This window comes from Candidatus Poriferisocius sp. (assembly GCF_965219775.1).
GTDB lineage: Bacteria > Actinomycetota > Acidimicrobiia > Acidimicrobiales > Bin134 > Poriferisocius.
This window is the reverse complement of sequence record NZ_OZ244793.1, coordinates 2120238-2177335: the sequence shown is the minus strand read 5'-3', so window position 1 is coordinate 2177335 and position 57098 is coordinate 2120238. Positions and strand designations below refer to the sequence as shown.

The window sequence follows — 57098 nt, the reverse complement described above, 5'->3', positions numbered from 1 at the left end:
GCACACCCGACACCGTCGCCAACCATCACCACCCCAGGCTACAGCGACCTCACAGACGTGCCACGGCGGACGCAGATACCTCCAGGCAGCAACTCGCCTACTGCTCGGAGATCTGGATCAGCATTATTCGTCAACGCAACATGGTCTCGCAATAGTTCCACCCTACCCAACACCTTCACGTCAAGCACCCACCAATAGCCATCGGGTCCTTTCAGCCACAGCGTAAGAATTCTCCTGGCCAGGTTCCAGAGTTGATCCATAAGGTGTCACAGTATTTGCCACCAGGCATTAGCGTTCCTCCTGAGACTCTTGCATCATCCTTTACATGCGAGTCTCCATACACCCTTGAACCTCCCCATACTCTTGCACTGTCATAGACTCTTGCATTACCATAGACTCTTGTATCCTTCAATTCACTACTCTCTTCTGGGCAGGCATTGATATCAATTGTCCATGCTGCCTCTCCAACAGATTGGTTGCCTTCCAAATTGTTGTCCACCGATAACACCCTACTAATGGTCTCCGGGGGAGCCAGCCACTTGTTTTCGAAGCAGGGAGAGTTGGTCCAAAGTATCCTGGCAGGATCCTCAAGGCTAAAGACTGGCATACGTATTTCATCTCCCTTATCCCCAAGCGGCACAACATGTCGATCTCCAGACAACTGGAATAGTCTCGCGCTACCGTACAGTTGAGCTTGATCATACATTTTGCTCTTGCCGAACATCTGGGCGTGCTCGTAGACCCTGGCTTGGTCTCTGATCTCTGCTTCGCCGTACACCTTGGCCCGCTCGAACACCCAGGCTTGGTCGGAGACGGCTGCGTCGTCGAAAACGTGCGCTCCGGTGCCGCTCAGCCCTGCTCGTTGCCGGACCGGCTGCGTCCCCAACTCGCTCCACCCCTGGACCCAGGCGACCATCCGTGCCGCCCTCGCACCCTTCCCGGCACCCGCCCAGGCGGACAGCGAGAACACCCTGGGCACGCTGCCGCACACCACTGCTTCACCCTCGACCACCGCCTGCCCATACACCCATGCCTCGGAGCACACCACAGCCGCGTCGAGGGTCCGGGCACCGTCTGATACCTGGGCCCCGCCGAAGACCTTGGCTCTGTCCGACACCTGGGCTTGGTCCCGGACCACCGCCCCGTCGGATACCTCCGCGAACTCGGTGACCAGGGCATCATCCTCCACTCGGGCACCGTCGAACACCTTGGCGTCGCCACCCACCCACGCCGAGCCCGCCGCACTGAGGTTCTCTTCCCCCTCCACCCAACCGCCAAGATCACCCTCCCCGGCCACCAGCACCGGCTGCCCGTCCACCACCACGGTGATGTCCCGCAACGCCCGGACCCTATTCAGCCCGCCGCTACCCCCCGCCGGGTCCGCCACCAGGCAGAACTTGTCGTTTCCCGGCGAGAGGACACACGACGCCACCTCCCCACCACCCGACCCTCCACACCCCGCGGCCACCAGCACCAGCGCGGTCAACACCCCCAGCCCCCGCCGCAGCAACGCCCTCACATGGCCACGATACATCCGGACCTCAAACCACCCGAAGCCTCCGCCCACTCCCCACAGTCGCCGCATGGAACGGAGATCCTCATTCATCACTGCAGCCGTCTCCCGAACACTCAAGCTGCACCTGCTGCCTTCTGGTACTCGCCAACAGGTAACTTCCCACTTGAGAGTACCCAAGACTGCTTGATGTCAACAGCAGTTGTCACCTACCCATACATTGATCGGCTGAACTGTTTATCAGCCTGTTAGTCCAGAAATCATCGCATACACGACTGACCACGATGGATCCTCCTGATACCCAGCCCTCGGTCCTTGCATGGCCAAAGATAGCGGATTGTCCCCACACCCTTGCTTGACCGAATACCCTGGCCCTGTCCGTGACACGTGTTGCTTGCTGGTCCACGTTAGGATTACTTTGATCTCCAGATTCCATTGAGCCCTCCTTTTCCTCTACACTAGGAACCCCATAGTTCTCCAACTTGTGCTGAATTCCTTCGATTGGAAGTGCCCAGAACTCTCCAGAAGCGCGGGAGTCGGTCCACCACATTCTTGCAACGTCATTTGGGGCGAATATCGGGCGGAAGTGGTTCTCTCCACCTTCCGACTCCCTCGACACATATTCTGAGTCAGCTCTGGAGAACACGAGTGCTCTCCCATACACGGAAGCCTGGTCGGATATCTTGCTGTAATCGAATACCTGGGCGTCCTCGTACACCCTGGCTTGGTCCGTGATTTCCGCTTCGCCGTATACCTTGGCCCGCTCGAACACCCAGGCTTGGTCGGAGACGGCTGCGTAGCCGAAGACATGCGCTCCGGTTCCGGTCAGCCCTGCTCGTTGCCGGACCGGCTGCGTCCCCAACTCGCTCCACCCCTGGACCCAGGCGACCATCCTTGCGGCACTAGCGCCTTCTCCGGCACCTGCCCAGGTGGATTGCGAGAACGCCCTGGGCACGCTGCCGCACACCACTGCTTCACCCTCGACCACCGCCTGCTCGTACACCCTTGCCTCGGAGCACACCACCGCGGCGTCCACAACCGCAGCACCGTCTGATACCTGGGCCCTGCCGAAGACCTTGGCTCTGCCCGACACCTGGGCTTGATCCCGGACCACCGCCCCATCGGACACCTCCGCGAAGTCCGTGACCAGGGCATCTCCCTCCACGCGGGCACGGTCGAACACCTTGGCGTCGCCCCCCACCCACGCCGAGCCCTCGGCACTGAGGTTGTCTTCGCCCTCTACCCAACCACCAATCTCACCCTGTGCGGCCACCAGCACCGGTTGGCCGTCGACCAGCACGGTGATGTCCCGCAACGCCCGGACCCGCTTGAGGCCGCCACCACCCCCCTCTGGATACGCCACCAGGCAGTACTTGTCGTTCCCCGGCGAGGGCACACACGACGCCATCTCCCCACCACCCGACCCCCCACACCCCGCGGCCACCAGCACCACCGCGGTCAACACCCCCAGCAGCCGCCGCAGCAACGCCCTCACATGGCCACGATACATCCGAGCCTCAAACCACCGGAAGCCTCCGCCCACCTCCCATCGCGCCTTCCATAGAACTTCCCCAGCCGTTCATCGCAGCAGTCGCTCCCCAAGTTTTGCGCTTCATATGTCAGCCTGGCCTCGCCAGCAATCTCATTGATCCGAGGGGAACTGCGCGGCTATTGGCCGTCGCATCAACCACGACCCGAGCTTGATGACCAGCCATCACAACACTCGAACACACAGGTTGCCCTAGTCGCCAGCTTGAATCCAAGGACCCAGTGCAATGGTTCTTCTTCATCACTGAAGTCCATCACTACCCTAACAGCACCTTGGTCAGGCACTTGTACCTTCCTATTGTGTTACGCTTGCTCGCCTCACCTATCGAAGCACTGGGCCTCATGAAATACCCCAAGATTGGACACTCCAAAAGGCAACAATACAGGAATCAAACAGGTACCAGCAGAGACATAACTGAATGACAGCCCTCCCCCATGAGCACACTCCTCCTTTGCGCCAGCACGTTGAGAGTTCAACCATGTATTGTTGCATCTTCTTCCTCCTACCTCTGACCCACCAGAGATCCTAGCGAACTGCATCACGCTGGCATTCTGAGAAATCTGTGAACCACCCCAGACAAGCGCATTGCCATACACAAGAGCATTGTCATACACCCTAGTTGCCGGGGCCACTATCCCTGCAGACTCTACGATCCGGTCCTCCAAATGTTTGGACTCAGCCTCTTCGCGGGGCCCACTTCTACCTGTTCCTGTCTCCCCATAAGTGTCAGCAATGTTATCTGTAGCAAGTTCCCATCCATATTTGCTGTTCTTGGAATTTGTCCACAAGAATAGAGCTGGATCATCTTTCAGAAACACATTCTCGAAAATGTAGTCGTCTTCCACTGTTTGAGCGACAATATGTTGGGATGAAGCGGCACCAAAGACTCTAGCAGAACCAAATACCTGGGCATTCCCAGACACGTGTGCATCATCAAAGATCTGTGCACCTCCATGAACACGCGCACCTTCAGTGACTATTGCTTGTCCAAAAACTCTGCTTCTCTCCAGCACTTGCCCTCGATCAGATATCATTGCATTGCCTAGTACGGCTGGAACATCATCAACGTTCAATAATGTTGGTAGTGAACGCACACCAATCTCTGACCAACCTTCCAACCATGAACCCAACCTCAAGTGTGCTGGCTGATAGGACCCCTTGGAATCTTTTTGCCGAAAGGAAGAAGCAAATGCGCTCGGTACATGTCCACACACCAGAGCATTGTCAACAATTGTTGCATTCTCCAAGATCATTGCACCCGAGCACACCACAGCAGCGTTCCCGACCTGGGCTTCGTCGGACACCCGTGCGTCGCCGAAGACTCTGGCTCTGCCCGACACCTGGGCTTGGTCCCGGACCACCGCCCCGTCGGATACCTCCGCGAACTCGGTGACCAGGGCATCATCCTCAACTCGGGCACCGTCGAACACCTTGGCGTCGCCACCCACCCACGCCGAGCCCGCGGCACTGAGGTTGTCTTCGCCCTCTACCCAACCACCAACCTCACCCTGTGCGGCCACCAGCACCGCCTGCCCGTCGACCAGCACGGTGATGTCCCGCAATGCCCGCACCCGCTTCAGCCCGCCCCCACCCCCCGCTGGGTCCGCCACGAGGCAGTACTTGTCGTTTCCCGGCGAGGGCACACACGACGCCGCTTCCCCGCCACCCGACCCCCCACACCCTGCGGCCACCAGCACCACCGCGATCAACACCCCCAGCCCCCGCCGCCGCGGTGTTTGGTGCTCAACGGGTCGGTCGGGGCGACCCTCTCTAGTTGGAGGGTGCATTCTGCAACAGTCCCGTCCGTCAGAGCCTGCCTGGGTCTGCGGACTTCAAGCCGTGCGGATGGAGCGCATCATCAACACGCCGCCGGCCAGCGCGACCGGAGGTCCGGGAACAACAACGCTATTGGTGGACACCGTGGGCACCACCACCGTCGCGGAGATCACCACGATCGTGACCGCCGCCACCTGGGCCAACACCAGCGACCCGTGTACCGCCCTCGGTGAAGCATCAATTCTGGCCGCCCACCCCAGACACAACAAACCCAACACCGCAGCACCCATCACCGGGATGCCGATCATCACGCCGGTGTGCAACCCATTCGACCCATCAGCCGCGAACCCCAACGGTGGAGCCGTCCACAACAACAACCCGCACGACACCACCACCACCAACGCACCCGACACCGCCGGCCCGACACTCGCCTCCAACGCCACCCGACGCACCACCCTAGCGTCCGGGGCCAACAATCTGACGGCGACAATCACCAACCCCGCCACAACAAACCCCGGACCCGCACCCATCGTCCCCAGCGAATACACATTCGCCGCCAAGTCCAACATCGGATCAGTGCTGCTCGACCACTTCGCGAACAACGCGATCCACACCGACACCCCCCCAGCAGCCCCCAACAACAACCCCCACGTCACCCCCAACGACCACCGGCGCCCCAACAAACACAACGCCACCACCATCACCATCAAATCCACCCCGGCCACCACCACCGCGCCCCCGGTGGCCTGAGGGAACGAACCGAACACCCCGTCCCCCCGCACCCAAGAGAACAACGAACCCACAAACATCACCACCGCACCAACCACCACCCACGGCTCCCACGGCCCACCACCCTCACCCAACCAAACAACCCTCGACACCGCCGACGCCCCCTCCGACGACGGGCCCTCACCGGAGGCCGAGCCGGCCCCAGAATCAACCCCAGAACCGCGGTTCGCAACATCGTCACCCATCACAACCTCCCCTAAGAAAGTGGCCTGAAGCCTTCCACAGCCACCCAACCCCCGCAACCACCCCAACCGACCGGCAGACCCGCTCAATCCCCCTTGTGTCACCGCGGCGTGGTAGTACAGAGGGCACAACACCGCCAGGTGAACGAGGCCACGGGGGAGGAGCAGCCATGGACGGCAAGAAGATTCTGATCACGGGGTGTGCGGGGCAGATTGCGCTGCCCATGACCCGTCATTTCGCCCGGAACAACGAGGTGTGGGGCCTGGCCCGGTTCAGCCAGCCCGACTCCCGGGAGCTGGTGGAGCAGGCCGGGGCCATCCCCCACGCCGCCGACCTGGCCTCGGGCGACCTCAACGGGCTGCCCGACGACTTCGACTACGTGATCCACATGGCCGCCTACATGGCCGGCTCCCCCGACTACGACTTTGCCCTGACCCAGAACGCCGAGGCCACCGGCCTGTTGATGGCCCACTGCCGCAACGCCAGCGGCTTCCTCCATGCGGCCACCGCCGCCTCCTACAAGAACAACCCCGACCCCCACCACCCCTACGCCGAGACCGACCCGTTGGGCGACAGCGAGCAGCCCTACTCGGAGACCTACGCGGTGTCGAAGCTGGCCGCCGAGGCGGTGGCCCGCACCATGAGCCGGCTCTACGAGTTGCCCACGGTGATCGGGCGCATCAACGTGGCCTACGGCCGCAACGGGGGTCTGCCCGCCATCTTGTTGGCCATGATGATGAACGGCATGCCGGTCGCTCTCAAGGACTCGGCCCCCAACGTGTTCGCCCCGGTCCACGAGGACGACATGTGCGCCCACGCCGAGGCCTTCCTGGAGGCGGCCACCGTGCCCGCCACCGTCGTGAACTGGGGCGGCGACCAGAACGTGAGCATCGAGGACATGTGCCGACGCATGGGGGAGCAGATGGGGGTGACCCCCGAGTTCGAGTACTTCCCGGTGGGCTTCCACAGCCGGGCGTTCGACAGCACCAAGCGCCAGTCCATCACCGGGCCGTGTGCGGTGTCGTGGGAGCAGGGCATCGACGACATGGTGGCGGCCTACGATCCCGACGTCGGGGCCAAGATGATCGCCCGGCTCATGGGCGAGGCCTAGGCCACCCCCGACGATCCGAGACGAGGAGCAGGCCATGCCCAACCACCCCACCCGCGACGACATCAACTTCCTGGACGGCTACTGGTACCAGCACGAGCCCCACGAGACGTGGACGTGGATGCGGGAGAACGCCCCCGTCTACTACGACGCCAACAGCGACGTGTGGGGCATCTCCCGCTACCACGACATCCTGGAGGTGGAGAAGGACCCCAAGACGTTCTCCTCGTGGCGGAGCCCCCGGCCCCACGGCAACCCCCTGCCGATGATGATCTCGATGGACGACCCCATGCACAAGCAGCGTCGCAAGCTGGTGAACCGGGGCTTCACACCCAAGCGGGTGCGGGATCGAACCGCCGAGGTGACCGCCATCTGCGACGAGATCATCGACAAGGTGTGCGAGCGGGGGGAGTGCGATTTCGTGTGGGACATCGCCGCCCCCCTGCCGCTGATCCTCATCGGCGACATGCTGGGCTTTCCCCGGGAGCACTACGACGACCTGCTGCAGTGGTCCGACGACATGATCAGGGCCACCACCGACACCGATCCGGTGGCCGCCGAGAAGGGGATGCTGGCGGGCATGGCCTTCCGGGAGTTCCAGCTCGACGTGATCGCCGATCGCCGGTCTCGGTCCCCGGAGGCCGACCTGGTGAGCGTGCTGTGCCACGCCGAGGTGGACGGCGAGCGGTTGGACGACGAGTCGTTGGTGCAGGAGACGTTGCTCATCTTGATCGGGGGCGACGAGACCACCCGCCACGTGATCAGCGGCGGGATGTTGGCCCTGCTGGAGCACCCCGACCAGCGGGCCCTGCTCAACCAGCGGTCCGCGGACGACGCATGGATGGAGCGGGCGGTGGAGGAGATGCTCCGGTGGGTGACCCCCATCAAGAACATGTCCCGCAGTGCCACCCGGGACGTGGAGTTCCACGGCGAGACCATCGGCGAGGGCGACCAGATCATCGTGTTCTACCCGTCGGCCAACCGCGACGAGGCCGTGTTCGACCGCCCGTTCACCTTCGACCTGGAGCGCGAGCCCAACCACCACCTGGCCTTCGGCTGGGGCACCCACTTCTGCTTGGGGTCGTCGCTGGCCCGGCTGGAGTTGAAGATCATGTTCCAGCGTCTGGCCGAGCGGCTGCCCGACATCGAGTTGGCCAACGACGAGCCGCTGCCGTTCCGGGCGTCCAACTTCATCGTCGGCCCCGAGGGGATGCCGGTGACGTTCACACCCAGCGCCCCGGTGGGGGCTTGACCGGCATTCGGGGGCGCGGGAGGTCGCGGCGGGGGCGGGGACTTCTCCTGCTCGCCATGAGTATTGCCCTGGGGGCGGGCTGTGGTGGCGGGGGTTCGGACCCCGCTCCGACGGTGGCACCGACTCCGGCGGTGACCGCGGACTCGGCCGATCTCGGGGTGCTTTCGGAGGGCCGAAGCGTGTATCTCCAACGCTGCGTGGGGTGCCACGGCCTGGACGGCTCGGGCATCGTCGGCCCCGACATCCGCCCGGGGAGCATTCAGGACTCCTACACCTCGGCGGAGGCGTTGACCGACTTGATCCGCCACGGCCGGGGCGACATGCCCGAGTTCGGCTCGGTGCTCAGCGACACCGAGATCGTCACGGTGGCCGACTACGTGCTGAGCGGCTTGGGCTGACCGGCTTCGGCCCCGTCGTGGCCGCTGGTCCCGCCGGTCCAGGCGGCAACCACCTCGGCGGTCGTGGTCACGGTGGCCACCAGGCCCAAGGTGTGCTCGAACACCGCGTCCACGTAGTCGGGCGGCGTGCCCGCCACCGCGTCTCGGGAGATGACCACGGTGTAGCCGGCGTTCACCGCGTCGAAAGTCAGGTTCAAGATGGCCACGTTCACCGACACCCCGGCCACCACCAGGGTTCGGATCCCCTCGTTGCGCAGCAGCGAGTCCAACTCGGTGCCCTCGAACGGGGAGAGCCCGTGGTGGCGGGCCAACACGATGTCGGCGGCGGCCACCCCGATCTCGGGCACCACCTCCACCGCGGGGGTGCCCACGTGAAGCTGCACCGGCATCTTGGGCATGGCCCGGAACAGTCGGGCGTTGCGGTTGCCACCCCAGCCGTCGGTCCGGTGCTGGGCGGTGCAGTGGATCACCCGCACCCCGGCAGCCCGAGCAGCCGTCGCCAGGGCCGCGGCGCGGGGAATCAGCCCCGTCTTGGCGGCCTCGGCCAACGCGGGCAGGGCCGACTGCTCGCCGATCACCCCGTTTTGGCACTCCTGGAGCACCAGGGCGGTGGCACCCGGATGGATCACGTCGCCGTCCATGGGGGCCACCCTACGGTGGAATCACGAGCGGCGGGGTGACAACCGGGCCGCCGCTCACGACGACGGCGTGGCCGTCACCTCATCGGACGACCGGGCCGCCGGCTACGACGACGGCGTGGTGGTCACCTCAGCCGACGACACGCTCGCGCCGCCGGCATTCACCGCGGCGGACAGTTGCAGGCTGAGGTGGCGGTCGACGGTGCCGCACCACGTGGGCGGCACCACCGTGGTGGACGACGGTTCCTCGATGATGGCCGGACCGTTGATGCGGTGGCCGGGGCGCAGGTCCACGCGTCGGTGGACCGGGGTGTCGACGGGGCCGGCGTTGAAGTAGGCCCGGCGCCGGGAGTGGACCGGAGGGGGCGCGGCGGCCACCTCGGTGGTGGGCCAATCCGGTTTGGGCACCGTGGCGATCACCCGCACCCGGTAGTTGACGAACTCCACCGGGTCGCCGGAGGCGATGCCGTACAGCTCCCGGTAGCGGCGGCCGAAGGCGGCGGCGGCCTCGGCGAGGTCATTGCCCGTCAGCGGCACCGTCAACTCGTGGGCCTGATGCCGGTAGCGGACGTCGATCTCCCGTTGGATGACCACGTGGTCGAGGTCGAAGCCCTCGGCTCCGATCTCGGCGGCGGCGTCGTCTTCCATCTCCCCATACAGGGCTTCGACGGCCTCGGGGTCGGCGTCGGTGGCGGGGATCACCCGTGTGCGCACGTGGTCGGTCACCACGTCGGCGGCCAACAGGCCCAGGGCCGAACCCACGCCCGGATGGGCCGGCACCACCACGGTGGGGATGCCGAATTCCTCGGCGAGGGAGGCCACGTGGCATCCGGCGGCCCCACCGGAGGCCACCAGGGTGAACTCCCGGGGATCGATCCCCCGTTCCAGGGTCACCACCCGGATGGCCCCGGCCATGGTGGCGTTGGCCACCTCGTGGATGCCCGCGGCGGCCGCGGTGACCGATCTCCCCATGGCCTCGGCCAACCCGGCCAAGGCGGCCTCGGCCCGGGCGCGGTCGATGGGCATTCGCCCGCCCAGGAAGTAGTCGGGATTGAGATAGCCGAGCACGAGATCGGCGTCGGTCACCGTGGGCTGGGTGCCACCGCGGCCGTAGCAGGCCGGACCGGGTACCGCCCCGGCCGAGTCGGGCCCCACCCGCAGGGCGCCGCCCTCGTCCACTCGGGCCACCGAGCCGCCGCCGGCGCCCACCTCGGCCAGGTCGATCACCGGGATTTGCAGGGGGTAGCCGGTGTTGATCTGCTTCATCCCGGCCGAGGCCGGGCCGCCCACGTAGAACTCGTGGGCGATGGCCACCTCTCCGTTGCGCACCACCCCGGCCTTGGCCGTGGTGCCGCCCATGTCGAAGGAGATCAGGTTGTGGATGCCGCTGATCCGCCCGATGTGGGCCGCGGCCATCACCCCGGCGGCCGGGCCCGATTCCACGAGTTGCACGGGCCGTTTGGCCACCGTGGCGCTCGACAGGATGCCGCCCGATGATCCCATGATCTGCAGGCCGGAGCCCACGCCCTGGGTGGCCAGCCCGGCTTCCAGGGCGGTGATGTAGCCGGAGATGGTCGGGCCCACGTAGGCCGACATGACCGTGGTGCAGGCTCGGGGCAGTTCCCGGTACTCGGGCCACACCTCGCTGGACAGAGCCACGTACCGGGCGGGATCCAGCTCGGCCACCAGGTCGGCCACCTGACGCTCGTGGTGGTCGTTGGCGTAGGCGTGGAGGAAGCACACGGCGATGGCGGCGGTGGGCTCCCGCTCCAACAGGGCGGCCAGGGCGGTGCGGGCCTGGGTTTCGTCGAGGGGGGTGACCACCGACCCGTCGGCGGCCATCCGCTCGGTGACCTCCACCGTGCGGTACCGGGGCACGATCGGATCCTGTTTGGTGTAGAAGAGGTCGTACTTCTGGGCGTCGCCCTTGCGTTCGTTGCCGATGACCAGGATGTCGCCGAAGCCGGCGGTGGTCACGTAGGCCACCGGCCCGCCCTTGCGCTCCAGGATCAGGTTGGCGGCCAACGTGGTGGCGTGGACCGCCCGGCTCACCTCGGCGGGTGCCCGCCCGGCGGTGGCCAGCACCTCGGCGACACCGTCCAACACGCCGGTGGCGGGATCGTCGGGGGTGGTGAGCACCTTGGCCGTGTGGATGTCGCCGGTGCGTCCGCCGTCGGCCTGGCCGATCAGCACCACGTCGGTGAAGGTGCCGCCGATGTCGATGCCGAGTGCGGTGGTCACCGGGCCGGGCTCACGCTGGGGGGTGCGGGGCCGGGCTCACGCCGAAGGTCGCGGGCGCTCGCGCAGCCGGGCCGTTTCGTCGGGGTCCAAGTGGCCGGTTGCCGGGTCGATGACCACCCCGTAGGACGCCCGGGCGCCCTCCACGGACACCCGTCCGTCACGGACGTCGTCGGCCACCCGCCGGGGATCACGCTCCAGCGGGTCGCCACAGCCCCCGCCCGCCGAGGTGTACATGGTGATCACCTCACCCGCCTGCAGGGGGTGGGCGGTGACCTTGGCCGGGAGGGGCCGCTCGCCGGGGGTGTCCGCGTTGAGCACCCAGCCACCCCCGGCGCCGGGGTGGCCGCCGCTGATCCCCGGCGGCGGGCGGCGGCAGCGGTCGGTGGCCCGGCCGGTGAACTGCCCGTCGGTGAGAATCCGGATGTCGCGGCGCGACCCGGAGCCGCCCCGCCACCGACCGGGGCCGCCCGAGTCGGTCCACAGTTCGAAGCGCTCGAAGCGCACCGGGTGCTCCTGCTCGTAGGCCTCCACGGTGTGGAGCCCGCCCCCGGTGGCGAACACCAGCGGCCCGGTCACGTCCACCCCGTCTCGGTCGGAGCGGGCCCCCGACCCGCCGAACTGGGGATCCATGAACGCCCACGGGCGCCGGTCGGCGCCGAGCCCGTTCATGATGTACACGTGGACGTTGCACGACGCCGCCACCGCCCGGGCGGGGTCGAGTTGGGCGAAGGCACCGAGCATGGCCTCCACCACCGCCATCACCGTGGCCATGCGGGCGTTGAGGGCGGCCGGGGGGTCGGGGTTGACCAGCGTGCCGGGGGGCAGGCGCACCTCCAGGGGGCGGAAGGCCCCGTCGTTCACCGGGATGTCGGGGGCCAACATGCAGCGCAGGGCGTAGAGCACCCCGGACACGGTCTGGGACACCGCCGCGTTGATGGGGCCCGGCGCCTGGGGCGAGGTGCCCTCGAAGTCGGCGATGACCTCGGAGCCGGTCACCGTCAAGGTGACGGCCACCGTGTGGTCGGCCTCGGGGTTCACCCCGTCGTCGTCGATGACGAACGATCCGGTGTAGGTGCCGTCGGCCAGGGCCTCGATGCCGAATCGGGTGCGGCGCTCGGTGTAGTCCAACAGGTCGTCCACCAGCCCGTGCAGCCTCACCAGGCCGTAGCGTCGGGCCAGGTCGCCCAGCCGGTCGGCCCCCACATTGACCGCGGCGATCATGGCCCGGATGTCGCCCAGCACCTTGTCGGGGGTGCGGCTGTTGGCGGCGATCACCTTGAGCATGGGTTGGTTGGGCTCGCCGCCGCGGGCCAGCGGCACCGGGGGCAGCACCAGGCCCTCCTGGAACATGTCGGTGGCGTTGGCGGGCAGCCCGCCGGCGGCCATGCCCCCCAGGTCGGCCACGTGGAGAAGGGCGCTGGTGAAGAACGCCAACCGCCCGTCGATGAACACCGGGCGGAAGATCATCACGTCGTTGGAATGGATGCCGCCCCGGTAGGGGTCGTTGGCGGCGTAGATGTCGCCGTCGGCCATCCGGTCGGGGGGGAAGTCCTCCAGCACCGCACCCAGCGAGGGCCGCAGGCTGGCCAGGTGCATGAGCGGCGCCCCCATCGACTGGGCGATGAACCGCCCCCGGTGGTCGAACACCGCGGCGGTGGAGTCCCCGCCTTCCTTGACCACCGAGGAATACGCCGACCGCACGGTGGTCAGTCCCATCTCCTCGGCGATCACCGCCAGTGCGTTCTTCACCACCTCGAGGGCGACCGGATCCGACGGCGCCGGGGACATCAGCGGCCGATCAGGGCTCGAAGGGACCCTTGCCCATCTGGTCGCGGATGGTGACCACCGCCGGGTTGGTCATCGACCGCCGCTGCCAGTTGGCCCCGTCCACCACCATGGTGTGGCCGCTGATGAACCGGGCGAAGGGTGAGGCCAAAAAGGTGGCCGCCCAGCCCAGCTCCCGCAGCCGGCCCACCCGCATGGCCGGTTGGCACGGGTCCTTCTCGTGGGTGCGGTCGAGGCTGGAGCGGATGTCGGCGGTCATGTCCTCGTGGGGGAACAGCCCCGGCACCAGGCCGTTCACCTGGATGCCGTAGGGGCCCCACTCCACCGCCAGGCTCTCGGTCATCGACTTGACCCCGGCCTTGGCCGCCGCCGAGTGGGCGAATCCGGGGCCGCCGGTCCAGGCGTAGGAGGCGCCGATGTTGACGATCGACCCGGGGGTGCCGGCGGCCAGGTGGCGGCGGGCGAACTCCCGGGCACAGAAGAACGTGCCGTTCAGGGTGATGTCCACCACCGTGCGCCAGGCGTTGGGCGACATGTCCTCGGCGGGCACCGGGAAGTTGGCCGCCGCGTTGTTGATCAGCACGTCGGGCAGGGTGAACCGCTCGGTGGCCTCGTCGAAGGCGGCGGTGATGTGCTCGGGCTGGCGGATGTCACAGGCCACCGTCAGCACCTCGGCGCCGATGTCGGCCATGGCGGCCTGTCCGGATTCGAGATGGTCGGGCTTGCGGCTGGCGATCACCAGGTTGGCCCCCAGGCGGGCGAACTCGGTGGCGATGGCCTTGCCCAGACCGGTGCCCCCGCCGGTGACGAACACGGTTCGGCCGTCGTAGGTGCCCGGCACCAGGGCGGTGGCCCCTTCGGGGGCGGGCTCGGGTAGTCCGATCATCTCAGCCATGGTTCACGGTCTCCGGTGGTTGGGCGGTGGGGGCAGGGGTGCGGCGGCGTTTGGGGGCAGGTTCATGATCGCCGGTAGTGGGGGGTTCGGTTCTTGACCCGGGCGACGCGGAACTCCTCGAAGTCGTCCGAACGGTTGATGAGGGTCTGGAAGGCGTATTCGTCGTTCATGGAGCGGCGCAGTGCCTCGTCGGCCAGGTTGCGGATCACCCGACGGGCCAGTTGCACGGTGTAGGGGGGCGCGGCGGCGATCTTCTCGGCCATCTCCATGACGTGGTCCTGGAGTTCCTCGGGAGCGGTGATGCGGGAGATGATGCCGTGGGTGAGGGCTTCCTCGGCGGTCAGGATGCGACCGGTGAGCACCATGTCGTTGACCAGGCCCGAGCCGCAGATCTCGAACAGGCGGCCCACGCCGCCGGTGTCGGGGATCACCCCGTGGGTGACCTCGGGGAGCATGAACCGGGCGCCCTCGGCGGCCACCCGGATGTCGCACAGCAGGGCCCGCTGGAACGATCCGCCGATGGCCCACCCCTGCATGGCCACGATGACCGGGGCGTCGATGTCCCAGAGCTGTTGGATGCCCCGGTGACCCCGCTCCATGAGGGCGTGGTGGGCCAGCTCCACCTGCTGGCCGCCGATGGCCGACACGTCGCGGCCCGACGACCAGGACTTGCCCTCCCCTCGCCACACCACCGCCCGGATGGACTTGTCGGCTTTGATCTCGCCCAGGATGTCGAACAGGGCCGCGTCCATGTCGTCGTCGAAGGCGTTGTGCTTTTCGGGATTGTTGTTGGTGATGACGGCGATGGGCCCGTCCACCGTGAGCTGTACTCGATCGTCGGCCATGCCCTCACCGTACCGCCCCTTTGGGTACCGGCAAGAAATGGGCCGAGGCGGGGGAGCACCGCCGTGGGCCGGTGGGTCACAATGGGGTCATGACGATGAATCTGGACCTGGTCGGCCACCGCAGCGAACCGTCCGAGCGGGGGTGGATCGCCCGGGACTGTTCGCTGTACGCCCTCAGCGTGGGGGCAGGGTTCGACCAGTTGGCCTTCGTGGGGGAGCGGGCCGCCGGGCACCCCCAGCGGGTGTATCCGAGTTTCGTGTGTTCGGGGGGCCGGGTGGACCGCCCCAGCCGGGACGACGGGGCGGGCATGATGCGCTTCGGCGACTACCAGATTCACCAGTTGGTACACGGCGAGCAGGAGCTTCGGATCCACGGCGACATCGGGCCGGTCGGCTCGGTGGTCAGCACCTCGGTGGTGGTGGGCATCTACGACAAAGGGTCCGGGGCGGTGGTCCACTCCGAGGGTGAAGCGGTGGACGCCGCCACCGGCGAGCCGTTGTTCACGGTGGGGTCCAAGTTGTTCATCATGGCCGAGGGCGGATTCGGCGGCGATCCCGGCCCCCGGTCACCGGCCTGGGAGGTGGGCGACGCCCCGCCCGACGCCACCGTGGACTGGCCGACCCTGCCGGTGCAGTCGCTGCTCTACCGCCACGGGGGCAACGACCCCAACCTCATCCACTACGACCCCACGGTGGCTCACGCCGCCGGGTTCGACGCCCCCATACTGATGGGGCTCAATACCTACGGGTTTGCCTGCCGGGCGTTGGTGGAGACGGTGTGCGGGGGCGACCCCCAGGCTCTGGGTTCGATGGCCGGACGCTTCGCCGCCCCCGGCTACAACGGCGACGTGCTCACCGCCCAGATCTGGCATCCCCGCGGCCGGGACGAGGATGTCCTGTTCCGCGTGGTCTCCCAACGAGGCACCACCCTCCTGGACAAAGGCCGCGCCACCCTCCGCTGACCAGCGGATTAGCGGGCAAAGTGAGCAACCGGTCAGCAGGCTGGTGTTCGACGCCCGCATGCGCCGGTCAGTGCTCGCGCTTTACCCCCTTGAAGGGGCCGCCTGCCTTCTTCATCGCGGCAAAGCGACCGGACGACGGGTCGCGCCTGATCCATTGTCCGTTCTTGGGGGGCTTGACCGGGCTTCGGCTGGCCACCACGTCCATCCGGCCACCGCCCTTCGCTCCGTTCTTGGCCACAACGTTTTCTCCTTCCATCAGGGTAGCTGAGATGACAGGGGCTCTTGCCGGAGCACACGGCTGAGATCAGCGAAGCGGGATTCGCAGGGGCGGTCGGAAGACAACCGACCATAATGGCTTCGCCTGCTCGACCGATTCTAAGTTACGGTTATGCTCTAATCGTTACTTAGGGGAATCATGGCTTCACACTTGCGGAGGCGCTGGGAGGCACGGTTCGACGGCATGAGTCGACGTGATCGGCGCGGCTGCTCCTACGACGCTTACCTCGCCGACTCTTTGGCTGGCTGGAACTTGTTGATCCCTGGCGACGTGGCTGCCGATGTCGCCGATGCGGAGGCCGCCATTCGAGCCCTGAACGCCGCCGGGACCGCTCATGTGAGCCTCGAGGGCTTGGCGCGCTTCTTGTTGCGCGCCGAGTCGGTCGGGTCGTCCAAGATCGAGGGCCTGGAGGCGGCAGCTCGCCGCCTGGCCCGTGCCGAAGCCGCCATGGCCCTCGGCGGGGACGCCAACGATCGTGTCGCTGTGGAGGTCATCGGCAACATCGTGGCGATGGAGTCCGCGGTCGAGCTTGCCACCAGCGCCGACCCTTTTGGGCTCGATGACCTGTTGTCGGTGCATCGCACCTTGATGGACAACTCGCCGACACCCGAGGTCGGCGGTGTCGTGCGGGAGGAGCAGAACTGGATCGGCGGGAGCTCGTTCAATCCCTGCAGCGCGGCCTTCGTTCCACCGCCCCCCGAGTATCTCGACGATCTGCTGTCCGACCTGCTCGGCTACGTGAACGACGACGAGCACTCCCCTCTCGTGCAGGCCGCCGTGGCCCATGCCCAGTTCGAGACGCTCCACCCCTTCTCCGATGGGAACGGCCGCACGGGCCGTGCGCTGATCCATGTGGTGTTGCGACGCCGGGGGCTCGCCCCCACCTTCGTGCCGCCGATCAGTCTGGTGCTGGCGACATGGTCCGACGACTACGTCAACGGGTTGATGACGTACCGTCACCTCGGCGAGCCCGACAGCGCGGAGCGGTCCGCCAGCACGGTGGAGTGGCTCCGCTTCTTCGCTGCCGCCACAAGCCGAGCCTGCCGAGACGCCGAGTCGTACAGCATGGACATCGGCAACCTCACCGCCGCCTGGCGATCCAAGCTGGGCGGGGTCCGCGCCAACTCCAGCACCGACTTGCTGCTGCGCGTCCTTCCGGGTGTGCCGATCATCACCGTCGAATCAGCCGCCAGACTGATCGGACGGTCCAAGGCGCGAACCACCGACGCGGTCAACGCCCTGGCCGAAGCGAGGGTGCTCCGTCAACGCAACGTCGGCAAGCAGCGGTACCGGGTCTTCGAAGCCACCGACGTAATCGACCTGTTCACCACCCTCGAGCGAACACTCGCCACCCCCACCGGCGACACCAGCAACAGCCAACCAATCCGAATGGTGCCCGACCGTCCCCCGAGGTAGCGAAAGGGGCTCTACGCAACGTGCTGGGAGGGGGGGTGTCGTAGGTCGGTTCTACGATGGGGGTTGTGGATGTTGACTTTGAGGAGGGGAAGTTTGGGGAGCTGCTGGGGTTTGAGGGCTGGCGGGGCCTCGGGAGGTTAGAGGCCCATGTCGTGGTGGTCGGGGACTTCGTAGCGACCGATGGCGTCGGCTCGGCGGTGGAGGAGGGCGACGGTGTCCTCGATGTTGCGGCCGATGATGAACCGGCGTTCCTCCACGCAATCCACCACGAAGTTGCCGTGCTCCACCAGGTCGGCCACCTCGGGCTCTACCCCACGGGCCTCAGCCATCATGGCCTTCAGCTCATCGAAGGTCATGCTGGCCCGCCCGGTGCCCGAACCCACCCGAGCCAGGTGGGCAGGGCGGTTGCGCTGGGCGGAGAACAACCCCGTGTCCATCATGCCCCCCGACGGGTAGAGCACCGAGGCCCGCAGGTCGCTGCCCTCCCGGATCAGGTTGGTGTGCAGCGCTTCGGTGAAGCAGCTCACCGCCGCCTTGGAGGAGGCGTACACCGAGGCGGTGGGCACCGGGGCGAAGCCGCCGTCGCCCGACGAGGTGTTGATGATCTGACCGGGCAGGCCGCCGGCCAGCATCCGGGGCACGAATTCGCAGACCCCGATGGCCACCCCGAAGACGTTGACGCCGAAACACCACCGCCAGTCGTTGGGCTCCTGCTCCCACGGCTTGCCCCCGCCGCCGGAGGTCACCCCGGCGTTGTTGAACAGCAGGTGGCACGCTCCGTGGGCCTCGTACACGTGGTCGGCCAGGGCGGCCACCGAGTGCTCGTCGGTCACGTCGGTGGGCCAACCCGACACCGACCCCAGCGGGCTCAGCTCGGCCACGGCGGCCTCGGTGGTGTCGGCCTCGATGTCGGCGACGACCACGGTGGCCCCCCGCTGCAACAGGGCGGTCACGATGCCCTTGCCGATGCCGCTCGCCCCGCCGGTGACCACCGCCACCGAGCCGTTGACATCAAGACGTTCCGACGGATGGTTGTTGCTCATGGTGCCTCCTGTGCTGGCCGACCGCAGAGGTTTACCATCATTTCCGGTCGGCGGCACCTGCGACGGGTACGCGGCCCCGCAGGATCAGTCGGCGTTGAGGGACTCTCGGGCGATGACGGCCGGGTCGGGGGGCGCCGCACCGGGGGTGATGACGTCGAGATGGCGGATGGTGCCGGTCCAGGGGAACGGGGGTTGGTAGTCGTCGTTCACCGGGAAGCCGGTGTCGTGGCCGATGATGAGCCCGGTGCCGCCGTTCTGCCAGGAGTTGGGCAGGGTGCGGTCCAGCTCCAGTTGGGTCGCCACCTGGCCGTCGAGCAACAGCTCCACTTGTCCTGAGTTCGGCGACGTCGGCGCGTAGCGGCAGCCCACGCTGGTGGTGTCGGCGGGAACCGGCGGGGTGGCCAGCCGGAATTGATCGCCCGACAGGCACAGCCCCAGCACCAAGGCCCCGTCCAGCCCGTAGAGGGCCAGGCCGCTCGTCCAGTCGCCCATGGCCCACACGATGCCCTCGGCCCCGCCTGCCCCCACCTCCACCGACGCCTCGATGGTGAACCCCCGCACCAGCACCGGCATCACCTCGTCGGCCACCCGGCCGGCACCGGGCCGGTACCGGGCTCGGGCGGGGGGCGGATAGGCCGGGGGGGAGATGGCGGGCATTCTCCCGGCGTAGCCGTCGTCGAGGGGCAGCACGTGGTGGCGCTCGGCGGCGGCCCACCAGGCCGCCTCCAACTCGGCCAGCTTCTCGGGGTGGCGGTCGGCCAGGTCGTGGGCCTCGGAGAAGTCGTCGTGCAGGTTGAACAGCGCCCAGGTGTCATCGGCGAACGACCGGCTCCCCGGCAACAGGGCCACCTCGTCGCCGTGGGCCTGACCCACGTGGTCGGTGGTGGCCTTCCACCCGTCCACGTACATGGCCCGCGACCCCTGTACCTCGAAGTACTGCTCGGTGCGGGGGTCGGGAGCGTCGGCGTCGGCGAAAGTGGCCGACAATGAGGCCCCGTGCAGGGGCATCTGCTCCACGCCGTCCACTACCTCGGGAGGTGCCACGCCGCAGGCCTCCAGCACGGTGGGGGCGATGTCCACGGCGTGGCAGAACTGGTCCCGAACCTCGCCTTGGGCGGCGATGCCCGCCGGCCAGTGCACCACCAGCGGGGTGCGGGTGCCGCCCAGCCAGGCGTAGCGCTTCCACAGCCGGAACGGGGTGTTGCCCGCCCACGCCCACCCCCAGGCGTAGTGGTTGTAGGTGCGGGGTCCGCCCAGCTCGTCGAGCCACGCCAGGTTGGCGGCGACCGACTCGGGCAGGCCCTTGGTGAATCGATGCTCGTTCACCGACCCCACGTGGCCCCCCTCGGCGCTGGCCCCGTTGTCGGAGCACAGCATCACGATGGTGTTGTCCAGCTCGCCGATGGCCTCCAGGTGGTCGATCACCCGGCCGATCTGGGCGTCGGTGTGGGTGACGAACCCGGCGTACACCTCCTGCATCCGGGCGAACAGCTTCCGGGCGTCGGCGTCGAGTTCGCTCCAGGGCTGCACCCAGGCGGGGCGCTCGGTCAGGCGGGTGCCGGGGGGTGCGATGCCCGAGGCCAGTTGCCGCTCGAAGACCCGTTCCCGCCAGCGCTCCCACCCGTCGTCGAACGCCCCCCGGTAGGGCGCCACCCACTCGGGGGCCACGTGGTGGGGGGCGTGGGTGGCCACCTCGGCGTAGTAGCAGAAGAAGGGCTTGTCGGGGGCGGCGTGGGTGTGGTCGGTGATGGTGGCGATCACCTGGTCGGCCAGGTCGGCGCTCAGGTGGTAGCCCTCGTCGTAGTGGGCCGGTGGCTGGATGTAGTGCTGGTCGCGCACCAGGTTGGGAGCCCAGCAGTTGGCCCCGCCGTGGAGCACCCCGTAGTAGCGCTCGAAGCCCACCCCGGTGGGCCACAGGGTGAAGGGCCCGGCCGCGCTGCGTTCCCCCCTCGGGGCCAGGTGCCATTTTCCGATGGCCATGGTGCCCCACCCGGCGTCGCGCAGGATGCGGGGCAGCATGGCCGCCGACGGGGGGATGCGGGCGGTGTAGCCGGGGAAGCCCATGGTCATGTCGGACAGAAAACCCATGCCCACCGCATGGTGGTTGCGTCCGGTGAGCAGGGCCGCCCGGGTGGGCGAGCACAGGGCGGTCACGTGGAAGCGGTTGTAGGACAGCCCGCCCGCGGCCAGCCGGTCGATGTTGGGGGTGGCGATGTCGGCCCCGAAGCAGCCGAGCTGGGCGAAGCCGGTGTCGTCCAGCAGGATGACCAGCACGTTGGGCGCCCCCTTTGGCGCCCGGGGCAGCACGGGATGGACCGGGGTGGACTCGGCCACGGTGAGCCCCAGCCGGGCGGTGGCCGCCTCTGGTGGGTCAGGAGGGCCGGTCATGGTCGGCTCGTAGGGGGGCCGGTCACGGTCGGCTCGTGGGGGCAGGGCCGGTCACGGTCGGTTCGTGGGGGGAGGGCCGGTCATGGTCGGCAATGAAGCACCAGATGCGGCCATGGCCGGCGGCTAGCGGCGGGAGCGGTAGTCGGCACCGGGGACGGTGGCGAAGCGGAAGGGTTCGGCCGGTCTCCCGGCGAACAGGGCAAAGCACTCGCCGCTGAGGCCCGAGCGGAAGATCTCGACGGCGGCGTCGGCCACCTCCTCGGCGTCCATGATGATCATGCCGGCCGCCTCCAGGCGGGCTCGGTTGCCCCCCAGGAACCCGGTGTCCACCGTGGCCGGACAGACGGCGTTCAGGCGGATGCCCCGGTCGGCCAGACCGGGGGCCGCGCTGCGAACCAGCCCGGTCACCGCGTGCTTGGACATGGAATAGCCCAGGTCCACCGGCAGCGGGCTGAAGGAGGCCATCGACGCGGTGACCAGGGCGTGCCCGCCGCCGCTCGCTTCAAGCAGGGGCACCACGGCGCGCAGCCCGAAGACCACGCCGTGCTGGTTGATGCCGATGATGCGGTGGTAGTGGTCGTCGGTGAGTTCGGTGATGTCGCCCACCCCCAGCATGATCCCGGCGTTGAGATGGGCCACATGGAGGTGTCCGGGGTCGTCGGCCAACTCGTCGGCCAACGTAGCCCAGGCCGAGGAGTCGGCCACATCCAGGTGGCGATACCGACCGCCGATGTCGTCGGCCACCTGCCGGCCGGCGTCGTCGGCCACGTCGGTGCAGATCACGTGGGCCCCGGCCTCGGCGTAGCGGCGGGCGCAGGCCGCTCCGATGCCCGACGCCGCCCCGGTGACCAGGGCCACTCTTCCGGTCAGGTCGAATCCGTCCGGATCAATGGGATCGGACATCAGGGTTGCTCGGCTGCGGCGGATCGAAGGGTTCGGAGATCGGGGTTGTCGGGCACTCGTGGCTACCCTAATGACTCGGTTGAAGGCCGGCTCGTCCGGGGCCGGCGAAGGAGGCCAAATGGGCCAATACGAACGCCTATTGGTGGCGCCGGTGGGGGGCTGCATCGGCGCGGAGATCGCCGGGGTGGACCTGCGGGACGAGCTTCCCGACGAGGTGGTCGCCGAGATTCGCCGGGCGTGGCTGGACCATTTGGTGGTGTTCTTCCGTGACCAGCCGCTGACCCCGGAGCAGTTCTCGGCGTTCGCCCGGCGGATCGGCACCCCCGGTCGGTACCCCTTCGTGCCCGGCCTACCCGACCATCCCGAGATCATCGAGGTGAAGAAGCTGCCCCGCGAGACGGTCAACTTCGGGGGCATCTGGCACACCGACACCGCCTACCTGCCGCGTCCGCCGATGGCGTCGATGCTGCTGGCCCTCACCGTTCCGCCGGCCGGGGGCGACACCGAATTCGCCAACATGTACGCCGCTTACGAGGCGTTGTCCGACGGGATGAAGGGATTCCTGGGCGGGCTGCGGGCGGTGAACAGCTCGGCGCTGGCCGACGTGTCCAAGACCCGGGAAGACCGCATCGCCGATGCCACCGCCGCCGGTCACCAGGCCAGTGAGAGCTACGAGTCGGTCCATCCGGTGGTCCGCACCCATCCCGAGACCGGCCGACGGTCGCTGTACGTGAACGTGGCCCACACCGCCCGCTTCGAGGGCATGACCGAGGCCGAGAGCCGGCCCATTTTGCAGCACTTGTTCGCCCACCAGAGTCGGTCGGAGTTCACCTGCCGGTTTCGCTGGGCGGCGGGGTCGCTGGCCCTGTGGGACAACCGCTGCGCCCTGCACAACCCCGTCAACGACTACCACGGCCACCTCCGCCTCATGCACCGCATCACCTTCGAGGGCGACGAGCCCCGTTAGTTCTGCGGGTTCTGCGTAGCCGGGGCTGGCCGGGCCGGTCGGGCTCGGGGCCGCCTTGGCCGGGGCTCCGGCCAACCTCCGTTGGTCGGGGTCAGCCGGAAACGATGCGGGACTCAGAATCCGACGACCAGTAGCGGTCCCGCAGGAGCCGCTTCATGAGCTTGCCGTTGGGGTCACGGGGCAGCGACGGGTCGAAGTCCACGGCGCGGGGGCACTTGAAGGCGGCCAGCCGCTCGGCGCACCAGGCCATCAACGCAGCCTCGGTGTCGCGGCTCGCCCCTGTCGGGTCGATGAGTTGGACCACGGCCCGCACCTCCTCACCCAGGTCGTCGTTGGGCACGCCGACTACGGCCACGTCGGCCACGTCGGGGTGGAGGATCAGCACGTCCTCGATCTCCTGGGGGTAGATGTTGACCCCGCCGCTGATGATGGTGTGGGCCACCCGGTCGGTGAGATACAGGTAGCCCTCGTCGTCGAGCCGGCCGATGTCGCCCAGGGTCCGCCAGCCCTGGGGGTGGGTGGCGGCCGCGGTGCGCTCGTCGTCGTTGTGATACCGGAAGTCCCGTCCGCCCTCGAAGTAGACCACGCCGATCTCCCCGGTGGGCAGCTCGTTTCCGTCGGGGCCGACGATGTGGACCGGCGACAGGGGCCGCCCCACCGAGCCGGGGTGGGCCAGCCAGTCCTCGGAGGTGATGGCGCTGTGGCCGATGTCTTCGGTGCCGGCGTAGTACTCGAACAGGATCGGCCCCCACCACTCGATCATCTGCCGCTTCACCTCCACCGGGCAGGGGGCGGCGGCGTGGATGGCCAGGCGCAGGCTGGACAAGTCGGCCTGGGCCCGGACGCTGTCGGGCAGCTTCAGCATCCGGGAGAACATGGTGGGCACGAACTGGGCGTGGGTCACCCGGTGGCGACCGATCAGGCGGAGACACTCGGCCGGGTCGAACCGCTCCATCAGCACCACCGTGCCGCCCACCCGGTGGACGCTCATGCAGAACACCAGCGGGGCCGAGTGGTACAGGGGGGCGGGCGACAGATACACGCTGGTGTGGTCGATGCCGTAACCCGCCATGGCCCGGGCCGTCTGCACCGCGGGATTGTCGGGGTCGCCGATGGCGCTTTGGGCCACGGGCTTGCGAATGCCCTTGGGTCGCCCGGTGGTGCCCCCGGAGTACACCATCTCCCGGCCCTCGCCCTCGTCGGGGATGGGCGTGGTGGGCATGGCCGCCGCCGCGTCGGCCACCGCCTCGAAGATTCCCACCTCGGCATCGCCGGTGGTCAGGCGAACGGGAACCCGGCCGAGGTCCAGGTCGGCCACCGCCGGGGCCGTGCGGTCCGACACCACCACGGCGGCGGCGCCGCAGTCGTCGAGCACGTGCTGGATCTCCGCCGGGGCCAGGTGGTGATTGATCGGGGTGTGGATCAGCCCGGCCAACTGGGCGGCCCACAGCACCGGCAGGGATTGCGGAGTGGTCTCCGAGACGATGGCCAGGTGGTCGCCCGGCGCCAGCCCCCGGGCCCGCAACAGGTGGGCCAGTCGGTTGGCCTGCTCATCGAGCATCCGGTAGGTGATCGTCTCGCCCGTCCGGCCCATGATCACGGCGGGATGATCGGGTGCGCTTCGGGCGAACCGTCGAGGATGCAGCATTTCCGAATCCATCGGGTGGACACTACCGGCGAGGCACCATGGCGGCCGGGCCACCGGGCAGGGGCCGCCCCCACCGGGCAGGGGCCGCCCCGGCCGGGCAGCGTTCACGGCGGGACACACCACTACAGTGAGGCCGGATTCCAGACAGCAAGGACAACGAGGGGGAGCGCAACCATGGTCGGCGGTTCGGTGAGTTACTGGCGAAGGGGTTCGGCCCGTGTGGCATGAGGAGCGGCTGCTGATCGACGGGGAGTTGCGGGCCGCCGACGGAGGGGGCGTGTTCGAGACGGTGAACCCGGCCACCGAGGAGGTGTTGGGGGTGGCCGCCGACGCCACCGAGGCCGACGCCCAGGCCGCGGTGGCCGCCGCCCGCCGGGCCTTCGACACCACCGACTGGGCCCAGGACCACGAGTTCCGGGCCCGGTGCCTGCGCCAGTTCCACGCCGCCCTGGAGGAACAGCTCGAGGAGATGCGGGCGCTGACCGTGGCCGAGGGGGGCTCGCCGGTGATGCTCACCCACGGCGGTCCCCAGCTCGAGGCCCCGGTGGCCTCGGTCAAGTGGGTGGCCGACATGATGGACGGCTACCAGTGGACCGAGGATCTCGGGGAGGTCGAGGCCTACGGGTCCAACCACCGTCGCTGGATCGAGCGGGAACCGGTGGGGGTGGTGGCCGCCATCACCGCCTACAACTTCCCGGTGCAGCTCAATCTGGCCAAGCTCGCCCCGGCGTTGGCCGCGGGCAACACCGTGGTGCTGAAGGGCGCCCCCGACACCCCGTGGTCGGCCCTGGCGCTGGGTCGGCTCATCGCCGAGCACACCGACATCCCCCCCGGCGTGGTCAACATCTTGAGCTCGTCGCAGCACGCCCCCGGCGAGGTGCTGACCACCCACCCGGACGTGGACATGGTGACCTTCACCGGCTCCACCGCCACCGGTCGGCGGATCATGGCCGCGGCCAGCGCCACGGTGAAGAAGACCTTCCTGGAACTCGGGGGCAAGAGCGCCTACGTGGTGCTCGACGACGCCGACATCGCCTCGGCGGCCACCATGAACGCCTTCATGGTGTGTACCCACGCCGGGCAGGGGTGCGCCATCGCCACCCGGTTGGTGGTGCCCGCGGCCATGGCCGACGCCGCCGCCGAGGTGGCCTCGGCCACGCTGGCGTCGATCCCCTACGGCGATCCCACCGACCCCAGCGTGATGATGGGGCCGCTCATCAGCGCCCGCCAGCGCGACAAGGTGGACCAACTGGTGTCGACCGCGGTGGACCAGGGGGCCACCCTGGCCGCCGGAGGCCGCCGCCCCGACCACCTGCCCACCGGCTACTACTACGAGCCCACCCTGCTCACCGGAGTGGGCGAGGACGACCTGGTGGCCCAAGAGGAGGTGTTCGGCCCGGTGCTGGCCATCATCGGTTACGAGGGGGGAGACGACGAGGCGGTGCGGATCGCCAACAACTCCATCTACGGGCTGTCGGGGGCGGTGAGCAGCGCCGACCCCGAACGGGCCCGGGCGGTGGCCCGACGGATCCGCTCGGGAACCATCAGCGTGAACGGCGGCCTGTACTACGCCCCCGACGCTCCCTTCGGGGGTTACAAGCAGTCGGGCATCGGCCGGGAGATGGGCGTGGCCGGGTTCGAGGAGTTCCTGGAGATCAAGACCCTGGCCGAACCGGCCGGCACCTAGTGGTTCTGCCGGTTGCCGGTGGGCGTTTCCGGGCAATGAGGGGTCGCCGGTCGGCGGTTAGGAGCGAGGGCGGACAATGACCGGCCGCCGGTCGCCTGTGAGCAGCGAGGGCGGGTGGGCCGGTATTCCCGACATGGCCCAGCAGGCCGCGGCCCGCTTCGGGGACGCCCCGGCCATCGTCGAGGGCAGTGCTGCCGGTGATGTCGAGGGCAGTGTCGCCGGCCAGAGCGAGGGCAGTGCCAACGGCCGCCGGGTGGTGACCTACGCCGAGCTGGGCCGGCGGGCCGACGAGGCGCAAGCCGCCATGATGGCCGCCGGTGTGGAGCCGGGGGATCGGGTGGCCGTGTGGGCGTCCAACCGTTCGGAGTGGGTGGTGGCCGCCTTGGGGGTTCACGGCGCCGGGGCCGCGCTGGTGCCGGTGAACACCCGGTTCAAGCCCCCCGAGGCCGCCGACATCTTGGCCCGCAGCCGGGCCAAAGTGCTGGTGGTCGAGGCCGGGTTCGCCGGTATCGACCCGGCGGGGCTGTTCTCCGTCGGCGGCGTCGATTTGGCCGGCCTGCAGCAGGTGGTGGTGTTGCCCACGGCTCAGCCGGGCGGCTCCGGGCTCCGGTTTGATCGGGCGTCCTCGTGGGCTGACTTCCTGGCCGTGGGCCACCCGGTGTCCGAGGAAGAGGTGGCGGCCCGTCGCCAAGCGGTGGAACCCGACCACGTCAGCGACATCTTGTTCACCTCGGGTACCACCGGCGCCCCCAAGGGGGTGATGATGACCCACGGCCGGACCCTGCGGCAGTTCTCCGACTGGTGCGACTTCGCCGATCTGCGGGAGGGCGACCGCTATCTGATCGTCAACCCCTTCTTCCACATGTTCGGCTACAAAGCCGGATGGCTGGCCTGCCTGTTGCGGGGGGCGACGCTGTACCCGGTGCCGGTGTTCGACGTGGACCGAGTGCTGGGGTTGGTGGAGACCGAGCGGATCACCGTGCTACCAGGACCGCCCACCGTGTACCAGGCGATGCTCGACCACCCCGGTCGGGCCGGCCGGGACCTCTCCAGCCTGCGGGTGGCCATCACCGGGGCGGCCGACATCCCGGTGGCGTTGATCCGCCGGATGCACGAGGAGCTGCCCTTCGAGCGCATCTGCACTGGCTACGGGCTCACCGAGGCGGGCACCTGCACCGGCACCCGGCCCGGCGACGACCTCGAGACCATCGCCACCACCGTGGGCCGGCCCATGCCCGACCTGCAGGTGCGGGTGGCCGACGGCGGGCAGGAAGCCGACCTGGGCACCACCGGCGAGGTGCAGGTGCGGGGGTACAGCGTGATGGCGGGCTACCTCGACGATCCCGAGGCCACCGCGGCGGCCATCGACGCCGACGGGTGGCTGCACACCGGCGACCTGGGGACGATGGACGACCGGGGCTACCTGCGGATCACCGGACGGCTGAAGGACATGTTCATCGTGGGTGGGTTCAACGCGTACCCGGCGGAGATCGAGAACATGCTGCTGGACCATCCCGACGTGGCCCAGGCCGCGGTGGTGGGCGTGCCCGACGAGCGGCTGGGGGAGGTGGGCCGGGCGTTCATCGTGCCCCGATCGGGTGCCGAGGTCGACCCCGACGAGGTCATGGCCTGGTGCCGGGAGCGGATGGCCAACTACAAGGTGCCCCGCTCGGTGGTGCTGCGGGACTCGTTGCCCCTGAACGCCACCGGCAAGGTCATGAAGGACGAGCTTCTGGCCGGTCGCTGAGGGGGGCGCCGAACCGCTGCTTCAGCTCCCGCCGCAGGGTCTTGCCCGAGGGCAGTCGGGGGATGGCGTCCACCACGTGGACGGATTGGAGTTGCTTGTAGGAGGCCAGGGTGTCGGCCACCAGGGCCTGCAGCTCGCCGACCGTGGCCTCGGCGGCCGTGGACTCGGTGGCGGCATCGAGTTGCACGGCGGCGGTCACCGCCTCGCCGGCTGCGGGGTCGGGCACGCCGAACACGGCGCAGTCCACCACCGCGGGGTGGCCCAACAGCACCGCTTCCACCTCGGCGGGGGCCACCTGGAATCCCTTGACCTTGATCATCTCCTTCACCCGGTCGGTGATGTGGAGCCACCCGTCGGGTTCCAGCCACCCCACGTCGCCGGTGCGGTACCAGCCGTCGGTGAAGGCGTCGGCGTTGGCCTCCTCCGGCAGGTAGCCGGCCATCATGGCCGGGCTGCGGGCCTGGATCTCGCCCACCTCACCGGGCGGCAGCACCGCCCCGGTCTCCAGGTGGGCGATGCGGATGTCCACGTCGTGGACGGCCATGCCGGGGGAATCCAGCCGCCACCAATCCGGTCGGTGTACCGGGTTGGAGGTGATGACCGGTAGCTCGCTGGCCCCGTAGGCGGGCAGGAAGCCGACGCCGGTGCGCTCGGTGACCCGCCGGGCCACGCTCTCGGTGACCGGGGTGGCGCCCCACATGATGTAGCGCAGCGACGACAGGTCGTAGGCCTCCAGGTTCGGATGGTTGGCCATGGCCAAGGCGATGGGGGCCACCGCCATCTCCAGGGTGATGCGGTCGTCTTCGATGGCGCCCAGCATGGCGTCGAGGTCGAATCGGGGGTGCAGCCGCACCGACGATCCTGCCCACACCGAGGCCAGCAGGTTGAGCAGGCCGAGGATGTGGAACGGCGGGGTGGTGATCTGGAAGCGGTCGTCGGGGGTCAGGCCCAGCACCGATCCCCACTGGACGGTGGCGGCGCCCAGGCTGGCGTGGGTGTGGCGCACCGCCTTGGGCAACCCGGTGGTTCCCGAGCTGAACATCAACACCGCCTCGGTGGTGTCCCAATCGGGGTGCCAATCGGGGTGCCCGCCTGGGTCGAGGGCGGCCGTGTCCCCCTGATCGACGGCCCCTTGGTTGACTGCCAAGTCGGCCACCGCGGGGCCGTCGTCGAGGTGGAGCACCCGGTCGGCCAACGGCGTCGGGAGGCGTTGGTGGGTGTCGCCATCGGTGATGGCCAGCACCGGCTCGGTGAGGTCCACGGCGTGGGCGGTCTCGGCTTGCTTCCAGGCCGAGCTGATCATCACCGCCGACGCGCCCAGTTCGAGGATTCCGAAGACGGCGGTGAAGAACTCGGGCCGGTTGGAGGCCATCACCGCCACCCGCTGGTCGGCCCCCACCCCCCGCTCGGCCAACAAGCGGGCAAAGTCGCCGGATCGGCGGTGAAACTCCCGGTAGGTCACCACGTGGTGCTCGAACCGGAGGGCCGCTCGGTCGGGGTAGCGTTCGGCTGCCGAGGCCAGCAGGTGGTGGACGCCGGAGCCCCGGGGGTACTCCAGCGGGGGGAACAACGACGACACGGCGGCCCGCAGATCAGAGCTAGCCGGGCAAGCCCTTGCCCTCGAGCTCGGGGTCGAGGGGGAGGTCGAAGCAGTTGAAGGCCACCGCCAGGGTGTCGTAGGCCCCCACGGTGAACAGCAGGTCCATGATCTGGCGGGTGTCCAGCGAGTCGGCCAGCTCGTTCCAGGTGGGGTCCGACCAGGTGCCGTGGTGGTGCAGTTCGTCCACCGCCCGCAGGATGAGGGCGTCCTCGGGGGGCCAGCCGTCGAGGGGTTCACGGGTGATGCGGTCGATCTCCTCAGGAGTGATGCCGACTTCGACGGCGGTGGCCGCGTGCTGGGCCCACTCGTATTCGCTGCGGCGCAGCCACGCCACCCGGAGCACCACCAACTCGCACGTCCGCTCCGACAGGGTGTTGAAGTAGAGGAGGTGGCGGTTGAACGTCAAGAAGGCCTCGGCCAACTCCGGGTAGTGGGCCAGCACCGACAGGGCGTTGGCCGGACGCCGGCTCTGCTGTTTGCGGTCGGCCTTGCGTCGGTCGTAGGTCGAGCCCGGCGGGGGGCGCATGGGTTCCATGGCCGCCATGGCCTCCGGCGTCCACTCGGGCAACGCCAGCGGGGCAATTCGGGGCCGGGGTTCGGGGCCAGGCCGGGGCTCACCCTGGTCAGTTGGGTCGGTCGCGTCGCTCACCCGATCCTCCTCGGACGCCTGTGGCGCAAAGCCTGCGGCGATGGTAACCGACCACGGGCTCGTCGAGATCAAGGGTCCAGGTCAGGGGTCGAGATCAACCGGCGAACTCGGGCCCATCCCCGTCGTCTGCTAGGAACAGTGCCGTGGTTGAAGACGCCGTAGACGTTGCCGACGTTGTTGAGGTCGTGGACGAGGGGTTGCCGTGCGCCTGGGGCTGATGGTCGGCCCCGAGCGGCGCCGGTACGCCACCAAGACGGCCCGCATGATCGAAGCGGCCCAGCAGGCCGAGGCGGGTGGCTTCTCGTCGGTGTGGATTCCCCAGATCCCCGACGAGTTCGACGCCATGACCGCCGCCGCCCTCATCGGGGCGGCCACCTCGACGGTGGAGGTGGGCACCGCCGTGGTGGTGGCCCAGACCCGTCATCCCATCGCCCTGTGCCAGCAGGTGCTTTCGGTGCAGTTGGCCTGTGAGGGGCGGTTCGCCCTGGGGCTGGGTCCGTCGCACCACTGGATCATCGAGGACATGCTCGGGCTCGCCTACGACCGCCCCGCCGCCCAGGTCCGCTCCTACCTCGACGTGTTGGACCAAGCCCTGGCCGGTCCGGGCCCGATCCGGGTGAAAAACGAGCACTTCGCCATCGACAACCCGCTGGACGTCACCGACCAGCCCGCCACGCCGGTGCTGTTGGCCGCGCTCGGTCCGGTCATGTTGAAGCTGGCCGGGACCCGCGCCGACGGCACCGTGCTGTGGCTGGCCGACGAACGGGCCATCGGCGAGTACATCGTCCCCCGGATCACCGCGGCGGCCACCGAAGCGGGCCGTCCCCCGCCCCGGATCGTGGCCGGGGTGCCGGTGTGTCTGTGCCGGTCCGATGAGGTGGACGCGGCCAAGGCCCGGGCCGAGCGGCTGCTGGCCGAGGCCGAGGTGTCGCCCAACTATCAGCGTCTGCTGGATCGGGGCGACGCCGCAGGCGTGTCGGACATCATGGCCGTCGGCCCCGAAGACGCCGTGCGGGCCCGGCTCCGGTCATTCGCCGACGCCGGCGTCACCGACTTGTCGGTCCGGGTCCTGCCCGTCGGAGACACCCGCGAGGAACTGATTGTCTCCAGCGCCCGCACCCGAGAGTTCCTGGCCTCGGAGATCTCGGGACCGCAGCCGGTCGTCGGCCAATACCCCCCTGCCGTCCCGCTGAGGTCAGGCCGTCTGGCTCCAGTCAGGCGGCGGCGGGGATCTGGTTGAGGGGGTTCATGCCGGGGCAGCCCTTGGCCCGTTCGGGGATGTCGTCGTAGTCGATGGGGGTGGCCACCTCGGCCTTGGTGGGGCAGAACTGCCGGGCCAACGGCGCCAAGGCGTCCAGGTCGAACCCGTACACCTCGGCGGCGTTGGTGGTGAGGATGCGGGTGGTCTCGTCCTCGGTGAGGTTGGCGAAGGTCAGCCGCAGGTGCTCCCGGGTGTGGGGGTGCGAACCCTCGATGTGGGGATAGTCGGACCCCCACATGATGCGGTCGGTGCCCACCGAGCGGGTGAGCAGAGCCTCCGACGGCCGTAGGAACGACGCCCCGATGTAGCACTGGCGGGCGAAGTACTCGCTGGGGGTGAGCGACAGGTCGGCCACCGCGATGCCGCCGAACACCGACTCGGACCCGTACTTGGAGTGGCGCATGCGATGGCAGAAGCTGTCCAGCTTCTCCAGGGTCTCGGGGACCCAGGCGGTGCCCGTCTCGGTGGTCACGTACCTCAGGTCGGGGTAGCGCTCGAACACCCCCGAGAAGATGAGGTGCCACAGGGCCCGCTGGGTCCACCAGGTGGCTTCCAGGATGAACATGGCCAGCGAGGCCGGGAAGTGGTTGCCGTAGTTGGGCGATCCTCCGCCCGCGTGGTGGTTCAGCGGTAGGCCCGCGGCCGCGGTGGCCGCCCAGATGGGCTCGTACGACTTGGAGTAGAGCGGCTCGAACGGCGAATCGGGCGGGGCGCCGGGGATGAGCACACCCCCCCGCAATCCCTGCTCGGCGGCCCACTCGATCTCCTTGACCGAGCCTTCCACGTCGCCCAGGAACACCTGGGCGATGCCCGCCCGACGCTCGGGGGCCTGGCTCACGAAGTCGGCCACCCACCGGTTGTGGGCCCGCAGACCGGCCCAGCGGTGCTCGAAGTTCTCGGAATAGGGCGGGGCCTCGAAGGCGGTGGCCGCCGGAGGGGCGAAGGGGGGCTGGGTGTTGGGAAACAGCACCTCGGCGATGAATCCGTCGGCCTCCTGCTCCGCCAGGCGGCGGGGCGACGACCAGTTGCGGTGGCCCCACACCTCGGGGTCGCCGTCCACCCCCACCTCCATGGGTGTTCGCTCCATGTCGGCGAACATCTCCTTGCGACGCTCGTTGTGGTCCTCGATGAACCGGGCCCACTCGTCGAACTCGTCGTGGTAGCGAGACTCCAGGTAGGGCTTGTAGTCCCACAGGTCGGCCCCACAGTGGGTGTCGGCGCTGATGACGATGTGATGATCCATCGGGATGCCTCCCTTTGCCTCGGTCTGGTACGTCGATCTGGTGCGTCTGTTTGGTGCCTCGGCCTGGTGCCTCGGTCCGGCGGCAGACTATGGGCAGGTTAGTTGCGGACGTCGACCACCACCCGGCCCCGGATGGAACCGGCCAGGATGGCGGCGGCGGCCTCGGGTACCTCGGCCAGGCCGATGGTGGCCGTCATGGCGTCGAGCTTGGCCGGGTCGAGGTCGTCGGCCAGGCGATTCCAGGCCTCCGCCCGGCGTGCGGCGGGCTCGTACACGCAGTTGATGCCGGCCAGGGTCACGGCCCGGAGGATGAACGGGGCCACCGAGCTGGGGAAGTCCATGCCTTGGGCCAGTCCGCAGGCGGCCACGCACCCGTGGGGCTGGGTCTGGGAGACGACGTTGGCCAGGGTGTGGCTGCCCACCGTGTCGATCCCGCCGGCGAAGCGGGCCTTGCCCAGGGGCCGAGCGGGCTCGGAGAGCTCGTCGCGGTGGATGAGTTGGGCGGCGCCCAGCTCCCGCAGGTAGTCGCCCTCGGTGTCGATCCGGCCGCTGGAGGCGACCACCTCGTAACCCAGCTCGGCCAGCACGGCCACGGCCACGCTGCCCACGCCCCCCGCCGCCCCGGTCACCACCACCGGCCCGGCATCGGGGCCGATGTCGTGCTCCTCCAGGGCCAGCACGCACAGCATGGCGGTGTAGCCCGCGGTGCCCACCGCCATGGCCTGATGGGCGGTGTAGGCGTCGGGCAGGGGGGTAAGCCAGGCGCCCTCCATGGCCGCCTTGGTGGCCATGCCCCCCCAGTGGGCCTCGCCCACGTCCCAGCCGTTGACGATCACCCGGTCGCCGGGCGACCAATCGGGGTCGGAACTCTGGGCCACCGTGCCCGCCAAGTCGATCCCCGGCACCATGGGCCAGGTGCGCACCACGGGGGCGCCGTTCACGATGGCCAGGCCGTCCTTGTAGTTCAGGGTGGAACACTCCACGTCCACGATCACCGGCCGGTCGGGCAGCTCGGCATCGTCGAGTTGGGTGATGGCGTGCGACCGGTTGCCGTCGTCGTCGCGACTGAGCAGGAGGGCGGTGAACATCCCGTCAGCCTTGCAGAACCACCGGCGGCCCCGGAATTCCTGTTGGTTGGTCGGCGCGAACGAAGCGCGCCGGGGCTTCTGCTCCTTGTCCGGGATCCCCAGGGCAACCGGCCCTTAGCCCAACACGCCCTCGTCCTGCAGTTGGGCGATCTCGGTGGCGGTGAGGCCGGCCACGTCGCGGAGCACGGCGTGGGTGCTGGCCCCCAGGGTCTCGGCGGGGGCCTGGTCGGTGTCGGCCCGGGAGAACTTCACCGGGAACGCGGGTCCCATCCAGCCGGTGGGCTCCTCGGAGTGGGGATGCAGCAGCGGGACCAGGGCCTTACGGTGCCGGATTTGGGGGTCGTCGGCGGCGTCCGCGGCCGCGGTCACCGGGCCGGCCGGAACCCGGATGGCGTAGAGCCGCTCGAGGGCCTGCTCGGTGGTGCGGGCCGCCATCCAGTCGGCCACCTCGTGGCAGAGCTCGGCCCGGTGGGTGGCCCGCTGCGCCATGGTGGGGGCCAACGCCAACAGGTCGGGGCGGTCCATCTCCTCGGTGAGGCGTTCGTACTGGGCGTCGGAGGTGATCACCAGGGTCACCCAGCCGTCGGAGGTGGCGAAGGTGTCCAGGATGCCCCGGGGGTCGCCGTTGCCCATCCGGTCGGGCAGTCCCTGTCGGCGGTAGTGGTCCAGGGGTTCGTCCCACAGCATGGCCACCAGGCCGTCGAGCATGGCCACGTCGATGTACTGGCCCCGGCCGTCGATGTCGCGCTGGCGCAGGGCGGCCACCACCGACAGGGCGCACAGCGCGGCCGGGAACTGATCGCCCACGGTGGCGCCCGCCTTGACGGGCGGTCCCTCGGGGAAGCCCGACTTGGCCATCAGCCCCGAGCGGCCCTGGATGATGAGGTCCATGGAGGCCAGATCGGCGTCGGGGCCGTCGGGGCCGAAGCCGGTGATTGCGGCGTAGACCAACCGGGGGTTCACCTCGGCCAGGGCGGCGTAGTCCAAGCCCAAGGCGGCCATCACGCCGGGGCGGAAGTTCTCCACCAGGGCGTCGGCGTTGGCCGCCAGCCGTCGGAAGACCTCGGCCCCCTCGGGCCGGTTCAGGTCGAGCACCACGCTGCGCTTGCCCCGCCCCTTGCGGAGGTAGCTGATGCCGATGTCGTCGGGCCCTAGGGCCTCGGATTGACCGCCCGCGGGCCCGACCCAGGGGGGAATGCGCCAGGTGACGTCGCCGCCGGGCGGGTCGATGCGGATGACCTCGGCGCCCAGCGAGGCCAGCATCCACGTACACACCGGCCCCGACACCACCCGGGTGACATCCAGCACCCGGACTCCCTCCAGAGGTTTCATCCCCTCTTGCCTATCATTCCGGCCCGGCGTCCCCCGAAGCCGCAACCCTGATGGGCAAACCCTGAGGGACATACCTGATAGACATAGGAGCCGTGGCCAAACACCCCTTTCACGACGTGGCCATCGTCGGGATCGCCAACTCCGATCAGGCCCGAGTGCTCGAGGGCCACGATTCCATGACCATCACGGTGCAGGCGGTGCAGCGGGTGTTGGCCGACACCGGGCTGTCGCCCGCCGACATCGACGGTGTGGCCGCCGGTCCGTTCAGCGGCCCCCTCACCTACTACATGCGCAACGGCCCGGCGTGGCGGCACTACATGACCCCGTCGATCCCCATCCTGTTGGACGCCGCCTCGGCCATCGCCACCGGCCAATGCCACACCGTGCTGGTGGCCCACGGGTCGGCGGGCATCTACACCGAACGGGCCTCCACCGCGCCGTGGACCCGGCCGGCCAACGAGTTCGTGGTGGCCTACGGCATGTTCACCGCCGCCGAGTTCGCTCTCATCGCCCAACGCCATATGCACACCCACGGCACCACCCCCGAGCAGCTCGCCACCGTGGCCGCCACCGTCCGCAACAACGGCCACGCCCACCCCGAGGCGGTGTATCACGGGCGGGGGCCGTTCACCCCCGACGACATCCTGGCCTCCCGCATGGTGGCCGACCCGTTCCATCTCCTGGACTGCGCCATGACCTCCGAGGGGGCCTGCGCGCTGATCCTCACCACCCGGGAGCGGGCCCGAGACCTGCCCACCAAGCCGGTGTACATCCTGGGCGGGGCGGGCGACAGCTTCGGCCCCTCCTACCAGCATCCCCCGTCGTGGGATCTGGCCGGTCCCAACGGCGAGAACAACGGCTACGTCGGTCGGTGGGCAGCGGCCAAATCGTTCGCCATGGCCGAACTCGGCCCCCACGACGTGGACGTGTGCGAGTTCTACGACCCGTTCTCGTTCGAGATCATCCGCCAGTTCGAGGCCTACGGCTTCTGCGGGGAGGGTGAGGGGGGCGAGTTCATCATGGACGGCCGCATCGGTCCCGGCGGCCAGTTCCCGGTGACCACCGACGGGGGCACCATGTCATTCAGCCACGGCGGGGCGGCGGTGCAGCAGCTCCAGCGGGTCATCCGGGGGGTGGAGCAGCTCCGGGGCACCTGTGTGTCGGCCCAGGTGCCCGGTGCCGAGGTGGCCATGTGCTCCAACGGCGGGGCCGGCGCCCTGTTCACCGACGTGATGCTGCTGGGAACGGACACGCCGTGAGCGAGCTGCTGCAACCCCAGTCGCCGGGCATTCCCCTCCCGGTCCCCACGGTGTACTCCCAGCCCTACTGGGACGGCTGCCGGATCGGTGAGCTGCGCTACCAGCGGTGCCGACAGTGCCAGGCCATCACCATGGACCCGGCCCCGGCGTGTTCGGCCTGCTTCTCCCCCGACCTGGATTGGGAGGTGAGCACCGGGCACGGTGAGGTCTATTCCTGGACCACCGTGTGGCGACCCCAGACCCCGGCGTTCAGCGTGCCCTACGTGGCGGTGATCGTGGAGCTCGACGAGGGGTTCTGGCTGTTGGCCAACCTCATCGGCTGCCCGGTCGACGCCGTCCACGTCGGCATGCGGGTCAAAGCCACCTTCGTCCCCATGAGCGACGAAATCACCCTCCCCTACTTCGAACCCACCACCACCCCCTAGGGAGTAGCCCCCCTAGGGAGTAGCCCCAGCACGGTCTTCCGGCAGGGAGTTGAAGGCCGACGGAGGCTGTGGCTGCGTGAAGGCGCCGATGATGTCACCAGTGTTCGGTAGCGTTGACCACGCTCACGGGGATCTCCCCAGTTCTGCTCATTGATTTTCCCCACTTCTGAGGGTCCACCTGTTGGGGTGGAGCCCCCTTTCATGCTGGCGGTTGCGACACCGAGTCAGCGACGAGAAGGGGTCCTGCCGCAATGTTGTTACCGGAGGAAGACGTGGAGATCACATCGTTGAGGAAGCAGGGTTGGTCGATCTCGGCCATTGCCCGTCATGTTGGTCGGGATCGCAAGACGGTGCGGGCCTATTTGAGTGGGGAGCGGGTACCGGGTGTGCGCGGCCGGGCCGAGTCGGATGTGTTCGACCGGTTCGAGCCGTACGTGGCCCAGCGGTTGAGGGATGATCCGCATGTGCGGGCCACGGTGTTGTTCGCCGAGGTCGTCGGGCTGGGGTTCGAGCGTTCGTATCAGACGTTCACCCGCCAGGTTCGGAACCGGGGGCTGCGTCCGCATTGCGAGCGGTGCGCGTCGAGCAATGGGCGAGCGCACGTGGATATCGAGCACCCGCCTGGGGAGGAGATTCAGTGGGACTGGTTGGAGCTGGATGACACGCCGTGGGGTGTCAAGGCGTTCGTGTTGGTCGGGGCTCTGTCGTGTTCGGGGAAGTTCCGGGGCTGGTTCTCCGACTCCGATGACCAGCCTCATCTCATTGTTGGTCTTGACGAGGTGCTGCGGCGGCTGGGTGGCACTGCGAAGCGTTGGCGGGTGGATCGGATGGCCACGGTCATCAACCCGCAGAGCGGCCAAGTCCAACGGAGTTTCGCTCCGGTCGCGAAGCATTACGGGGTGGGTGTGGACCCGTGTCCGCCCCGTCACGGGAACCGCAAGGGGGTGGTGGAGAAGGCCATCGACTACCTGACCCAGTCGTGGTGGAGAACTGCTCGTGTCACCACACCGGCCGAGGCTCAGGCGGGCCTGGACGCGTGGTGCGCGGCCATGGCCGATGCCCGCCGCCGTGACGGCTCGACCGTTGCTGAAATCGCCGAAACCGAGCCGTTGTTGGCGTTGCCGCCGGTTCCGTTCCCCGCCGAGGTCATCGAGGTCCGCACCGTGGCCGCGAACGCGCTGGTGTCGTTGTGGGGCAACCGCTATTCGGTCCCACCCGGCCTCGTCGGCGCGCAGGTGCAGATCCACTGGCGTGTCGGCGAACCCACCATCGGTGTGCACGCGAACCGCCGGCAGGTCTGTTTGCATCGGCTGGCGCCGCGTGGCGCCCAACAGACCGTCCGGTTGCCCGAGCACACCGAGGCGTTGGAGAACGTGGTGCTCGGGGCGTTCAACACCGACAAGCCCTGTCGCCGCAAACTGAACCGGCCACCAACCGACGCTGCGTTGGCGTTGGCTGCGGAGCTGATCGGCGAAGCGGCCGCAGCCGATCCGGTGATCGACCTCGACGTTTACCGGCGCCTGGTCGAAGGGGATCTCCGATGACCAGAAGCGAGACCATCTATCAACAGGTCCGGACCCATCTCACCTACCTGAAGCTCGGGGCCATCGCCGAGGCCCTGCCCGGCGAACTCGACGAAGCAGCCAACCAGAAGCTGACCCACACCGAGTTCTTGGAACGCCTCTTGTCGATAGAGGTGGACGCCACCGAAGCCCGCCGCCACGCCGGCCGGATGCGGTTCGCGAACTTCCCCGCACCATGGCGACTCGCCGACTTCGACTTCGACGCCCAACCCTGCATCGACCAGGCATTGATCCGGGACCTCGCCACGTGCCGCTACACAGAAGACGCCACCAACGTGTTGTTCATCGGCCCGCCCGGCGTCGGCAAGACCATGCTCGCCATCGCCCTCGGACACGCAGCCGTCGACGCCGGACTCCGCACCTACTACACCACCGCAGCCGATCTCTCCGCCCGCTGCCGCAAAGCCGCCGTCGAAGGACGCTGGGCCAACACCATGCGGTTCTTCAAAGGCCCATCAGTGCTCATCGTCGACGAACTCGGCTACCTGCCCATGCCCGCCGAAGACGCCAACGCCTTGTTCCAAGTCATCTCCCAGCGCTACCTCAACGGCTCAATCATCTTGACCACCAACCGAGGCGTCGCCTCCTGGGGAGAGATCTTCGACGACACCACCATCGCCGCAGCCATGCTGGACCGACTCCTGCACCGCTCCGTCGTGTTCAACATCACCGGCGACAGCTACCGCATGCGCACCCACCGGGCACGAGCCCGAAAACTCGCCGACGCAACAACCGCCACCTACAATCCACACACCACCAGGGTGGGGAATTTCGATGAGCAACCCTGGGGAAATTCAGCGAGCGGCGTCAGCGTGGACGCTCATGGAGTTACAGGGATGTAGCTTGGGCAGTGGCGACGACTGGGACAACGATGGTGGTGACGACGGAGCCAACGGCAGAGACAGAGACGACGACGGACAGGGCCGAGTGAACCGGGCTTCGCAGATGACGTTGATGGATGTGACCACGCCGGAGACGGGAGGGATGCCCGACCCTGGTGGGGAGTACGGAGAGGTGTTCACTCGGCGATGGGTCGTCGAATTGATCCTCGATCTGGTGGGCTACCGAGCGACCGAGGACTTGGGTGCCACCACCATCGTTGAGCCCTCGTGTGGACAGGGCGCCTTCCTTGTCCCGGTGGTGGAGCGGCTCGCCGAGGCTTGCGATCGCCACGGTCGGTCGCTTCGGGATATGGACGGGGCCATCCGGGGCATCGACTTGCTCGAGCACAATGCCGATTTCACGAGGAAGGCGGTGCTGGACAAGCTCCTCGAACTGGGTGAACCCATCGATGTTGCCGAGCGCCTGGCCGGGGCGTGGGTCAACAGCGGGGACTTTCTCCTGACCGACCATGGTGGCTGGGAAGCCGACTTCGTGGTCGGCAACCCGCCCTACATCCGCCTCGAGGATGTGCCGACCGACCGGCGCGAAGGGTATCGCCGGGAGCTGTCCACCATGCGCGGTCGGGCCGACATCTTCGTCGGCTTCTTCGAGCGAGGTCTCTCGCTTCTTCGTCCCAACGGTCGGCTCGGGTTCATCTGCGCCGACCGTTGGATGCGCAACCAGTACGGCGAAGGGCTCCGTTCCCTGGTTGCCGGCAACTACGCCCTCGACGGTTTGGTGGTCCTCCACGACGTCGATGCCTTCACGACTCTGGTGGCGGCGTATCCCGCCATCACCGTGTTACGCAACGGTCCCCAGGGCCCCGCCAAGGTGACGGACACGACGGCGGCTTTCGGACCTGACGATGCTGTGGCGGTGGCGGAGTGGATGTCGGTTGCCGACGCCGATCCGCCCCTGGGCAAGGGCGCCTTCCGAGCCGCCGAACTGCCGACCTGGTTCTCGGGAGGAGGACACTGGCCGGCGGGAGCACCGTGCGACCTCGAGCTGATCGCCCATCTGGAAGAGCACTTCGCCCCCCTTGAGGACGCACGAACCGGCACGCGAGTCGGCATCGGCGTGGCCACCGGCTGCGATGAGGTCTTTTTGACGACCCAGGCCGAGGGAGTCGAATCGAGCAGGCTGCTGCCATTGCTGACCGCCGCCGACATTGCCGGTGGCACGCCGGACTGGGGTGGCCGATACCTGGTCAACCCCTGGCAGGACGGGGAGCTCGTGGCGTTGGCCGACTTTCCCGGTCTGGCCCGATACCTCGAGTCCCACGGCCGGCGCGTCCGGGCTCGCCACGTGGCGCGGCGGTGTCCGAGCAGATGGCACCGGACGATCGACAAGGTGGATCCGAGTCTCCGGGCGCGTCCGAAGCTCCTGCTGCCGGACATGAAAGCAGCCGCTCACCCGGTGCTGGAGCATGGACAGTTCTACCCCCACCACAACCTCTACTTCGTGGTGTCCGAGCACTGGGACCTCGAAGTCCTCGGCGGGCTTCTGCTGTCCGACGTGGCCAATCTCTTCGTCGGCGCCTACTGCGTCAAAATGCGAGGGGGCACCTACCGGTTCCAGGCTCAGTACCTGAGGAAGATCCGGGTACCGGACCCCGAAGCCATCCCCGATTCGGCGAGCGAAAACCTCCGAGCTGCCTTTCGCGCCCGGGACCGAGCAGCCGCATCCGCAGCCGCCTGGCCCCTCTACGGCGTGGATGCCAATACCCGAGTGCTACAGCGCCCGACGATGTCGAGGGAGCATTCGTGACCACACGCGTCCCGGACTACGAGAGTGCCTTTGCTGCGGCAATTCGCGACTTCTGGAACATCAAGGCCAGACAACAGTCGGCCGCCGACCTCGTAGGCCGCACCGACAAGGGGACCAGCGGTTCAGTCCGGGCCGGCAAGCACATGTCGCCGTTCGAGGCGCTGATCCGCCGAGTCGTGAAGGACGCAGGCATCGATCCCGATCCGGCCCCGAGCGACACCATGTATCTGCCCGGCTTCTACCGGGAGACCAAGGCCTGGGATGTGGTGCTCCAGTACAAGGGCCACGCACTTGCCATTGTCGAGGCGAAGTCCCAAGGCACGAGCCTGGGGAACAACTTCAACAACCGGGTGGAGGAAGCCATCGGTCAAGCCGCCGACGTCTGGAAGTCCCACGAGAGAGGACTTCTTGTTTCCGGCCTCAGGCCGTGGGTTGGCTACCTGATGATCGTCGAGGAGACAACAAAGACCACTGAGCCGAAGCACCTCCTCGCCGGAAAGTCAGTGCCCGATGGCATGAAGGTCGACCCGGTCTTCGACGGGATGAGCTACGCCGAGCGCTACGCCACCGCCTTCGAGCGCCTCGACCAGGAGCGCATGCTCGATGCCACTTGCGTAGCCATCACCAGCGGCGCCGAGGCATACAAGTATCCCAACCAATGGCTCTCTTTCAATGGCTTCGCCGCTCAGCTTTGGGGCCGATGCCAACACGTCAAGGCTGTGGTGGGCTGAGTCTCCCCCTATCCGGGAGGCTCCGGCAGCCTGAGGGCGAAGCAGCTCAGGTGGTGGTCGGGGTGCCCGTGGTCAGGAGAGCGAGACGGTTTCGGGGGCTCTGGCCGGATTCGGTGGTTGGTCGCAGGGTTCGGCTGGCCGAGACAGCTTGTGGCGGCGTCGCTTGTGGTAGGCGTGTTGGTGGTCGGCGCGGTGGGCTCGGCGGTGGCACTTGGGGCAGAGCAGGACCAGGTTGTCGATGTTGGTGGGTCCGCCTTGTTCCCAGGGGAGGATGTGGTGGATGTCGCAGGCCTGGGCGGCGAGGCCGCAGTCGACGCAGTGTTGGTCTCGGGCGAACAACGCCATCCGTTGGGCTTGGTTCGGGGCACGTTGCGTGCGGCCTAGGTAGAGGGGTTGGCCGTCGGCGCCAAAGATGGCGGGGATGATGTCGGCGTCACAGGCCAGGCGGCGGAGTTCCTCCACTTCGATGGGGGTGCCGTCGATCAACTCGGCGTCTTGGAGCACCCCGTAGATGGGGTCGTACTCGGCGGTAACCACCAACACCGTCTTCTGCGGGGCCGGCCCGTCCACCACAGGATCGGCGGGTTCGGTTTCGGGGTTGTCCTGGGGCTGCTCGGACCCGTCGTCCGCGGATGGCAGGGACAACCCGTTGGCCGGTTCGCTCCCGGCAGCCTCTGCCTTGGTTCGGCCCGCGGGTTGTTGGGTGATGAGGGCGACGAGGGCATCGGCGTTGCGCTGATCGAAGTTGCGTTCGTCGCCGTTTCGGGCGTCGTGGTGCAGCAGCCGGGTGCTCATGGCGGCCATGGCAGTCTTGACGCGTTGCCCGGCGATGGCGTCGAGTTCGGCGTGGAGGATGACCATGTCGTCGTCCCCGTCGAACACCCTGGCTGAACGGCGTGCCCGCTGGCGTTCGGTGCGGGACAACCCGTCGATGGAGGCCCGTTGGTCTTCCCGGGTGGCGAGGGTCTTCTTGAACTGGTCGCAGTCCTGACGCATGGCCTCCATGATGAGCTCAACATGCTCGCCGTCGGCCAGGGGGGCTCGGGCGTGGGAGGCGGAGATCATCTCGGCGTGGTCCATGCTGATGTATCCGTCCCGGGTGGCCCCCAGCACTTCGGGCAACGCCCGTAACCCTGAAGCGACCTTGGCTTGGCGGCGGGCCTTGCGGGACTTCAGGCCGAACTGTTGGCACACCGCGAACATGGCGTCCTCGCCTTCGAGGTCGCCCAGACGGCCCAACACCCCGGCCAGGTACCCATCGAGCTGACGGCGGGCCACATCACCCTGCAACGCCAACTTGATCACATCCGACGTTCCCAGCTCCGAGTAATCCTTCAACTCAAAATCAGCAATGACTGCTGTAGGCGCACCGCAAGAACAGCAATCCCCGGTTGCTGCAGCTACATCAGATGTCTCGGCAGAAGCACCAAAGTCCATACCTGTCATTGTACCGACCAGGGTGACAACATCCCCCCTGATTTATGAAGAAATCCCAGATTTTGAAAGAAGGACTGCAATCGAGTCAGAGTCTTGACGTCGAGGCTGGGGCAGAGGGACGTAGGAGGTCAATCAAACTGGAGCGGCCATCGAGTTCGCGACGGCAGTGTTGTACTTCTCGCTGCCAAGCCATACTTCCACGTTGGGGTCCAGGTGGCGTTGCACATTCGTGACCAGCCGATGCACTGTATTTCCGCAAGTTCCTCGTGGTAGAACTCCGAGAAGCTGTTTGCTGGTCGCCTCCAGGAGGAATGGCTGCCAGAGATGGCGATCGATGGCTGCCATGTGGACCTTGGTTGGGCCGCGGCGGGTGAGATAGCCACCGACCCGAAATCGACTTGTGCGCCTCTGCAGTCCAAGTTCAACGAAGCGGTCGAAGGTTGGTACGTCGAGAGGTTGACCGAATCGAATCGTGACCGGGGCACCCTTGACGGAGTAACCATCTACCCCAGCGTCGCTCAAATCCACCCAGAGCTGCTCTTCAGCGCGTTCTGTGGCCCTCTGGTAGAGCCCCACCACGAGTGTGACCATTGAGCGATGCTCTACGAAGGAGTCGCTCCTGTTGGTGGCGCGACCGTCATAATAGAGGAGGTGCCCGCCACGCCCGCTGCTCGGCATTTGTAGCTGGACCAGAGAGTGAAGCGGATCATAGAGCTTCAGAAGAGCATCCAGTTTTGCGTTGAGAACTGAGAGTCGCTCTGTGAGAGTCACCTTAGATCGGCGACGTTCAATGAAGTCTTGACTCATGCCATCGTCTGGGTCGCTGTCTTCCGTGATGTCCGCATGATCGATTGTATCGTCTATGCTGCCTGTCGCTTCGTACCTTGCTTCGTGCTCGAAACCGAGACGAACGTACCGGTGGTCAGGTGTGTTCCTCTGGACATATTTCCAGAGCTCGAAGAGAATGGGTGAGGACAGCCAAAGGCGGTCCAGCCAGGCATTGCTGTCGACTGTCTGTCGAACCCACTTGTTGCTCTCGTCTGAGGCAAGCGTGGTGTAAAGAACTGGGTGCCGGTCGCTGAGAGCCTCCAGCAGTCCAACCACTTCGCCGTCGTGGGTCGAGTCCTCGACCCGAAACATCGTGTCGTCCAAGCGGTAGAGCTGGACGTGCCCGGGAAACACCGAAGCCAGATCGGGTGTCTGGTGGTCGTTTCTCGCCGTTTCGAGCATGTAGGTCTTGATGAGTGTTCTCGTAGGCTTGCCGTTCTGAAGCGCGTCAACCGTGGGGAGAGCGAAGCCCTCCAGGTGGTCCACGTACTCTTCACGTGACTGGAGACGTGGCAGGTAGCCGAGGTCGGATTCCATGACCTACCCATGGTACGCGCGGAAGCGACAGCTACCCAGCGGAGAACCGGCGCGCCCAACCACCCGGCCACTGCCACTGAACCGCGGTGAGTGGGTGGGGGAGGAGGGGTGCGGCTGCTTGCTGGTGCCGTACAGTGGGGGGAGTGACGGGGGGCGGTGTCGCAACACCTTCATGCAACTGTCATACCTCCTTCGTAGCATCGTGCGGCGTGGAGAGATCCAGGGAGCAAGCGGCTGTGGCTGATCGGTCGGGGATTGAGTGGACGGAGGTCACGTGGAATCCGACCACGGGCTGCGACAAGACTTCGCCGGGTTGTGACAACTGCTACGCGATGACGCTGGCCAAGCGGCTGCGGGCCATGGGCCAGGCCAAGTATCAGAACGATGGTGACCCACGCACCAGCGGACCAGGATTCGCTCTCACCACGCACGAGGGCACCCTGGAAGCGCCTCGTCGGTGGAGGTCGCCGAGGCTCATCTTTGTCAATTCGATGAGTGACCTGTTCCACCCCGAGGTTCCACTCGGCTTCATTCAGCGAGTGTTCGAGGTGATGGCCGAGACGCCGCAGCACACTTACCAGGTGCTGACCAAGCGGTCGAAGCGGCTCGCTGCCGTAGCGGACGACCTCCATTGGCCGTCGAACGTGTGGATGGGGGTGAGCGTGGAGTCGCGCCGCTACGCCTTCCGCCTCGATCACCTCCGGTCGGTGAACGCGACCGTGCGGTTCGTTAGCGCCGAACCCCTCCTCGGCCCGCTCTCTGACCTCGACCTTTCGGACATCGACTGGCTCATCGCCGGGGGAGAGAGCGGCCCCAACGCCCGCCCCATGGAGGAGGCCTGGGTCCGCGATCTCCGCGACCAGTGCGGAGAGGCAGGTGTCGCCTTCTTCTTCAAGCAGTGGGGTGGCCGCACCCCCAAAGCCAGAGGCCGAACCCTCGACGGCACCCTCCACGACCAAATGCCCGCGTCCCTCGTCGCATGGGGCTTCGGGCCTGCACACTTTTGGGCCGAAGATCGCTGAATCAACGGCAGCGGCGGTCGTTGCTATCGGGTGCTGGCCGCCACGGTGTGTGCCAATGCTGCACAACGCTTCGCTCGCTCGACTGCTTTGGTGGCGACTCCGGGGGCAACGTCGTCAGGTTCGTACTGTGCCCTGGTCTTGAGTGGTAGTAGCCGGCGAAGATCCTTCTCAATGCTGGCGCCGTCGGGTCCTGCCTGCCTGAGAAGGGCCAGCACTTGGTCGTGGTCCTCACCGGCGGCACGTTGACCGACGCGGGCGCCGCAGACAGCATCGGCTGAATTGATCCCGGCGTGGATGGCCAGGCTGGTGGCGGCGATGTAGCGATTGGACTCGAGTTCGCTGGCGGCTGCATCGGCGTATTCCTGGGCCTTGGCCGCATACGCCCGAACTTGTGCGGCGGTAACCGGTCTGGTTCGTATGGGTCTAGCCATGAGCCTCTCCTCGCAGCTCCTCAAGTGTCACTCCACGGATGACGATGCCATCACGGGCGATGTCCTGCCACACCTGTTGTTCGCCCGCGAGCTTGGTTGCGGCCTCGGCCTGGTCAGCTTCCAAGACCTCGACGGGATTGCCCGTGATGGCGAAGACATGTGTTCGCCACTGCTCCATACTGGAGGCCCAACCTTCGTCGTCTTCAGCGACGCCTGTGGGCCGGAGGATGAGGGCATCGATGTCGCTGTAGTGGTCGGCCTCACCTCGGGCGAAAGAACCGAAGACGACCACGCTGGCGGGCTGAGGTTGCATCTCATCAGTGGCGTCCCTGATGAGATCTAGGGCGTTCTCACGCGAGCGCGAGAGTTCTTGCAGGGTCTTGGCGACCACATGCTGCGGATTGAGCCGGAACAGCGACGCCGGAGGCACTTCTCGACGTTCAACCAGGCCCAGCTCAACGAGCCCAGGCAGCACCCGCGACGCCTGGGCCGGGCTGACGTTCGAGAGCCGAGCCACGGTACGCAGGTTGAGTTCGGCGGTGGTCTCGGCCAGAACGGCCAAGACTCGCCCTTGCGTTCCTGGGATCACGGCCTCCACCGGACGTACAAAGTCCACGTCGGCAAGGCTACCTCTTTGCACTCGGAAGTGAAACAAGTGTTTCGTTTCTGAGACAGATGGGACCCGAGTCCACGACCGCCGAGAAAGACGTAACCCCGGCCGTTTGCCTGAGCAGGGACTTTTCCGGGGTCTTCAGGGGTCATGCTACCCGCCTGGCAATGCGGATGGCGTCGCAAATCGGACTCTCGGCTCTGACATCCGGGAGTAGGTTGCTTCTCGGCCATTGGCGGACTCACCGGAGTTGCGATCCGCTGAAACGATGGCAGTTTGGCCGTGTCCCTGAATGGCATGGAGATCGCGGTATCTTGGCCACGATCGCAGAGTGCGGGACGTCGGCACAGCGGGGAGGACGCCATGACACGGCCAAACGAGGAGGCGGTGCGTCAGGAGCTCATGAGGTTGAGAGAGGCTAAGAAGCATCAAAGTTCTATCTCGACTGAGAATCCGCGGGCCTTTGGTCGCCGGGTGGCGGACAAGATGTTCGAGGAGCACATCAGATCGCGAACCGCCGTCGAGGAACGGGGCGAGAGCTGAGGCGGCGCTTCGGCCCCGAGGCTTGCGACCTGACTCGGGTCGAGGAGCGGGTTGGGGGCTAGAGGTAGGCGTCGAGGGCGTCTCGGATCACTTGGCTCTGGGACTTTTCCTCGGTTTCTGCTCTTTGCCTGATTCGGTTCTTGTAGCTGGGTGATGCCCGGAAGGTGTACACCTCGGCGCGTGCTTCCCCGATTCTCGGGGAGCGACGGTGTGTCCGTTTGATGCGGCCGAGTTCGTCGGGGGTGAACTCGCGACGTTCAAATTCCACAGCGATGGCCTCGATCTCCTGGCCAGCCACGGCACTGCTCGGTTCGGTCTCGGTGCTCATGGTCGTTCTCCGACGAGATAGGTGTGGAAGACCGGGCGCAGCGGCATGGCGTGGATGATCAAGTCGTCGTCGGTGGCCTGGAGGTACAGCAGCTCAAGCAAGTTGCCCGCGCGATCGGGTCCGTTGCAGAGGCTCTTGGTCGGTTCATGGTCCCTTCTAATGTCATAGAAACCCAAGGGGTGCTGCCAAGCGTGCCGGATGTCGTCGTTGCCCAACCCGTGCCGGTAGGCCGACCCGAGCATCAGCACAAGCTAAGCGTAACACGCCTAAGGGGGGCATCGCAGAGGGGTGAGGAAGGGGCTGGGAAGGAAGAGTCGGGGTGGTTGCTGGTGCCGTACAGTGAGGGGGAGTGACGGGGGGAGGTGCTGCTGACTATCTCGGGCCGGAGCAGCTCGCTCGCGTCGAGATTGATGAGCAGCTCAGGGCTTGTGGGTGGGTGGTGCAGGACAGTCGGAGCCCAGCAGTCGGTGCCAGTCAAGGGGTGGCGGTCCGGGAGGTGCGAACGGCGGTGGGCCCGGCAGACTACGTGCTGTTCGTGGATCGCCAGGCCGTGGGCGTGATCGAGGCGAAGAAGCTGGGCACCACGCTCACCGGGGTGGAGTGGCAGACCCGCAAGTACCAAACTGCGTTGCCCGATGAGTTGCCTGCGTTCCTGGTCGACGGTGCCCTCCCCTTCGGGTACGAGTCGACGGGCACGGAGACGAGGTTCACCTGCGGCCTCGATCCCAGCCCCACCTCCAGGCGTGTCTTCAGCTTCCATCGTCCCGAGACCTTGGCCCGCTGGCACGAAGACCATGTGAGGTTGCACCAAGGCGAAGTCGACGGGGGTAAATTCGCAACGCTTCGAGGTGGCCTCCAACTCCTACCCGAACTCGAACCCTCCGAGCTGTGGCCCGCTCAAGAAGAAGCCATTCGCAATCTCGAGCAGTCGCTGAAGCAGAATCGGCCCAGAGCGTTGATCCAAATGGCCACCGGATCGGGCAAGACTTTCACCGCCGCCAACATCTGCTACCGGCTGCTCCGCCACGCCGGAGCCAACCGCATCCTGTTCCTGGTGGACCGGGCCAACCTGGCCCGCCAGACCATCCGCGAGTTCAAGGGCTTCAACACCCCTGACGACGGCCGCAAGTTCACCGAGCTCTACAACGCCCGCCGCCTCACCTCACCGCACCTCGACATCGGCGAGGAATCGGCCGCCAAAGTCCACGTGGCCACCATCCAACGCATCTACTCCATCCTCCGAGGCGAAGAGCTGGACGACAACCTCGATGAGCAGTCGAGCTTCGAAATGACCCCGGAGCGACCGGTGGAGGTCGCCTACAACCCGTCGCTGCCCATCGAGGCCTACGACGTGATCATCATCGACGAGTGCCATCGCTCGATTTACGGGGTGTGGCGCCAGGTGCTCGAGTACTTCGACGCCTTTCTCATCGGGCTGACCGCAACACCGGGCAATCAGACCTTCGGGTTCTTCGACCAGAACCTGGTGATGGAGTACGGCCACGAAGCGGCGGTGGCCGACCGGGTGAACGTCGACTTCGACGTGTTCCGCATCCGCACCAAGATCACCGAGTCAGGCAGCCAAGTCGAAGCCGGCGAGATGACCGAGTTCCGTGACCGGGAGACCCGGGAGAAGCGCATGGAGCGTCTCGATGAGGACATCGAGTACGCCTCCGGCGACCTCGACCGCAAGGTGGTCGCCCCCGACCAGATCCGCACCGTCATTCGCACCCTGCGCAACTCGATGCCCATGATGTTTCCCGACCGGGCCGTACGGGACGATGGTCGGCTTGAGTGGGTCCCCAAGACCCTCATCTTCGCCAAGGACGACAGCCACGCCGACGACATCGTGCAGACCGTCCGCGAGGAGTTCGGCCTGTCGAACCAGGGCGCGGTGAAGATCACCTACAAGGCCGCCAGCGGCGGTCACCAGCCCGAGGATCTGCTCCGGGAGTTCCGCAACGGCCACGAAACCCGCATTGCCGTCACCGTGGACATGATCGCCACCGGAACCGACGTCAAGCCCATCGAGTGTGTGGTCTTCATGCGGATGGTGAAGAGCCGGAGCTTCTTCGAGCAGATGAAGGGTCGCGGTGTGCGCGTCATCAGCGACGACGACCTGCGCATCGTTACCCCCGGTGCCACCACCAAGGACCGCTTCGTGCTGGTGGACGCAGTCGGAGTCACCGAGGCCATGCTGCATGACTCCACTCCACTTGACCGCAAACGCAGGGAGAGTTTCGACAAGCTCCTCAACCTCATCGGCCTGGGCGTGACCGACGAGGATGTGGTCTCCTCGGTGGCCTCCCGCCTGGCCCGACTGGACAAGCGGATCAGCGGCTCTGACCGCACCGAACTCGAAGAGATCGGTGGCATCAGCCTCCCGCAGCTCGCAGGCCAGTTGCTGGAGTCCCTCGATCCCGAGCGCCACCACGCCGCCGCCCAAGCCGCCACCGGCCTGGACGATCCCGACGCCGACCAGGTGGCAGACGCCCGAAAGAAACTGGTTGAAGAAGCACTGCAGCCCCTGGCCGCCAACCCCGAGTTCCGTGAGAAGCTGATCGAGGTCCGTCGAAGGTACGAACAGGTCATCGACAGCAATTCGCGGGATCAGGTGATCTCCGGCGAGTTCTCCAAGGAGGCCACCGATCGAGCTCGCCGCACCGTGGAGTCGTTTCGTCAGTTCATCGAGGACAACCGAGATGAGATCACCGCCCTGCAGGTGCTCTACAACCAGCCCTACGGCGGCGGCCTCACCTTCCACGACATCCGGGAACTGGCCAACGCCATCAGCCGCCCACCTCGAAGCTGGACCCCCGAACTGCTCTGGGAGGCATACGAGACTCTCGACGCCAGCAAGGTCCGGGGCTCCGGGCTCAGGGTGAGCACCGACCTGGTGAGCCTCGTTCGCTACGCTCTCGGCACCAGCGACGAACTCATCGCCTACACGAACCTCGTGGATGAGCGTTTCGACGCCTGGCTACTGCAGCAAGAGAACGCCGGCAACACTTTCAGCCCCGACCAACTGGTTTTCCTCCATATTGTCAAGGACCACCTGGCCGGAAGCCTCACCATCACCAATCACGACCTCATGGCAGGCCGCTTCAGCCAGCACGGCGGCCTCGGCCGAGCCCGCCAACTCTTCGGCGACGACCTCAGGCCCCTGCTTGACGAACTCACCCAGGCCCTGGCCGCATGAAGCGCGAACTGCCCGAGGGGTGGGAGTGGGTCCCGCTTGGGGAGGCTTGCGAAGTAGTCCTTGGCCAGTCTCCACCGGGGAGCAGCTACAACTCAGGCGGCCAGGGAATGCCTTTCTTTCAGGGGAAGGCAGAGTTTGGTGAGAGATTTCCGACGATCTGCAAGTGGACTACAGAACCAAAGCGAATGGCTCCCCTAGGTGCAACGCTGCTATCCATTCGGGCACCGGTGGGGCCAACGAATATTGCCCCGGTCGATTGTGCAATTGGCCGAGGCCTTGCGGCACTCTGTCCAACTGACCTCGTAAAGGGCAAGTATCTCTTTTGGGTGATGCGGAGCACAGCACCTCGACTCGCCGAAAATGCCACAGGGAGCACCTTTGAGGCTGTCAATGGCAACCAGGTTCGATCTCATCCAATTCCGATCGCCCCACTTGAAGAACAAGAACAGATCGTCGCTGCTATCGAGGAGCATCTCTCTAGCATTGCAATAGCTCGTGAACAAATTGATCGAGCGATGGCCCATGCTGATATACTCGGGCGAAGGATACTCAGTACCGCCTTCTCTGGCCGTCTGTTGTCTATTGATGACAACAGAAAGGATCTGGCTCATCGGAGAGGTCGAGATATAGCTGAACTTGAGCAGAATACTGTATGACTGCTGATCCGCAGGCGATGGTCCAGAAGCTGTGGGACTTCTGTGATGTGCTGCGGGATGACGGGCTGTCCTACGGCGACTATCTGGAACAGCTCACCTATCTGCTGTTTCTGAAGATGGCCGATGAGCAGTACGAACTGCTCGGCGAAGACCGGGTGGTACCCGAGGGGTTCGACTGGCCGTCGCTGTTGAGCCTGTCGGGTGCTGACTTAGAGGATCACTACAACGACATCTTGTCCGACCTCGGCGTCGCGAAGGACATGCTCGGCGTTGTCTTCCGCAAGGCTCGGAACAGGATCCAGAATCCGGCCAAGCTTGAACTCCTCATCAAGGATTTCATCGACGACCATGAGTGGCTCAGCCTCGATGCCGACCTCAAGGGCGATGCCTACGAGGCCCTGATCGAGAAGACCGCCCGGGAAGGCGCACGGGGAGCGGGCCAGTACTTCACGCCTCGGCCGCTGATCTCGGCGATCGTGGACGTGATGCATCCCGAACCGCTGCATCGCATCTGCGATCCGGCGTGCGGAACGGGTGGGTTCTTTCTCGGAGCCTACGATTCGATCACGAAGCGGTTCCCGACGCTCGACCCCGACCAGCGCGATCATCTCCGGTCGGGCGCGTTCACCGGCTGGGAAATTGCCGATCTGCCCGCTCGCCTGTGTGCCATGAACATGCTGTTGCACGGCATCGAGAGCCCTGAGTCCGACTCGCCGGTCCACGTGGATGACGCCCTACGGGACGACCCTGGCGAGCGGTTCGACATGGTGCTGACCAACCCGCCGTTCGGACGGTCGTCGTCCGACAGCTATGAGCGTGAGGACTTCTGGGCGACCACCAAGAACAAGCAGCTCAACTTCGTCCAGCACGTCGTTGGGTTGCTCAAGATTGGCGGTGCAGCCGCGGTGGTGGTGCCCGACAACGTGCTGTTCGAGGCCGGGGCGGGCGAGACCATCCGGCGTCGGCTCCTGCATGACTGCGACGTCCACACCCTGCTCCGGCTGCCAACCGGGATCTTCTACGCCCAGGGAGTGAAGGCTAACGTGCTGTTTTTCGAGCGCCGGGAGGGTGCGGAGCACCCCTGGACGCGCGACCTGTGGGTCTACGACCTACGGACCAACATGCACTTCACGCTCAAGCAGAAGCCCATCACGCGGGCCGACCTGGAAGACTTCGTCCACTGCTACAAGCCTGGTGCCCGCCATCAGCGTGTCGAGTCGGAACGGTTCAAGAAGTACACCTACGACGAGCTGATGGAGCGCGACAAGGTCAGCCTGGATGTGTTCTGGCTGCGAGACGAGAGCCTCGAAGACATCGACAACCTCCCCGCCCCCGGCGTCATCGCCGCCGAGATCGTCGAAGACCTCGAAGCCGCCCTCGAAGAGTTCCGCACCCTCGCCGAAAACCTCGGCGATTTGTCAGGAGATATCGCACAGTGACCTACGGACGAGGACGATGAGTCGCCCAATCACTGTTGCAGCCATTGCCTCGGAGGCTGAGATGGATCTAGAAGAAGCGCTTGTAACCCTCTGGGATGCAGGCTTTGATGATTTGGAGACTGGGGACGACGTTATTCCTGCCAAACGGGCAAATTCTGCGAGAACAGCTCTACATATTGTTCCTACACGTGCTCAGACTCGAATTGACTACTGGTTGAAGAGCCTCAATATTACCAGAGAAGAATTTTCCGCTGAGCTTGCTGAGATAGGTGTGGAACTATCTCCTCGAGCTAGGACTCTACCAAAGGGAGCTCTGCGGAAACTCAAAAGAAGATACCTCTTGAAACCTGCTTCACCTGATGCACCGCATGAGCCACTGAACCCATGTCCACCGTTTGAGTGGGCTACTGTGGGTAAGGAGTGTCAAATCACCCATTTGTCCCGCAAGGATGTTCTTGCAGTGCATGACGCACTCGTTCGAGATTTTGCAGCCTCTGATGATCCCATCAGCCCGCCAGGAGTCCGAGACGAAAACCTGCTCATCTCAGCCATAGAGCGGCCTCAAACTAGCCTCGGCGATCAGCGTAAGTATCCGTCAGCAGAAATGGCTGGGGCAGCACTCCTCCACTCGATAGTCATGAATCATGCTTTCAGCAATGGCAACAAGCGAACCGGTCTTGTCTGCCTCCTCACTTTCCTTGACAAGAACTCTATTCTTCCTACCTGTACTGAGGATGACCTATTCAAGCTGACGCTGCGATTGGCACAACACCGGCTGGTTGAACAGCATTGCGACCAATTGGCAGATAGAGAAGTACTTGAGGTTGCCAATTGGATACTAGGCAATTCACGCTCCATTAGCAAGGGTGATCGTCCGATGTCCTGGCTGAAGTTGAAGCGTATATTGAGGGACTTTGGATGTAGTTATGAGACTGCTCCTGGCAAAGGAAGTCGATTGAATATCTATCGTACACTTGCAAGCGAATCATGGGTCAAAAGACACCGGACTAGGAAGTTAAGCATTCAAGTTGCATATGGGGGCGATGGAACCGAAGTTGAACGCAACACTGTGAACTATGTGAGAACCAACCTCATGCTCGATGAAAATCACGGCATTGATTCAAAGGTGTTTTACGAGGCTGAGTCTGAACCAGATGACTTTATCCAGGAGTATCGTACGCTGCTTCGCCGGTTGGCTCGTCTGTAATTGGGGACAGACAGTACCCGTTACAGCGTGAGGAGCTTTGTCAGAAGTGCCAGCCCTCGGAGCGGGTGGCAACCATGAGGTGTCGTTCGAGGGCAGGGAGATGGTTCAACTTGAGTCCGAGCAGTTTTGAGAGCGAGGACGGAGTCAGTTCCTCTCGGTGGTAGGCATCGAGCACCAGGCGCACGAAGGGCTTGCCCTGGTCTCGGAGGACCATGGTGTGCGGTTGGGGCCCACCACTCGATTGGCGCCGCCGGTCCCGCTCCTTCTCTCGCTGCTGCGCGTAGGCCAACAGATACTCTCTGCGCCGCTCAAGGTAGAACTCCCTCGTCGTTCGCCGGAGGGTCAGCAATCGGCGAAGGACTGCTTCGCGACTCACGCCGTACTGCTCGGAGAGGTCAGCGAGTACATGGTCGTCCCACTCACGTCGACCCGCTGGACGCACGGCTTCATGGCTGAGGAGCGATGCGGCCGGCAAGAGGACGGCGCCCGCGACCGCATTGCACCACGTCTCGATCCGCCGCTCCTCACCATGGTCAGGCTCAAACAGGTCGCAGAGTCCGCCCTTCCTGAGTGTGAGGTGGGCGAACTCGTGCAGGAGGGTGAAGACCTGTCCACGCGGGGCATCGAGTGCGTTGATCACCACCACAGGGATCCCATCCGATCCCAGAGAGAAGCGGAACTTGAGCGTCAGGGAACTTGCGAAGCTCCCGGAGGTTGGGGGTCTTCTACGCGGGGGTGTGGGTGGGTTCTAGGTAGATGCGGGTGGCGGTGGGGACGGCGGTGCGGAGGCGGGACTCGACGTTGGCGATGGCGGTGGGCATCTGGTCGCCCGATACGTCGTCGGCGAAGTCCACTTCGGCGGCCACCAGCAGTTCTTCGGGGCCGAGGTGCTGGGTGCGCAGGTCCACCACTCGTTCGATCTCCGGCGAGTCCCCCAGGGCGGCCAGCAGCTTGGCCCGATCCTCGGCGGTGGCGCTCTCCCCGATCAGCAGGCTCTTCATCTCGATGGCCAACACCACGGCGATCACCGCCAGCAACACCCCGATCACCAGGGTGCCCACCCCGTCCCACATGGGCTCGCCCGTGACCTCGGCCAGCACCACGGCCACCAGCGCCACCACCAAGCCGAGCATGGCCCCCAAGTCCTCCAGCAGGACCACCGGCAACTCCGGTGTGCGGGACCGGCGGATGAACGTACCCCACGAGAGCCGACCCCGCACCCGGTTGGACTCCACGATGGCGGTACGGAACGACAGCGACTCCACCACGATGCCGAACACCAGGATGCCGATGGCCACCCACAGCGCATCCAGCTCGTGGGGATGGCGCAGCTTCTCGATCCCCTCGTTGATGGCGAACAGCGCCCCCAGGGTGAACAGGATGATGGCCACCACGAACGACCAGAAGTACCGCTCCCGGCCGTAGCCGAACGGATGGCGGGGCGAGGGCTCCCGTTTGGACAACCGCCCACCCAGCAACAACAGGGCCTGGTTGCCGGTGTCGGCACAAGAGTGAACGCCCTCGGCCAGCATCGAGGCCGACCGGGTGACGGCGAAGCCCACGAACTTGGCGATGGCAATGGCCAGGTTGGCGAACAGCGCGGCCAACACCGCCTTGGTACTGCCCGACGCCGCCATACCCCCATGAGTAGCACACCCAGGCCGGGTAATCTCGGTTCGTGTTCAGCATCGAGACCGACGGCCCCGTCGCCCGCATCACCCTGGCCAACCCGAAACGGCGCAATGCGCTGGGCCTGCAACTCATGCAGAAGCTCACCGAGGCGCTGGGCGAGTTGGGCCCCCGCACCGACATCGGGGTGATTGTGGTGGCCGCCGAGGGCCCGGCCTTCTCCGCGGGCCACGACCTGTCGGAGATGGTGGACCGGGACCCCGAGTTCTACGACGGCCTGTTCGCGGCCTGCACCCACCTCATGGACGCCATCCGGGAGGTGCCCCAGCCGGTGATCGCCGAGGTGGCGGGCGTTGCCACCGCCGCCGGGTGCCAGTTGGTGGCCGCCTGCGACCTGGCGGTGGCCTCCACCGAGGCCACCTTCGCCACCCCCGGCGTGCGCATCGGCCTGTTCTGCTCCACCCCCATGGTGCCCATCTCCCGGGCGGTGGGCCGCAAGCGGGCCATGGAGATGCTGCTCACCGGCGAACCCATCGACGCCGACACCGCCGCCCAGTGGGGCCTGGTGAACCGGGTGGTACCCCCCGACCGGCTCCGGGAGGCCACCGACGAACTGGCCGCCCGGATCACCCGCTTCAGCGACCACACCATCGCCATCGGCAAGCAGGCCTTCTACCGCCAGCTCGACTGCGGCGAACCCCAGGCCTACGACCTGACCCGCCAGGTGATGGCGGCCAACGCGGCCACCGACGACGCCCAGGAGGGCATCGACGCCTTCTTGGCCAAGCGTCCCCCCTCGTGGTCGGGACGACAAGGGCGATAGCGTTCCGCCCATGGGTACCGTTTTCGCATCCGTTGACGAAGTGCCGGGGGCGGTCGGGCGCCACCTGGGGTGGAGCGACTGGATGGAGATCACCCAGGAGCGGGTGAACCAGTTCGCCGACGCCACCGGCGACCACCAGTGGATCCACATCGACCCCGAGCGGGCCGCCGCCGAGAGCCCCTACGGCACCACCATCGCCCACGGCTACCTCACCCTGTCGCTCACCAACATGTTGCTGCCCGACCTGATCACCGTGGAGCAGATGTCGATGGGCATCAACTACGGCACCAACAAAGTGCGGTTCCCCGCCCCCGTGCCGGTGGGGTCGCGCGTCCGGGTGGGGGCCGAGCTGAGCGCCGCCGAGGAGATCACCGGCGGTGTCCAGGCGGTGGTCACCATCACCGTGGAGGTGGAGGGCAGCCCCAAGCCCGCCTGCGTGGTGGAGAGCCTCACCCGGTACCTGAGGTGACCCACGTGGCGACCCCCGCACCCCACCGGGGTTGACGGCCATGGCCAAACGCAAACGCTCTCGCACAGCCACCCTGGAGAGGGCGCCGATCTCCGATCCACCGGTCCGCC

The 57098-nt window shown here is 66.8% G+C and carries 50 protein-coding genes (1 of these 50 only partly in view); 24 read left to right on the top strand and 26 right to left on the bottom strand.

The window, feature by feature from the left end; translation table 11 throughout:
* Positions 1–211: 211 nt before the first annotated feature.
* From ACOQPQ_RS09660 to ACOQPQ_RS09650, 3 genes are all read right to left on the bottom strand, one after another.
* Complete coding sequence (locus tag ACOQPQ_RS09660; protein ID WP_420639231.1) at positions 212–1519, bottom strand: hypothetical protein; 1308 nt, start codon at positions 1517–1519, stop codon at positions 212–214.
* Between the two features lie 199 nt (positions 1520–1718).
* Positions 1719–3008 carry a hypothetical protein gene (locus ACOQPQ_RS09655; RefSeq protein ID WP_420639230.1) on the bottom strand — a complete coding sequence of 430 codons (1290 nt, stop codon included), beginning with the start codon at positions 3006–3008 and terminating at the stop codon, positions 1719–1721.
* Positions 3009–3379: 371 nt separating this feature from the next.
* The gene (locus ACOQPQ_RS09650) at positions 3380–4633 is read right to left on the bottom strand and encodes a hypothetical protein (protein WP_420639229.1); all 1254 of its coding nucleotides are present in this window, start codon (positions 4631–4633) and stop codon (positions 3380–3382) included.
* 274 nt (positions 4634–4907) lie between these two features.
* On the opposite strand from ACOQPQ_RS09650, the gene ACOQPQ_RS09645 reads away from it, so the two are divergent.
* From ACOQPQ_RS09645 to ACOQPQ_RS09630, 4 genes are all read left to right on the top strand, one after another.
* Positions 4908–5588: a hypothetical protein gene (locus ACOQPQ_RS09645; RefSeq protein ID WP_420639228.1), complete on the top strand. Its 681-nt coding sequence runs from the start codon at positions 4908–4910 to the stop codon at positions 5586–5588.
* Between the two features lie 391 nt (positions 5589–5979).
* Positions 5980–6921 (top strand): NAD-dependent epimerase/dehydratase family protein, encoded by a 942-nt coding sequence (locus ACOQPQ_RS09640; RefSeq protein ID WP_420639227.1) that lies wholly within the window; start codon positions 5980–5982, stop codon positions 6919–6921.
* Between the two features lie 34 nt (positions 6922–6955).
* Positions 6956–8170, top strand: coding sequence for a cytochrome P450 (locus ACOQPQ_RS09635; RefSeq protein WP_420639226.1), 1215 nt, complete (start codon positions 6956–6958; stop codon positions 8168–8170).
* A gap of 56 nt (positions 8171–8226) precedes the next feature.
* Positions 8227–8568, top strand: coding sequence for a c-type cytochrome (locus ACOQPQ_RS09630; RefSeq protein WP_420639225.1), 342 nt, complete (start codon positions 8227–8229; stop codon positions 8566–8568).
* On the opposite strand, the gene ACOQPQ_RS09625 is transcribed toward ACOQPQ_RS09630, so the two are convergent.
* From ACOQPQ_RS09625 to ACOQPQ_RS09605, 5 genes are all read right to left on the bottom strand, one after another.
* Positions 8544–9209, bottom strand: a complete 666-nt coding sequence (locus ACOQPQ_RS09625) for a cysteine hydrolase (protein ID WP_420639224.1) — start codon at positions 9207–9209, stop codon at positions 8544–8546. The two genes, ACOQPQ_RS09630 and ACOQPQ_RS09625, sit on opposite strands and share 25 nt — an antisense overlap.
* Before the next feature lie 102 nt (positions 9210–9311).
* Positions 9312–11447, bottom strand: coding sequence for a hydantoinase/oxoprolinase family protein (locus tag ACOQPQ_RS09620; RefSeq protein ID WP_420639223.1), 2136 nt, complete (start codon positions 11445–11447; stop codon positions 9312–9314).
* Positions 11448–11483: 36 nt separating this feature from the next.
* Positions 11484–13235 carry a hydantoinase B/oxoprolinase family protein gene (locus ACOQPQ_RS09615; protein WP_420639222.1) on the bottom strand — a complete coding sequence of 584 codons (1752 nt, stop codon included), beginning with the start codon at positions 13233–13235 and terminating at the stop codon, positions 11484–11486.
* Between the two features lie 10 nt (positions 13236–13245).
* A complete protein-coding gene (locus ACOQPQ_RS09610) occupies positions 13246–14127 on the bottom strand; it encodes an SDR family oxidoreductase (protein WP_420639221.1) in 882 nt (293 codons plus the stop codon).
* A gap of 62 nt (positions 14128–14189) precedes the next feature.
* Positions 14190–14972 (bottom strand): enoyl-CoA hydratase/isomerase family protein, encoded by a 783-nt coding sequence (locus ACOQPQ_RS09605; RefSeq protein ID WP_420639220.1) that lies wholly within the window; start codon positions 14970–14972, stop codon positions 14190–14192.
* Between the two features lie 89 nt (positions 14973–15061).
* On the opposite strand from ACOQPQ_RS09605, the gene ACOQPQ_RS09600 reads away from it, so the two are divergent.
* Positions 15062–15934, top strand: coding sequence for a MaoC/PaaZ C-terminal domain-containing protein (locus ACOQPQ_RS09600; RefSeq protein WP_420639219.1), 873 nt, complete (start codon positions 15062–15064; stop codon positions 15932–15934).
* Between the two features lie 67 nt (positions 15935–16001).
* Here the strand turns inward: ACOQPQ_RS09600 and ACOQPQ_RS09595 are convergent, their stop codons facing one another.
* Entirely contained in the window at positions 16002–16190 is a 189-nt protein-coding gene (locus tag ACOQPQ_RS09595; RefSeq protein WP_420639218.1) for a hypothetical protein, read from the bottom strand.
* A 204-nt stretch (positions 16191–16394) separates the two neighbouring features.
* Here ACOQPQ_RS09595 and ACOQPQ_RS09590 point away from each other — a divergent pair, with 204 nt between their 5' ends.
* A complete protein-coding gene (locus ACOQPQ_RS09590; protein ID WP_420639217.1) occupies positions 16395–17627 on the top strand; it encodes a Fic family protein in 1233 nt (410 codons plus the stop codon).
* A gap of 137 nt (positions 17628–17764) precedes the next feature.
* Here ACOQPQ_RS09590 and ACOQPQ_RS09585 read toward each other — a convergent pair whose 3' ends face one another.
* The 3 genes from ACOQPQ_RS09585 to ACOQPQ_RS09575 form a co-directional block, all read right to left on the bottom strand.
* A complete protein-coding gene (locus tag ACOQPQ_RS09585) occupies positions 17765–18670 on the bottom strand; it encodes an SDR family NAD(P)-dependent oxidoreductase (protein ID WP_420639216.1) in 906 nt (301 codons plus the stop codon).
* Positions 18671–18754: 84 nt separating this feature from the next.
* Entirely contained in the window at positions 18755–21058 is a 2304-nt protein-coding gene (locus ACOQPQ_RS09580; protein WP_420639215.1) for an arylsulfatase, read from the bottom strand.
* A gap of 123 nt (positions 21059–21181) precedes the next feature.
* The gene (locus ACOQPQ_RS09575) at positions 21182–21961 is read right to left on the bottom strand and encodes an SDR family NAD(P)-dependent oxidoreductase (protein ID WP_420639214.1); all 780 of its coding nucleotides are present in this window, start codon (positions 21959–21961) and stop codon (positions 21182–21184) included.
* A gap of 118 nt (positions 21962–22079) precedes the next feature.
* Between ACOQPQ_RS09575 and ACOQPQ_RS09570 the strand changes: the two genes are divergently transcribed.
* The gene (locus ACOQPQ_RS09570; protein ID WP_420639213.1) at positions 22080–22928 is read left to right on the top strand and encodes a TauD/TfdA dioxygenase family protein; all 849 of its coding nucleotides are present in this window, start codon (positions 22080–22082) and stop codon (positions 22926–22928) included.
* Between the two features lie 91 nt (positions 22929–23019).
* On the opposite strand, the gene ACOQPQ_RS09565 is transcribed toward ACOQPQ_RS09570, so the two are convergent.
* Positions 23020–24588 (bottom strand): acyl-CoA synthetase, encoded by a 1569-nt coding sequence (locus ACOQPQ_RS09565; RefSeq protein ID WP_420639212.1) that lies wholly within the window; start codon positions 24586–24588, stop codon positions 23020–23022.
* A 205-nt stretch (positions 24589–24793) separates the two neighbouring features.
* Between ACOQPQ_RS09565 and ACOQPQ_RS09560 the strand changes: the two genes are divergently transcribed.
* Together ACOQPQ_RS09560 and ACOQPQ_RS09555 are read left to right on the top strand one after the other, a co-directional pair.
* Entirely contained in the window at positions 24794–26263 is a 1470-nt protein-coding gene (locus tag ACOQPQ_RS09560; RefSeq protein WP_420639211.1) for an aldehyde dehydrogenase family protein, read from the top strand.
* 97 nt (positions 26264–26360) lie between these two features.
* Entirely contained in the window at positions 26361–28010 is a 1650-nt protein-coding gene (locus tag ACOQPQ_RS09555; protein WP_420639210.1) for a FadD3 family acyl-CoA ligase, read from the top strand.
* Here the strand turns inward: ACOQPQ_RS09555 and ACOQPQ_RS09550 are convergent.
* On the bottom strand, positions 27979–29532 hold the full coding sequence (locus ACOQPQ_RS09550; protein ID WP_420640387.1) for a class I adenylate-forming enzyme family protein: 1554 nt from the start codon (positions 29530–29532) through the stop codon (positions 27979–27981). The two genes, ACOQPQ_RS09555 and ACOQPQ_RS09550, sit on opposite strands and share 32 nt — an antisense overlap.
* A 76-nt stretch (positions 29533–29608) precedes the next feature.
* Positions 29609–30259, bottom strand: coding sequence for a carboxymuconolactone decarboxylase family protein (locus ACOQPQ_RS09545; protein WP_420639209.1), 651 nt, complete (start codon positions 30257–30259; stop codon positions 29609–29611).
* Positions 30260–30461: 202 nt separating this feature from the next.
* On the opposite strand from ACOQPQ_RS09545, the gene ACOQPQ_RS09540 reads away from it, so the two are divergent.
* A complete protein-coding gene (locus ACOQPQ_RS09540; protein WP_420639208.1) occupies positions 30462–31499 on the top strand; it encodes a TIGR03564 family F420-dependent LLM class oxidoreductase in 1038 nt (345 codons plus the stop codon).
* Here ACOQPQ_RS09540 and ACOQPQ_RS09535 read toward each other — a convergent pair.
* From ACOQPQ_RS09535 to ACOQPQ_RS09525, 3 genes are all read right to left on the bottom strand, one after another.
* Positions 31474–32763 (bottom strand): amidohydrolase family protein, encoded by a 1290-nt coding sequence (locus ACOQPQ_RS09535; protein ID WP_420639207.1) that lies wholly within the window; start codon positions 32761–32763, stop codon positions 31474–31476. The two genes, ACOQPQ_RS09540 and ACOQPQ_RS09535, sit on opposite strands and share 26 nt — an antisense overlap.
* 98 nt (positions 32764–32861) lie before the next feature.
* A complete protein-coding gene (locus ACOQPQ_RS09530; RefSeq protein ID WP_420639206.1) occupies positions 32862–33851 on the bottom strand; it encodes an MDR family oxidoreductase in 990 nt (329 codons plus the stop codon).
* A 114-nt stretch (positions 33852–33965) separates the two neighbouring features.
* Positions 33966–35183: a CaiB/BaiF CoA transferase family protein gene (locus ACOQPQ_RS09525; protein WP_420639205.1), complete on the bottom strand. Its 1218-nt coding sequence runs from the start codon at positions 35181–35183 to the stop codon at positions 33966–33968.
* Positions 35184–35359: 176 nt separating this feature from the next.
* Here ACOQPQ_RS09525 and ACOQPQ_RS09520 point away from each other — a divergent pair, with 176 nt between their 5' ends.
* The 6 genes from ACOQPQ_RS09520 (at position 35360) to ACOQPQ_RS09495 (ending at position 41830) form a co-directional block, all read left to right on the top strand.
* A complete protein-coding gene (locus ACOQPQ_RS09520) occupies positions 35360–36442 on the top strand; it encodes a thiolase family protein (protein ID WP_420640386.1) in 1083 nt (360 codons plus the stop codon).
* Positions 36439–36867, top strand: a complete 429-nt coding sequence (locus ACOQPQ_RS09515; protein ID WP_420639204.1) for a Zn-ribbon domain-containing OB-fold protein — start codon at positions 36439–36441, stop codon at positions 36865–36867. Before ACOQPQ_RS09520 ends, ACOQPQ_RS09515 begins: the two co-directional genes overlap by 4 nt.
* 251 nt (positions 36868–37118) lie before the next feature.
* A complete protein-coding gene (istA, locus tag ACOQPQ_RS09510) occupies positions 37119–38411 on the top strand; it encodes an IS21 family transposase (protein WP_420639203.1) in 1293 nt (430 codons plus the stop codon).
* A complete protein-coding gene (gene istB / locus ACOQPQ_RS09505; RefSeq protein WP_420639202.1) occupies positions 38408–39292 on the top strand; it encodes an IS21-like element helper ATPase IstB in 885 nt (294 codons plus the stop codon). The genes istA and istB overlap by 4 nt, the downstream gene beginning before the upstream one ends.
* A gap of 103 nt (positions 39293–39395) precedes the next feature.
* On the top strand, positions 39396–41099 hold the full coding sequence (locus ACOQPQ_RS09500) for an Eco57I restriction-modification methylase domain-containing protein (RefSeq protein WP_420639201.1): 1704 nt from the start codon (positions 39396–39398) through the stop codon (positions 41097–41099).
* A complete protein-coding gene (locus tag ACOQPQ_RS09495) occupies positions 41096–41830 on the top strand; it encodes a PaeR7I family type II restriction endonuclease (protein ID WP_420639200.1) in 735 nt (244 codons plus the stop codon). The genes ACOQPQ_RS09500 and ACOQPQ_RS09495 overlap by 4 nt, the downstream gene beginning before the upstream one ends.
* A 72-nt stretch (positions 41831–41902) precedes the next feature.
* Here the strand turns inward: ACOQPQ_RS09495 and ACOQPQ_RS09490 are convergent, their stop codons facing one another.
* Both ACOQPQ_RS09490 and ACOQPQ_RS09485 read right to left on the bottom strand, forming a co-directional pair.
* On the bottom strand, positions 41903–43168 hold the full coding sequence (locus tag ACOQPQ_RS09490) for a DUF222 domain-containing protein (protein ID WP_420639199.1): 1266 nt from the start codon (positions 43166–43168) through the stop codon (positions 41903–41905).
* A gap of 231 nt (positions 43169–43399) precedes the next feature.
* Positions 43400–44632, bottom strand: a complete 1233-nt coding sequence (locus tag ACOQPQ_RS09485) for a hypothetical protein (RefSeq protein ID WP_420639198.1) — start codon at positions 44630–44632, stop codon at positions 43400–43402.
* Between the two features lie 236 nt (positions 44633–44868).
* Here ACOQPQ_RS09485 and ACOQPQ_RS09480 point away from each other — a divergent pair, with 236 nt between their 5' ends.
* Positions 44869–45654 (top strand): DUF5131 family protein, encoded by a 786-nt coding sequence (locus ACOQPQ_RS09480; RefSeq protein ID WP_420640385.1) that lies wholly within the window; start codon positions 44869–44871, stop codon positions 45652–45654.
* 23 nt (positions 45655–45677) lie between these two features.
* On the opposite strand, the gene ACOQPQ_RS09475 is transcribed toward ACOQPQ_RS09480, so the two are convergent.
* The 4 genes from ACOQPQ_RS09475 to ACOQPQ_RS09460 all read right to left on the bottom strand — a co-directional run bounded on the left by ACOQPQ_RS09475 (position 45678) and on the right by ACOQPQ_RS09460 (position 47814).
* Positions 45678–46085 carry a DNA-binding protein gene (locus tag ACOQPQ_RS09475; protein WP_420639197.1) on the bottom strand — a complete coding sequence of 136 codons (408 nt, stop codon included), beginning with the start codon at positions 46083–46085 and terminating at the stop codon, positions 45678–45680.
* The gene (locus ACOQPQ_RS09470) at positions 46078–46701 is read right to left on the bottom strand and encodes a nucleotidyltransferase domain-containing protein (RefSeq protein ID WP_420639196.1); all 624 of its coding nucleotides are present in this window, start codon (positions 46699–46701) and stop codon (positions 46078–46080) included. The genes ACOQPQ_RS09475 and ACOQPQ_RS09470 overlap by 8 nt, the downstream gene beginning before the upstream one ends.
* A gap of 595 nt (positions 46702–47296) precedes the next feature.
* Positions 47297–47566 carry a ribbon-helix-helix protein, CopG family gene (locus ACOQPQ_RS09465; protein ID WP_420639195.1) on the bottom strand — a complete coding sequence of 90 codons (270 nt, stop codon included), beginning with the start codon at positions 47564–47566 and terminating at the stop codon, positions 47297–47299.
* Positions 47563–47814 carry a hypothetical protein gene (locus ACOQPQ_RS09460; protein WP_420639194.1) on the bottom strand — a complete coding sequence of 84 codons (252 nt, stop codon included), beginning with the start codon at positions 47812–47814 and terminating at the stop codon, positions 47563–47565. Before ACOQPQ_RS09460 ends, ACOQPQ_RS09465 begins: the two co-directional genes overlap by 4 nt.
* A 260-nt stretch (positions 47815–48074) precedes the next feature.
* Between ACOQPQ_RS09460 and ACOQPQ_RS09455 the strand changes: the two genes are divergently transcribed.
* From ACOQPQ_RS09455 to ACOQPQ_RS09440, 4 genes are read left to right on the top strand one after another with little or no spacing between them, the layout of a single operon-like run.
* Complete coding sequence (locus ACOQPQ_RS09455) at positions 48075–50765, top strand: DEAD/DEAH box helicase family protein (protein WP_420639193.1); 2691 nt, start codon at positions 48075–48077, stop codon at positions 50763–50765.
* A complete protein-coding gene (locus tag ACOQPQ_RS09450) occupies positions 50762–51421 on the top strand; it encodes a restriction endonuclease subunit S (RefSeq protein ID WP_420639192.1) in 660 nt (219 codons plus the stop codon). Before ACOQPQ_RS09455 ends, ACOQPQ_RS09450 begins: the two co-directional genes overlap by 4 nt.
* Positions 51418–52860, top strand: a complete 1443-nt coding sequence (locus ACOQPQ_RS09445; protein ID WP_420639191.1) for an N-6 DNA methylase — start codon at positions 51418–51420, stop codon at positions 52858–52860. The genes ACOQPQ_RS09450 and ACOQPQ_RS09445 overlap by 4 nt, the downstream gene beginning before the upstream one ends.
* A gap of 16 nt (positions 52861–52876) precedes the next feature.
* Positions 52877–54067 carry a type II toxin-antitoxin system death-on-curing family toxin gene (locus ACOQPQ_RS09440; RefSeq protein ID WP_420639190.1) on the top strand — a complete coding sequence of 397 codons (1191 nt, stop codon included), beginning with the start codon at positions 52877–52879 and terminating at the stop codon, positions 54065–54067.
* Positions 54068–54107: 40 nt separating this feature from the next.
* Here the strand turns inward: ACOQPQ_RS09440 and ACOQPQ_RS09435 are convergent, their stop codons facing one another.
* Together ACOQPQ_RS09435 and ACOQPQ_RS09430 are read right to left on the bottom strand one after the other, a co-directional pair.
* A complete protein-coding gene (locus ACOQPQ_RS09435) occupies positions 54108–54758 on the bottom strand; it encodes an ImmA/IrrE family metallo-endopeptidase (protein ID WP_420640384.1) in 651 nt (216 codons plus the stop codon).
* A gap of 34 nt (positions 54759–54792) precedes the next feature.
* Positions 54793–55704, bottom strand: coding sequence for a cation diffusion facilitator family transporter (locus ACOQPQ_RS09430; protein WP_420639189.1), 912 nt, complete (start codon positions 55702–55704; stop codon positions 54793–54795).
* 41 nt (positions 55705–55745) lie between these two features.
* On the opposite strand from ACOQPQ_RS09430, the gene ACOQPQ_RS09425 reads away from it, so the two are divergent.
* The 3 genes in view from ACOQPQ_RS09425 to map are tightly spaced (at most 40 nt apart) and all read left to right on the top strand, a layout consistent with a single transcriptional unit that may run on beyond the window.
* On the top strand, positions 55746–56519 hold the full coding sequence (locus ACOQPQ_RS09425) for an enoyl-CoA hydratase (protein ID WP_420639188.1): 774 nt from the start codon (positions 55746–55748) through the stop codon (positions 56517–56519).
* Between the two features lie 10 nt (positions 56520–56529).
* A complete protein-coding gene (locus ACOQPQ_RS09420) occupies positions 56530–56988 on the top strand; it encodes a MaoC family dehydratase (RefSeq protein WP_420639187.1) in 459 nt (152 codons plus the stop codon).
* A gap of 40 nt (positions 56989–57028) precedes the next feature.
* A protein-coding gene (gene map / locus ACOQPQ_RS09415; protein ID WP_420639186.1) for a type I methionyl aminopeptidase crosses the window boundary here: on the top strand, positions 57029–57098 show its start. The gene runs 872 nt beyond the window's last position; the window shows 70 of its 942 coding nt (coding positions 1–70); the start codon lies at positions 57029–57031; the stop codon falls past the right edge of the window.

Excerpts from the sequence above, each read along its gene's own strand:
- ACOQPQ_RS09645 (WP_420639228.1), top strand. The coding sequence starts at position 4,908 with ATGGAGCGCATCATCAACACGCCGCCGGCCAGCGCGACCGGAGGTCCG.
- ACOQPQ_RS09640 (WP_420639227.1), top strand. The coding sequence starts at position 5,980 with ATGGACGGCAAGAAGATTCTGATCACGGGGTGTGCGGGGCAGATTGCG.
- ACOQPQ_RS09635 (WP_420639226.1), top strand. The coding sequence starts at position 6,956 with ATGCCCAACCACCCCACCCGCGACGACATCAACTTCCTGGACGGCTAC.
- ACOQPQ_RS09630 (WP_420639225.1), top strand. The coding sequence starts at position 8,227 with ATGAGTATTGCCCTGGGGGCGGGCTGTGGTGGCGGGGGTTCGGACCCC.
- ACOQPQ_RS09625 (WP_420639224.1), bottom strand. The coding sequence starts at position 9,209 with ATGGACGGCGACGTGATCCATCCGGGTGCCACCGCCCTGGTGCTCCAG.
- ACOQPQ_RS09615 (WP_420639222.1), bottom strand. The coding sequence starts at position 13,235 with ATGTCCCCGGCGCCGTCGGATCCGGTCGCCCTCGAGGTGGTGAAGAAC.
- ACOQPQ_RS09610 (WP_420639221.1), bottom strand. The coding sequence starts at position 14,127 with ATGGCTGAGATGATCGGACTACCCGAGCCCGCCCCCGAAGGGGCCACC.
- ACOQPQ_RS09605 (WP_420639220.1), bottom strand. The coding sequence starts at position 14,972 with ATGGCCGACGATCGAGTACAGCTCACGGTGGACGGGCCCATCGCCGTC.
- ACOQPQ_RS09600 (WP_420639219.1), top strand. The coding sequence starts at position 15,062 with ATGACGATGAATCTGGACCTGGTCGGCCACCGCAGCGAACCGTCCGAG.
- ACOQPQ_RS09595 (WP_420639218.1), bottom strand. The coding sequence starts at position 16,190 with ATGGAAGGAGAAAACGTTGTGGCCAAGAACGGAGCGAAGGGCGGTGGC.
- ACOQPQ_RS09590 (WP_420639217.1), top strand. The coding sequence starts at position 16,395 with ATGAGTCGACGTGATCGGCGCGGCTGCTCCTACGACGCTTACCTCGCC.
- ACOQPQ_RS09585 (WP_420639216.1), bottom strand. The coding sequence starts at position 18,670 with ATGAGCAACAACCATCCGTCGGAACGTCTTGATGTCAACGGCTCGGTG.
- ACOQPQ_RS09580 (WP_420639215.1), bottom strand. The coding sequence starts at position 21,058 with ATGACCGGCCCTCCTGACCCACCAGAGGCGGCCACCGCCCGGCTGGGG.
- ACOQPQ_RS09575 (WP_420639214.1), bottom strand. The coding sequence starts at position 21,961 with ATGTCCGATCCCATTGATCCGGACGGATTCGACCTGACCGGAAGAGTG.
- ACOQPQ_RS09570 (WP_420639213.1), top strand. The coding sequence starts at position 22,080 with ATGGGCCAATACGAACGCCTATTGGTGGCGCCGGTGGGGGGCTGCATC.
- ACOQPQ_RS09565 (WP_420639212.1), bottom strand. The coding sequence starts at position 24,588 with ATGGATTCGGAAATGCTGCATCCTCGACGGTTCGCCCGAAGCGCACCC.
- ACOQPQ_RS09535 (WP_420639207.1), bottom strand. The coding sequence starts at position 32,763 with ATGGATCATCACATCGTCATCAGCGCCGACACCCACTGTGGGGCCGAC.
- ACOQPQ_RS09530 (WP_420639206.1), bottom strand. The coding sequence starts at position 33,851 with ATGTTCACCGCCCTCCTGCTCAGTCGCGACGACGACGGCAACCGGTCG.
- ACOQPQ_RS09525 (WP_420639205.1), bottom strand. The coding sequence starts at position 35,183 with ATGAAACCTCTGGAGGGAGTCCGGGTGCTGGATGTCACCCGGGTGGTG.
- ACOQPQ_RS09520 (WP_420640386.1), top strand. The coding sequence starts at position 35,360 with ATGACCATCACGGTGCAGGCGGTGCAGCGGGTGTTGGCCGACACCGGG.
- istA (WP_420639203.1), top strand. The coding sequence starts at position 37,119 with ATGTTGTTACCGGAGGAAGACGTGGAGATCACATCGTTGAGGAAGCAG.
- istB (WP_420639202.1), top strand. The coding sequence starts at position 38,408 with ATGACCAGAAGCGAGACCATCTATCAACAGGTCCGGACCCATCTCACC.
- ACOQPQ_RS09500 (WP_420639201.1), top strand. The coding sequence starts at position 39,396 with ATGACGTTGATGGATGTGACCACGCCGGAGACGGGAGGGATGCCCGAC.
- ACOQPQ_RS09485 (WP_420639198.1), bottom strand. The coding sequence starts at position 44,632 with ATGGAATCCGACCTCGGCTACCTGCCACGTCTCCAGTCACGTGAAGAG.
- ACOQPQ_RS09475 (WP_420639197.1), bottom strand. The coding sequence starts at position 46,085 with ATGGCTAGACCCATACGAACCAGACCGGTTACCGCCGCACAAGTTCGG.
- ACOQPQ_RS09465 (WP_420639195.1), bottom strand. The coding sequence starts at position 47,566 with ATGAGCACCGAGACCGAACCGAGCAGTGCCGTGGCTGGCCAGGAGATC.
- ACOQPQ_RS09450 (WP_420639192.1), top strand. The coding sequence starts at position 50,762 with ATGAAGCGCGAACTGCCCGAGGGGTGGGAGTGGGTCCCGCTTGGGGAG.
- ACOQPQ_RS09445 (WP_420639191.1), top strand. The coding sequence starts at position 51,418 with ATGACTGCTGATCCGCAGGCGATGGTCCAGAAGCTGTGGGACTTCTGT.
- ACOQPQ_RS09440 (WP_420639190.1), top strand. The coding sequence starts at position 52,877 with ATGAGTCGCCCAATCACTGTTGCAGCCATTGCCTCGGAGGCTGAGATG.
- ACOQPQ_RS09430 (WP_420639189.1), bottom strand. The coding sequence starts at position 55,704 with ATGGCGGCGTCGGGCAGTACCAAGGCGGTGTTGGCCGCGCTGTTCGCC.
- ACOQPQ_RS09420 (WP_420639187.1), top strand. The coding sequence starts at position 56,530 with ATGGGTACCGTTTTCGCATCCGTTGACGAAGTGCCGGGGGCGGTCGGG.